50 protein-coding genes and 1 pseudogene (1 of these 51 running past the window's edge) are annotated in these 56,138 nt (G+C 70.1%); 18 read left to right on the forward strand and 33 right to left on the reverse strand.

The genetic code is table 11. From position 1 onward, the window contains the following. Positions 1-180, forward strand: a pseudogene (locus tag BM013_RS38970) (porin); the annotation flags it as partial. A gap of 144 nt (positions 181-324) precedes the next feature. Beyond that, positions 325-2,511 carry a type IV pilus secretin PilQ gene (pilQ, locus tag BM013_RS38975; RefSeq protein WP_093135841.1) on the forward strand — a complete coding sequence of 729 codons (2,187 nt, stop codon included), beginning with the start codon at positions 325-327 and terminating at the stop codon, positions 2,509-2,511. 90 nt (positions 2,512-2,601) lie between these two features. Here pilQ and BM013_RS38980 read toward each other — a convergent pair whose 3' ends face one another. The 4 genes from BM013_RS38980 to BM013_RS38995 form a co-directional block, all read right to left on the reverse strand. Then, the gene (locus BM013_RS38980) at positions 2,602-2,784 is read right to left on the reverse strand and encodes a hypothetical protein (RefSeq protein ID WP_093135845.1); all 183 of its coding nucleotides are present in this window, start codon (positions 2,782-2,784) and stop codon (positions 2,602-2,604) included. A gap of 141 nt (positions 2,785-2,925) precedes the next feature. Beyond that, entirely contained in the window at positions 2,926-3,936 is a 1,011-nt protein-coding gene (locus BM013_RS42065; protein WP_093135848.1) for a PilC/PilY family type IV pilus protein, read from the reverse strand. Beyond that, on the reverse strand, positions 3,831-4,331 hold the full coding sequence (locus tag BM013_RS38990) for a type IV pilin protein (RefSeq protein WP_093135851.1): 501 nt from the start codon (positions 4,329-4,331) through the stop codon (positions 3,831-3,833). Before BM013_RS38990 ends, BM013_RS42065 begins: the two co-directional genes overlap by 106 nt. A gap of 93 nt (positions 4,332-4,424) precedes the next feature. Further along, a complete protein-coding gene (locus tag BM013_RS38995; RefSeq protein ID WP_093135854.1) occupies positions 4,425-6,731 on the reverse strand; it encodes an ATP-binding protein in 2,307 nt (768 codons plus the stop codon). Between the two features lie 194 nt (positions 6,732-6,925). Here BM013_RS38995 and BM013_RS39000 point away from each other — a divergent pair, with 194 nt between their 5' ends. After that, complete coding sequence (locus BM013_RS39000; protein WP_093135856.1) at positions 6,926-7,720, forward strand: response regulator; 795 nt, start codon at positions 6,926-6,928, stop codon at positions 7,718-7,720. Between the two features lie 111 nt (positions 7,721-7,831). Next, positions 7,832-8,026: a hypothetical protein gene (locus tag BM013_RS39005; protein WP_093135859.1), complete on the forward strand. Its 195-nt coding sequence runs from the start codon at positions 7,832-7,834 to the stop codon at positions 8,024-8,026. A gap of 36 nt (positions 8,027-8,062) precedes the next feature. Here the strand turns inward: BM013_RS39005 and BM013_RS39010 are convergent, their stop codons facing one another. The 5 genes from BM013_RS39010 to tam form a co-directional block, all read right to left on the reverse strand. Further along, a complete protein-coding gene (locus BM013_RS39010; protein ID WP_143072544.1) occupies positions 8,063-8,371 on the reverse strand; it encodes a hypothetical protein in 309 nt (102 codons plus the stop codon). Positions 8,372-8,530: 159 nt separating this feature from the next. Continuing rightward, complete coding sequence (locus BM013_RS39015) at positions 8,531-8,953, reverse strand: hypothetical protein (protein WP_143098495.1); 423 nt, start codon at positions 8,951-8,953, stop codon at positions 8,531-8,533. A 9-nt stretch (positions 8,954-8,962) separates the two neighbouring features. Beyond that, entirely contained in the window at positions 8,963-11,056 is a 2,094-nt protein-coding gene (locus BM013_RS39020) for a TonB-dependent siderophore receptor (protein ID WP_093135960.1), read from the reverse strand. A 225-nt stretch (positions 11,057-11,281) separates the two neighbouring features. Continuing rightward, positions 11,282-11,554, reverse strand: a complete 273-nt coding sequence (locus BM013_RS39025) for a hypothetical protein (protein WP_093135867.1) — start codon at positions 11,552-11,554, stop codon at positions 11,282-11,284. A gap of 164 nt (positions 11,555-11,718) precedes the next feature. After that, entirely contained in the window at positions 11,719-12,489 is a 771-nt protein-coding gene (tam, locus tag BM013_RS39030; RefSeq protein ID WP_093135870.1) for a trans-aconitate 2-methyltransferase, read from the reverse strand. Positions 12,490-12,592: 103 nt separating this feature from the next. Here tam and BM013_RS39035 point away from each other — a divergent pair, with 103 nt between their 5' ends. Further along, positions 12,593-13,519: a LysR family transcriptional regulator gene (locus tag BM013_RS39035; RefSeq protein ID WP_093135872.1), complete on the forward strand. Its 927-nt coding sequence runs from the start codon at positions 12,593-12,595 to the stop codon at positions 13,517-13,519. A 15-nt stretch (positions 13,520-13,534) separates the two neighbouring features. On the opposite strand, the gene BM013_RS39040 is transcribed toward BM013_RS39035, so the two are convergent. From BM013_RS39040 to BM013_RS39085, 10 genes are all read right to left on the reverse strand, one after another. Further along, positions 13,535-14,965, reverse strand: coding sequence for an amidase (locus BM013_RS39040; protein WP_093135875.1), 1,431 nt, complete (start codon positions 14,963-14,965; stop codon positions 13,535-13,537). Between the two features lie 23 nt (positions 14,966-14,988). Then, complete coding sequence (locus tag BM013_RS39045; protein ID WP_093135877.1) at positions 14,989-15,984, reverse strand: Bug family tripartite tricarboxylate transporter substrate binding protein; 996 nt, start codon at positions 15,982-15,984, stop codon at positions 14,989-14,991. A 67-nt stretch (positions 15,985-16,051) separates the two neighbouring features. Then, on the reverse strand, positions 16,052-17,428 hold the full coding sequence (locus tag BM013_RS39050; RefSeq protein ID WP_093135880.1) for an amidase: 1,377 nt from the start codon (positions 17,426-17,428) through the stop codon (positions 16,052-16,054). A 39-nt stretch (positions 17,429-17,467) separates the two neighbouring features. Then, the gene (locus BM013_RS39055) at positions 17,468-18,220 is read right to left on the reverse strand and encodes an SDR family NAD(P)-dependent oxidoreductase (RefSeq protein ID WP_093135882.1); all 753 of its coding nucleotides are present in this window, start codon (positions 18,218-18,220) and stop codon (positions 17,468-17,470) included. Positions 18,221-18,231: 11 nt separating this feature from the next. Next, positions 18,232-18,993 carry an SDR family NAD(P)-dependent oxidoreductase gene (locus BM013_RS39060; protein ID WP_093135885.1) on the reverse strand — a complete coding sequence of 254 codons (762 nt, stop codon included), beginning with the start codon at positions 18,991-18,993 and terminating at the stop codon, positions 18,232-18,234. Next, on the reverse strand, positions 18,990-19,820 hold the full coding sequence (locus BM013_RS39065) for a polysaccharide deacetylase family protein (RefSeq protein ID WP_093135888.1): 831 nt from the start codon (positions 19,818-19,820) through the stop codon (positions 18,990-18,992). The genes BM013_RS39060 and BM013_RS39065 overlap by 4 nt, the downstream gene beginning before the upstream one ends. A 75-nt stretch (positions 19,821-19,895) precedes the next feature. After that, complete coding sequence (locus BM013_RS39070; RefSeq protein ID WP_093135890.1) at positions 19,896-20,687, reverse strand: ABC transporter permease; 792 nt, start codon at positions 20,685-20,687, stop codon at positions 19,896-19,898. After that, positions 20,684-21,535: an ABC transporter permease gene (locus BM013_RS39075; RefSeq protein ID WP_093135893.1), complete on the reverse strand. Its 852-nt coding sequence runs from the start codon at positions 21,533-21,535 to the stop codon at positions 20,684-20,686. The genes BM013_RS39070 and BM013_RS39075 overlap by 4 nt, the downstream gene beginning before the upstream one ends. Beyond that, positions 21,532-22,638: an ABC transporter ATP-binding protein gene (locus BM013_RS39080; RefSeq protein WP_093135895.1), complete on the reverse strand. Its 1,107-nt coding sequence runs from the start codon at positions 22,636-22,638 to the stop codon at positions 21,532-21,534. The genes BM013_RS39075 and BM013_RS39080 overlap by 4 nt, the downstream gene beginning before the upstream one ends. Before the next feature lie 58 nt (positions 22,639-22,696). Then, a complete protein-coding gene (locus BM013_RS39085) occupies positions 22,697-23,722 on the reverse strand; it encodes an ABC transporter substrate-binding protein (protein ID WP_093135897.1) in 1,026 nt (341 codons plus the stop codon). Positions 23,723-23,893: 171 nt separating this feature from the next. Here BM013_RS39085 and BM013_RS39090 point away from each other — a divergent pair, with 171 nt between their 5' ends. Continuing rightward, a complete protein-coding gene (locus BM013_RS39090) occupies positions 23,894-24,556 on the forward strand; it encodes a MarR family winged helix-turn-helix transcriptional regulator (protein ID WP_093135899.1) in 663 nt (220 codons plus the stop codon). A 103-nt stretch (positions 24,557-24,659) separates the two neighbouring features. Here BM013_RS39090 and BM013_RS39095 read toward each other — a convergent pair whose 3' ends face one another. Further along, a complete protein-coding gene (locus BM013_RS39095) occupies positions 24,660-25,514 on the reverse strand; it encodes an alpha/beta fold hydrolase (protein WP_093135902.1) in 855 nt (284 codons plus the stop codon). Positions 25,515-25,680: 166 nt separating this feature from the next. On the opposite strand from BM013_RS39095, the gene BM013_RS39100 reads away from it, so the two are divergent. The 8 genes from BM013_RS39100 (at position 25,681) to BM013_RS39135 (ending at position 33,884) form a co-directional block, all read left to right on the forward strand. Next, entirely contained in the window at positions 25,681-26,583 is a 903-nt protein-coding gene (locus BM013_RS39100) for a DMT family transporter (RefSeq protein WP_093135904.1), read from the forward strand. Positions 26,584-26,629: 46 nt separating this feature from the next. Further along, complete coding sequence (locus tag BM013_RS39105; protein ID WP_093135907.1) at positions 26,630-27,136, forward strand: sigma-70 family RNA polymerase sigma factor; 507 nt, start codon at positions 26,630-26,632, stop codon at positions 27,134-27,136. 18 nt (positions 27,137-27,154) lie between these two features. Beyond that, on the forward strand, positions 27,155-28,204 hold the full coding sequence (locus BM013_RS39110) for a FecR domain-containing protein (protein ID WP_093135909.1): 1,050 nt from the start codon (positions 27,155-27,157) through the stop codon (positions 28,202-28,204). Positions 28,205-28,274: 70 nt separating this feature from the next. After that, entirely contained in the window at positions 28,275-30,761 is a 2,487-nt protein-coding gene (gene fhuE / locus BM013_RS39115; protein WP_093135911.1) for a ferric-rhodotorulic acid/ferric-coprogen receptor FhuE, read from the forward strand. Positions 30,762-30,891: 130 nt separating this feature from the next. Then, entirely contained in the window at positions 30,892-31,188 is a 297-nt protein-coding gene (locus BM013_RS39120) for a DUF3649 domain-containing protein (RefSeq protein ID WP_093135913.1), read from the forward strand. A 2-nt stretch (positions 31,189-31,190) separates the two neighbouring features. After that, positions 31,191-32,828 carry a PepSY-associated TM helix domain-containing protein gene (locus BM013_RS39125; protein ID WP_093135916.1) on the forward strand — a complete coding sequence of 546 codons (1,638 nt, stop codon included), beginning with the start codon at positions 31,191-31,193 and terminating at the stop codon, positions 32,826-32,828. Beyond that, on the forward strand, positions 32,825-33,187 hold the full coding sequence (locus BM013_RS39130; RefSeq protein ID WP_093135918.1) for a DUF3325 domain-containing protein: 363 nt from the start codon (positions 32,825-32,827) through the stop codon (positions 33,185-33,187). Before BM013_RS39125 ends, BM013_RS39130 begins: the two co-directional genes overlap by 4 nt. Before the next feature lie 55 nt (positions 33,188-33,242). Continuing rightward, a complete protein-coding gene (locus tag BM013_RS39135) occupies positions 33,243-33,884 on the forward strand; it encodes a hypothetical protein (protein WP_093135921.1) in 642 nt (213 codons plus the stop codon). A 30-nt stretch (positions 33,885-33,914) separates the two neighbouring features. Here the strand turns inward: BM013_RS39135 and BM013_RS39140 are convergent, their stop codons facing one another. The 6 genes from BM013_RS39140 to yccS form a co-directional block, all read right to left on the reverse strand. After that, on the reverse strand, positions 33,915-37,052 hold the full coding sequence (locus BM013_RS39140) for an efflux RND transporter permease subunit (RefSeq protein WP_093135924.1): 3,138 nt from the start codon (positions 37,050-37,052) through the stop codon (positions 33,915-33,917). 10 nt (positions 37,053-37,062) lie between these two features. After that, the gene (locus BM013_RS39145; RefSeq protein WP_093135926.1) at positions 37,063-38,205 is read right to left on the reverse strand and encodes an efflux RND transporter periplasmic adaptor subunit; all 1,143 of its coding nucleotides are present in this window, start codon (positions 38,203-38,205) and stop codon (positions 37,063-37,065) included. Positions 38,206-38,474: 269 nt separating this feature from the next. After that, positions 38,475-39,014, reverse strand: a complete 540-nt coding sequence (locus BM013_RS39150) for an Rrf2 family transcriptional regulator (protein ID WP_093135929.1) — start codon at positions 39,012-39,014, stop codon at positions 38,475-38,477. A 21-nt stretch (positions 39,015-39,035) separates the two neighbouring features. Beyond that, positions 39,036-39,734 carry a Bax inhibitor-1/YccA family protein gene (locus BM013_RS39155; RefSeq protein ID WP_093135931.1) on the reverse strand — a complete coding sequence of 233 codons (699 nt, stop codon included), beginning with the start codon at positions 39,732-39,734 and terminating at the stop codon, positions 39,036-39,038. Positions 39,735-39,923: 189 nt separating this feature from the next. Then, positions 39,924-40,325, reverse strand: coding sequence for a hypothetical protein (locus BM013_RS39160; RefSeq protein ID WP_256221890.1), 402 nt, complete (start codon positions 40,323-40,325; stop codon positions 39,924-39,926). Positions 40,326-40,416: 91 nt separating this feature from the next. Continuing rightward, on the reverse strand, positions 40,417-42,654 hold the full coding sequence (yccS, locus tag BM013_RS39165; protein ID WP_093135962.1) for a YccS family putative transporter: 2,238 nt from the start codon (positions 42,652-42,654) through the stop codon (positions 40,417-40,419). A 124-nt stretch (positions 42,655-42,778) separates the two neighbouring features. On the opposite strand from yccS, the gene BM013_RS39170 reads away from it, so the two are divergent. After that, entirely contained in the window at positions 42,779-43,996 is a 1,218-nt protein-coding gene (locus BM013_RS39170) for an acyl-CoA dehydrogenase family protein (RefSeq protein WP_093135934.1), read from the forward strand. Between the two features lie 40 nt (positions 43,997-44,036). Here BM013_RS39170 and BM013_RS39175 read toward each other — a convergent pair whose 3' ends face one another. The 5 genes from BM013_RS39175 to BM013_RS39195 all read right to left on the reverse strand — a co-directional run bounded on the left by BM013_RS39175 (position 44,037) and on the right by BM013_RS39195 (position 51,148). Beyond that, on the reverse strand, positions 44,037-45,293 hold the full coding sequence (locus BM013_RS39175; RefSeq protein WP_093135936.1) for a Zn-dependent hydrolase: 1,257 nt from the start codon (positions 45,291-45,293) through the stop codon (positions 44,037-44,039). Between the two features lie 20 nt (positions 45,294-45,313). Continuing rightward, positions 45,314-46,753, reverse strand: coding sequence for a dihydropyrimidinase (gene hydA / locus BM013_RS39180; RefSeq protein WP_093135938.1), 1,440 nt, complete (start codon positions 46,751-46,753; stop codon positions 45,314-45,316). Between the two features lie 26 nt (positions 46,754-46,779). Beyond that, the gene (locus tag BM013_RS39185) at positions 46,780-48,288 is read right to left on the reverse strand and encodes an NCS1 family nucleobase:cation symporter-1 (protein WP_093135940.1); all 1,509 of its coding nucleotides are present in this window, start codon (positions 48,286-48,288) and stop codon (positions 46,780-46,782) included. 105 nt (positions 48,289-48,393) lie between these two features. Then, positions 48,394-49,704, reverse strand: a complete 1,311-nt coding sequence (preA, locus tag BM013_RS39190) for an NAD-dependent dihydropyrimidine dehydrogenase subunit PreA (RefSeq protein ID WP_093135942.1) — start codon at positions 49,702-49,704, stop codon at positions 48,394-48,396. Positions 49,705-49,774: 70 nt separating this feature from the next. Next, positions 49,775-51,148, reverse strand: coding sequence for an NAD(P)-dependent oxidoreductase (locus tag BM013_RS39195; RefSeq protein WP_256221891.1), 1,374 nt, complete (start codon positions 51,146-51,148; stop codon positions 49,775-49,777). A 260-nt stretch (positions 51,149-51,408) separates the two neighbouring features. Here BM013_RS39195 and BM013_RS39200 point away from each other — a divergent pair, with 260 nt between their 5' ends. Further along, positions 51,409-52,851: an aminotransferase-like domain-containing protein gene (locus BM013_RS39200; RefSeq protein ID WP_093135944.1), complete on the forward strand. Its 1,443-nt coding sequence runs from the start codon at positions 51,409-51,411 to the stop codon at positions 52,849-52,851. 61 nt (positions 52,852-52,912) lie between these two features. After that, positions 52,913-53,569, forward strand: a complete 657-nt coding sequence (locus BM013_RS39205) for a TetR family transcriptional regulator C-terminal domain-containing protein (RefSeq protein ID WP_093135946.1) — start codon at positions 52,913-52,915, stop codon at positions 53,567-53,569. 7 nt (positions 53,570-53,576) lie between these two features. Here BM013_RS39205 and BM013_RS39210 read toward each other — a convergent pair whose 3' ends face one another. Together BM013_RS39210 and BM013_RS39215 are read right to left on the reverse strand one after the other, a co-directional pair. Continuing rightward, positions 53,577-54,290, reverse strand: coding sequence for a response regulator (locus BM013_RS39210; protein ID WP_093135948.1), 714 nt, complete (start codon positions 54,288-54,290; stop codon positions 53,577-53,579). Beyond that, positions 54,287-55,873, reverse strand: a complete 1,587-nt coding sequence (locus BM013_RS39215; RefSeq protein ID WP_093135950.1) for an ATP-binding protein — start codon at positions 55,871-55,873, stop codon at positions 54,287-54,289. Before BM013_RS39215 ends, BM013_RS39210 begins: the two co-directional genes overlap by 4 nt. Before the next feature lie 191 nt (positions 55,874-56,064). Here BM013_RS39215 and BM013_RS41550 point away from each other — a divergent pair, with 191 nt between their 5' ends. Then, positions 56,065-56,138, forward strand: partial view of a hypothetical protein gene (locus BM013_RS41550; RefSeq protein ID WP_177225699.1) — the 5' end (the start) only. 82 nt of this gene lie beyond the right edge of the window; 74 of the gene's 156 nt are visible here — the first part of the coding sequence; its start codon is at positions 56,065-56,067; its stop codon lies beyond the right edge, outside the window.

Raw genomic sequence — 56,138 nt, forward strand, 5'->3', positions numbered from 1 at the left:
CTGTCCAAGCGCACGGCGCTGTACGCCACGGTGGCGCGCGTGAACAACCGCAACGACGCCAACTACACGGGCAGCCTGGTGTCGGCCAGCACCACCGGCTACGGCAGCGCGGGCGTGGGCTACACAGGCCTGCCGCGCTCGTCCACGGGCTACGACTTCGGCATTCGCCACGCGTTCTGACGAAGTGATGCGGCAGCGCGGCTGAGGGGCCGCGCTGCTTGCTGGCCCCGGCACCGTGCCTTGCGCGGTGTCGGGGTTCGCGCTGCGCTCATGAGGGGGCTCGAAGCAGCGAGGAGGTGAAGCCGCAGTTTCAAGGCAGGTGAAATGAACCAACAGACATTCGCGGTCCCGCGCTGGTTGCGCGCGGCCGCTTTCCGGGCAGCGTTCCTGCTCGCATCCGTCGGGCCGCTCGCGGCCGCACAGGCACCCGCGCACGCACAGACACCGGCACAGGCACCCGCACAGGCACCCGCACAGAACCGCATCGAGTCGGTCACGGGCACGGTGCAATCGGGCACCGAGGTGCTGCGCATCGATTTCTCCGAACCGCTGGCCGCCGCGCCCGGCGGCTTCGTCGTCCAGTCGCCCGCGCGCATCGCGCTCGACTTTCCCGCCACGACCAGCAACCTGGGCCGCGCCGCCATCGAGATGAACCAGGGCAACCTGCGCTCGGTGAACGTCGTGCAGGCGGGCGAGCGCACGCGGCTCGTGCTGAACCTGAAGCAGGCCGCCGCCTACCGCACCGAGATGCGCGGCAAGTCGCTGCTGGTGTCGCTGCAGCCCGCGCCGGGCGCGCCGCTCGCGGCGGCCCAGCCGTCGGAGTTCGCGGAGAACCGCAACCGCGACGTGCTGCCGCTGCGCGACGTCGACTTCCGCCTGGGCACCGACGGCGCCGGCCGCGTGATCGTCGCGCTGCCCAACGACCAGGTGGGTGTGGACATCCGCCAGCAGGGCAAGGGGCTCGTGGTGGAGTTCACCAAGTCGTCGCTGCCCGAGGGCCTGAACCGCCGGCTCGACGTGTCCGACTTCGGCACGCCCGTGCAGACGGTGTCCATGCAGCAGGCCGGCGACCGCGTGCGCATGCTGATCGAGTCGCGCGGCGACTGGGAGCACAGCGCCTACCAGAGCAACAGCCAGTTCGTGGTGGAACTGCGCCCGCGCAAGGACAACCCCGGCAAGCTCACGCCGGGCGTGGGCTACAACGGCGAGAAGCTGTCGCTCAACTTCCAGAACATCGAGATCCGCTCGCTGCTGCAGGTGATCGCGGACTTCACCAACTTCAACATCGTCACCTCCGACTCGGTCAGCGGCACGCTCACGCTGCGGCTGAAGGACGTGCCGTGGGACCAGGCGCTGGACATCATCCTGGAGGCGAAGAACCTCGGCATGCGCAAGAGCGGCAGCGTGCTGCGCATCGCGCCGGAGGACGAGCTCAACGCCAAGGAAAAGATCAGGTACGAGGCGCAGGCCGCGCTGCAGGGGCTGGAGCAGCTGCGCACGCAGTCGTTCCAGCTCAACTACGCGAAGGCGGCCACGGTGGCCGCGGGCCTCACCGGCAGCGGTGCCGGCTCGGGCGGTGGCGGTGGTGGATCGGGCGGCAGCGCCACGCGCCTGCTGAGCGCGCGCGGCAGCGTGCTGGCCGAGGTGCGCACCAACCAGCTGTTCGTGACCGACATTCCCTCGCGCCTCACGCAGGTGGCCGAGCTGCTCCAGAAGCTCGACGTGCCGGTGCGGCAGGTGCTGATCGAGGCGCGCTTCGTCGAGGCCACCGACACCTTCAGCAAGTCGCTGGGCGCCAAGCTGGGCGGCGGCTTCGTCAACAGCAACTCGGCGGTGGGCGTGACGCCCAGCGTGAGCTCGTCGACCAGCGGCGGCGTCACCACCGTCACCGGCAGCAACACCTACTCGAACACCAGCTTCGTGAACCTGCCGGCCACCAGCACCACCGGCGACGCGGTGGGCACCTTCGCGCTGTCGCTGTTCAACTCCGGCCTGACGAAGATGCTCAACCTCGAGATCTCCGCGCTGGAGGCCGACGGCAAGGGCAAGGTGGTGTCGAGCCCGCGCGTGGTGACGGCCGACCAGACCAAGGCGCTGATCGAGCAGGGCACCGAGCTGCCCTACCAGGTGGCGACCTCGAGCGGCGCCACCTCTATCGCGTTTCGCAAGGCCAACCTCAAGCTCGAGGTGACGCCGCAGATCACACCCGAGGGCAACATCATCCTGTCGCTGGACGTCAACAAGGACACGGTGGGCCAGTCGACCACCGCGGGCTACGCCATCAACACCAAGCACATCCAGACCGAGGTGCTGGTGGAGAACGGCGGCACGGTGGTCATCGGCGGCGTGTTCGAGCTGACGGACACGAGCTCCGAGTCGCGCGTGCCGGTGCTGGGCGAACTGCCGGTGGTGGGCGCGGTGTTCCGCACGCGCAGCCGGGTCAACAACAAGACCGAGATGCTGATCTTCATCAGCCCGAAGATGATCGGCGACCGCAACGCGGCGCGCTGAGCGCGGGCCGCGCGGGCGGTCATCCGGGGTCTTCACCAAAGCCGGCGGGTCTCGCCGGCTTTTTGTCGTGTGCGTTTCTTGCTGCCGGTCTCAGCGCGCCGCGCGACCTTCATGGCTCTCCTCGATCCAGTGCGTGCCCGGGCCATGCGCGCGGTTGCCCGCGTCCACCGCGGCCTGAAAGGCATTGCGCACGGCAGGCGAGTCGGGCTCCCAGAGCCAGTGGCCTTCGGCGACGCCGCTCAGCAGGCCGCTGCGGGGCAGGCGCCAGCGCACCCGGATCCGGAGGCGTGGAGCGGATGAAGGCGGCGAAGGAGATGCGGGCGATGAAGACGCGAACATGCCGCGCAGTCTGCGCGGCGATCGGGGAGAAACCTGGGCGGCGCGGCGTGCGGCGCAGGCCGCGTTGCCGCGCGCTTACTGCACCACCGGCACTTCGCGCCAGTTCAACAGCCGCAGGCTGAGGCTGGAAGACAGCGACACCTTCAGGTTATCCACCGTGCCGGTGCTGGAGCCCACCGACAGCGTGGTGCCGCCGCTGGTGCTGCTGGTGAAGCGCAGGTCGGTCACCGCGTAGGCCTTGGCGATGTAGGCGGCACTGTCCTGCAGCGCCGACTGCCCGGTGCCGAAGTTGATCGCATAGACCCGGCTGGTGCCCGAGGGGCTGCACGCATCGGTCGTGGTGAGCGTCGAGGCGAAGGCGACCACGCCGCTGGTGGTGGTCGGGTTGGTGATCATTCGCCACGCGATCGCGCTGCCGCTGTCGGTGCCCAGGTCCACGTACCAGCCCATCGAGCTGCCGGCGAAGCTCGCGCCGGTGGTGAGGTCGGTCAGCGCCGTGAGGTTGCCGCGCGCGAGCGGAAAGCCCACGCCCGAGGGCAGCGAGGCCGCTGTGTTGAAGGCCGGCGCGCTGCCGTCGATCAGCGCGTAGAAGCCCTGGCCCAGCGACGTGCTCACGTCGCTCGACGCCAGCAGCCGCCCCGTGCCCAGCATCACGTAGCGCTTCTTCGTGCCCGGCTGGATCTCGATCAGCGGCTGCGTGGTGACCGGTTGCGCGTTGCCGCTGGCGTCCGTGAGGTTGGCCAGCAGCAGCGGCGCGCTGTAGGCCGCGGTGCCGGTGAGGTCGAAGCGCCAGACCTGGCCGTTGAGGTCGCCGGCGTAGATGGCGTCGGCGGTGCCGTCGGTGAAGTCGCGCACGTAGGCCGCGGCATGCGCCAGGCCCGGTGCGCTGCTGCCGGTCTTGAGCTTCTCGAGCAGCGCGCCGGTCTTGGGGTTCACGAGGTAGATGTAGCCGTAGCCGTCGCTGTTGTCGTAGCCCGAGGTCAGCACCGCCACCCAGCCGTACCTGGCGGTCTTGACCACCGTCGGCTCGCCGTCGCTGTAGCCCGTGGTGGCGTCGGTGAACTCCCACAGCACCTTGGCCGCCACGACCGATTCGGAGCCCATGCCCGCGCGAAGCCCGCGGTGCCGCCGCTGCCCGTGGCCACCAGCGTGTAGGTGGTGGCGGTGAGCGCCCCGTAGGTGCCGTCGCACGACAGCGTGAAGGTGCCCGACATGCGCAGCGTGGAGGCCACCATGCACGGCGAGGTGTAGCTGCCCGTGGACAGGTAGGTGCGGTTGTCCTGGAAGTAGCGCTCCATGTTCGCGCGCATGACCGACAGCCCGTTGCTGGCGTCCACGATGCGCCCGCGCAGCACGTAGTCGCGGTACGACGGGTAGGCGATGGCGGCCAGGATGGCGACGATGGCGACGGTCACCATGAGTTCGATCAATGTGAAGCCGCGCGCCCGCGATGGGCGCGGCTTCGTCTGCAGCCGTGGCATGGGGGTTCTTCTCCTCGTGTGCGGGCGGCGATCAGCCGCTGCCCGAGCGCGGAGTCGAACACGCAAGGTGGGAGGAATCTGGCAGAGGCGTTGTCAGGTGTGCGCGGCGGGCGACATCGACGCGGGCATCGACGTCGACATCGATGCCGGCGGCGCAGGCCGCCTGTCCTGCGCGTCGAGCGCCAGCGGCACGCGCACCTGCGCCAGCAGGCCGTGCGGGCCCGACTTGAGCACCACGTCGCCGCCGTGCGCACGCGCGATCGAGCGGCACACGGCCAGGCCCAGGCCGCTGCCCGCCGCGCGCGAGGTGCGGGCCTGCGCCGTGCGGTAGAACGGCTTGAACACGCGCTCGAGCTCGTCCGCGGGCAGGCCCGGGCCGCGGTCGCTGATCTCGACCACGGCGTCGTGCCCGTTGGTGAACAGGCGCACGCGGGCCTGGTTGCCGTACTTGACGGCGTTCTCCACCAGGTTGTCGAGCACGCGGCGCATGCCGATCGCGTCGAGCTCCACCTGCGCATGCTCGGTGCGCTGCAGCTGCACGTCCTTGCCGACGAAGACGGCCTGCTCGACCACGTCTTCCACCAGGCTCGCCAGGTCCATGCGCTCGCGCGCGCTCACCACCGAGGCGTCGCGGATGAAGTCGAGCACCGAGCCGATCATGTGCTCCATCTCCTCGACGTCGCCGAGCATGCCGGCGCGCACGTCGTCGGGCACGTCCTCGATGCGAAAGCGCAGCCGCGTGAGCGGCGTGCGCAGGTCGTGGCTGATGGCGCCGATCATCACCGTGCGGTCGTCCACGAAGCTGCGCAGCCGCGCCTGCATGCGGTTGAAGGCCTGCGCGGCGCGGCCGATCTCGGCGGGGCCTTCGAGCGCGAGCACCGGCGCCGCGGGGTCGCGCCCCAGCTGGTCGGCCGCGCGCGCGAAGCCGGCAATGGGCCGCACCAGCCGGCGCGAGAACAGCCAGCCCGCGGGGATGACGATGGCCGCCGCAATCAGGAACCACAGCAGCACGCGCCGCTGCCATGCGTTGGGGAACGATTCGGGAATGGGCTGCACCACCGCCCAGCTGCCTTCGCGCGTGTAGACGGCGGCGATGAAGTCGCCTTCGACGAACGGCGCCGGCGCCAGGCCGAAGAGGCCGCGCGCGGCGGGGCGCTCGGCCACGGTGTCGGTGTCGTCGGGTGCCGGTGCGCGCGGCTGGCGTGGCGCTTCGGCGGTGCGCGGCGGTGCGGGCGCGGGTGTTTCAGGGGCTGCGCGTGGAACGGATTCGGCGCGCTTCGAAGGCGGCTCTGGCGTGTGCGTGGCCGGTGCCTCTGTTGCGGCGGGCGCCTTGCGGGACGCGGGCTTTTCGGTGACCAGCGGCGGGACCGGTGCCGGCTCGGGCAACCGCACGGGCGGCGAGGACGCGAACGGGGAGGGGATCGCGGGCTGGCCTTGCATTGCGGGCGGCTGGCCCATGGGGGAAGGGCCTGCCGGTTGTGCCGCCGTGCCGGGTGCTGTCGCGGTGGGTGCCCCAAGTGTTCCGGGTGTGCCGGGTGCGCCGGGTGCAGTGAATGCGCCGGGCGCGCTGGGCGCGATCGACGTGGCCGGCGCACCCGTCGACGCGGCGGGCGTCTGCGCGGCCAGTCCGGGTGACTGCGTTGCACCTGCGGCCACCGAAGGTTGCGTCGCGGGCGCCGACGGGCTCGCCGTTGCGTTGCCCGCGGCGGGTGCGCCCGTGCCGCCCGGCTGCTGTGGCTGTGCCTGCTGTGGCTGTGACTGTTGCGGCGACTGTTGCTGTGGCGATCCGGCGATGCTGCCGCCGCTGCCACGTCCTGCGCCGAAGCCGCCGTTCAGGTTGCCGATGCCACCGCGGAACCCGCCGCCCGGCGCGGCCAGTCCTCCGGGCGCTCCAGGCCCTCCGAGCCCGCCAGGAGACGAAGGCATCGCGGGCATGCCGCCGGCCTGCACCCGGATGAAGCCGCCTTCATGGAACGCACCGGACGCATGGCGCACCGTGGCGCGCGTGTCGCCGTCCGTCGACGCGACCGCACCCGCGGTGCCCGCGAACGGCAACGGGGTGAAGAAGTACAGGCGCACCTCGCTCTCGTCGCGCGCGAGCAGCTGTGCCAGGTCGCGCCGCGAGCGTTCGGAGGTGAGCCAGCCCTGGCCCTTGGGCTCGGGCGCGCGGGCTTGCAGCGAGCGTTGCAGCAGGCCGGCATTGCGGCCCTCGGCGGCCTGGCCGGAGAGCACGCGCGCGATGTCGCCCAGCTGCCACTGGCGCTGCGGCTCGGGCGGCAGCAGCATGGTGAGCGCGAGCGTCACGCCCTGCGCCACCACCAGGCCGGCGAGCAGCAGGGCCATGATCTGCAGCGCCAGCGGCGGGCCCGGCCAGCGGCGCGCGTTGCCTTGGGGAGTCATGGCGCGATGCTGGCACGGACGGCAGGCGATGTCACGCCGGGGCGGCTGCGGGTCTGCGTGTCCATCTGGGTGCTTCGTTCGGGCTGTGCGCGCGAGTGTGCGAAGCGGATGTTGCGGCCGGATTTCAGCGCATTGCAATTCATTGCATCGCCCGAGCGCCCTCGGGGTCTTCGGACCGGCGCGGGGCCCGGCCTATGATCCGCTACCCGATCCGCCGCAACGTGAACCTGTCCACCCGCATCCTCATCGTCGACGACGACACCGGCATCCGCAGCCTGGTGGCGTCCTTCCTGGAGAAGCACGGCTTCCAGGTCGACGCGGCCGGCCATCCCGCCGAGATGCGCGAGCGGCTCGCGCAGGCCGACTACGCGCTCATCGTGCTCGACGTGATGATGCCCGGCGAAGACGGGCTGAGCGCGCTGCGCGAGCTGCAGCGCGTGGGCGGGCCGCCGGTGATCATGCTGTCGGCCGTGGGCACCGACATCGACCGCATCGTGGGCCTGGAGATCGGCGCGGAAGACTACCTGGCCAAGCCCTGCAACCCGCGTGAGCTGCTGGCGCGCATCCGCACGGTGCTGCGCCGCACGGCCCATGCGCCCGCCGCTGCCGGCGCCGTCGCAACGCCCGCTCCAGCGGCGACGGCCGGGGCCGGGGCCGATGCCGCGGTGCTGTACTTCGCGGGCTGGCGCATCGACCTGGAGACCCGGCTGCTGCACGACCCGCAGGACCAGCCAGTGGACCTGTCCGACGGCGAGTTCCGCCTGCTGCGCGCGCTGGTGCAGCACCCGCGCCGCGTGCTCACGCGCGACCAGCTCGTGCAGTACGCCATGGGCGCGGAAAGCGATTCGTACGACCGCGCGATCGACGTGCAGGTCAGCCGCCTGCGCCGCAAGCTGGCCTCGGGCGAGGCGCGTGCCGACCTGATCCGCACGGTGCGCAACGAGGGCTACATGTTCGTGCCCGCCGTCACGCGCACGCGCGACGCCTGAGCCCGGCACCGCATCCGGCCGGCGCGGCAAAGAAGCCGCAACACGCTGAAATTCGCGGGCAATGCGCCGGCGGCAAGCTCGAGATCCTGAATTCATCACCTCGACCGACCCATGACACCCTTCGACTGGCTGTGGGACTGGCGCACCCTGATCGCGCTGGCCTTGGGCGACGCCGTGCTGCTCGCGATGTTCTTCGCGTGGGACGCGAAGCACCTGGCGTTTCTCACCGTGCTGACGCGGCAGCAGCGCACCGGCCCTGAAGAGCGCGGCGCATTCCCGCGCGGGATGCCCGGCTCCGGGACCTGAGCTTTCCTTTTTTTTCCTGTTCGTTCAACGGCGCTGTCAGAGCGCCGTTTTCGCATGCGCGAAACGGTTGGCCTTGCGCTTGTGCCTGCAGCCGCCGGCACGCCGTGCGGCGGGCGCCGCACCGGCGCTCGCGTCGGTGAGGGCCGCGAGCGTCGACAGGCTGTAGTTGCCCGCGTTGGCGCTTTCATGCGCGTCGCAGGTGTCGCTGCCGGCCACGAACACACCGAGCGCCAGTGCGCAGAAGGCCAGCACGCCCGCGATGCGCGGCAGCCACGAAGTCACGGGCTTGCGCGTGCCCGCGCGGGCGAAGGGGGAGGCCGGCGAATGGTTCCATCGAGCTTGCATGGTGAGCCCCGGCCGTTGGCCTTGTGCGGTGGCCGTGGCGAGCAGGCCGTTGAAGCGGAGCGCTTGCGAGGCGCCGTGTGTGTGGCGATGCCAGGGGCTTTTCATGGCCACGATGGTGAACTTCAAAACGGGAGGAAATTTGGACGAAGACCGTGGTCTTCAACGGTTGATGCGATGCGTGCCGTGCGGCCAGCCGTCGCCGAGCAGCAGCCCCAGTCCGGTGGCGCGCAACGCGGCCGAGAGGGGGTCGACGAAGAAGCCGCCGACGTAGGTCTGCGAGGTGGGGAAGGGGTCGGCGCGCGACACCACGGGGGCCGGCGGTGGACGCGGTGCGGGCCGTGCCGCGTTCGCATCCATGGTGTCGGGCACCGTGATCCAGGCGCCGGGCGGGTCCGCCGCGAGGCTCATGTATTCGGCCCCTTCGAACTCGTAGACCAGCGCGTACTTGCCGCCGGGCAGCCAGGTGCTCGACACCACGCGCGCCTGCGCGGCGGCGTTCGCCATGCCGCAGGAGAGGCACAGGCACAACGCGCCTGCAGCCAGGCGCATCCGGCGAGTCTGGCGCAGCAGCGGGGTGGTCACGGCGCGCGCCTAGAAGTCCAGCTTCGCGCTCAGGCTGAAGGTGCGCGGGTCGCCGGGCTTGATGTAGTTGTCGTACTGGTACTCCCAGTAGCGCCGGTTGGCCACGTTGTTGACGGCCGCGCGGAAGGTGGTGGCATGGCCGCCGAGGCGCGTGGTGTAGCTCGCGCCGATGTTGGCGACCGTGTAGCCGGGCAGGCTCAGCTGGTTCGACGCGTCGAGCATCGTGCCGCCCGTGTACTTCATGTCGGCCGACAACCGGAGGCCGGGCACCTGCAGCACGTCGTACGACACCTGCGCGGTGGCCACCATCTTCGGCGCGCCGGCCACGCGGTTGCCCACGTAGCTGCTGCCGCGCCGGTAGGAGGAGTCGAGCAGCATCAGGTTGCCGCCCACCTGCCATTGCGAGCCCAGCCGCGTGGACGCGCCCAGCTCCAGCCCCTGGTAGATCGACTGGCCGTCCTGCACCAGCACGTTGGCGCTGTTGGCGTACTCGGCGCCGCGCTCGATGCGGAACAGCGCGGCCGTGGCGCTCCAGCGGTCGCGCTCGGTCTTCAGGCCCAGCTCGTACTGGCGGCTCTTCAGCGGGTCGAGCAGGGCGCCGTCGTTCGCATAGAGGTTGCTCACGGTGCTGCCGGGTTCCAGCGACTCGACGTAGCTGGTGTACAGCGTGGTGTCGGGCGCGGGCTTGAACATCAGCGCGAGCGTGGGCGTGACCACGCCGTTCTTGCGGTAGGTGGCGGTCTGCACGCCGGTGGTGCCGTAGCTGTTCTGCTCGTAGTCGGTGCTGCGCAGGCCGGCCAGCACCGACCACTTCTCGGACAGCTTCAGCGTGTCGCTCGCGAACACCGCGCGCTGCGTGATGTCGCTCGGACGGTAGCGCGTGAAGGCCGTGGCGCTCTCGTAGCCGTTGGTGTTCTGGCCGAAGATGCTGCCGGAGCCGATGCGCTCGTAGATGCTGTTGGCGCTGTAGTCGTTCACCTGCTTCTGCCACGACGCGCCCAGCGTCACCTGGTGCTCGAAGGCGCCGGTGCGCAGCTTGCCGGTGGCCATGGCCTGCCACTGGTTGAAGCGGTGGCCCTCGGCGCCGTCGTAGCGGTAGTCGTCGTAGCCGCCGCTCGCATCCTGCAGGGAGGCGATGCTTTCGTTGCGGCTGCGCGTGGCGCTGCTGTGGCTGTAGCCGGTGCTCAGTGTCCAGTCGGGCGACAGCTGGTACTGCAGGCCGGTGGAGAACAGCCTGAAGTCGGTGGCCAGGTGCTGCCCTGCGCCCACCAGGTTCGCGTTGTCCGCGCTGATGGTCGAGGGCAGGCGGGTGCCCGTGTAGCCGCCGGTGTAGATCGACGGCGTCTGGCCCGTGGCCATGCGCTTCTGGTCGAGCGAGTCGAAGGTCCAGGTGAGCTTGTCGGTGAGCCTGGCATCGAGCCCGAGCGAGACCGAATTGCGGCGGATGTTGCCGTCGTTGTAGGTCTTGCCTTCCTCGTGCGTGGCGTTGAGCCGGTAGCCGAAGCGGTCGTCCGCGCCGAAGCGCCCGCCCAGGTCGACGTGCTCGCTCCACACGCCGGCCGTCTTGTAGCCGACCTCGATGCTGCGCACCGGCGTGTCGGTCGGCTTCTTCGTCACGTAGTTGACGATGCCGCCCGGCGTGCCGAAGCCGTACATGAAGCCCGACGAACCCTTGAGCAGCTCGATCTGCTCGAACTGTTCGTAGGGCAGCGTGATGGCGTAGCTGAGGAAGGGCTGGCCGTTGATGCGGTAGCCGTTCTGCCAGTCCAGCGGCAAGCCGCGCACCGAGATGTAGCTGGCCCAGCTGCTGTAGGCGCCGCTGTTGTCGGAGACCGAGGCGTCGAGCGCGAACACGTCGCCGAGCTTCGTGACCTGGCGCTCGGCCATGTCCTCGCTGCGCACCACCGTGGTGGAGAAGGGCGTGTCGAGCTGCGAGCGTGCGCCCAGCGCGCCGCTGCTCACCTTGGCGTCGAGGTGCTGCGGCGTCTCGGCGGGCGTGTCGGCCGTGACGGTGACGGTCGGCAGCGAACTGCCGCTGGCCGCGGTGTCCTGGGTTTGCGCCTGCGCGCGGCCGCCCTGGGTGGCGACCCAGAGCACCAGCAGCGTGGCGCGCGCGGGCGGGCCGAAGGCGCTGCGGCGGAAGGAAACCGGTGAAGCGGCAACGGTGACGGGGGTGGCGGTGTCCGGGCGGTCCGCACGGTTCAGGCGGTTGGAGGGGTTCGGATTCAACACAGACTCACTCTGAAGATAAGAATGGCTCTCATCTTCAAGATGGATCTCGTAGAAATTTTGGACGCCGGCCCGTGACCCTGTGCGGTTTTTAGGTGCTCAGTGGCCGTTCCCCGGCGACGGCGCCAGGCCGCGCTGCTTCAGGAAGTCGTAGAGGCTGACCGCGAGCACCTGCGCAATGGGAATCGGCAACGTGAGCCGCAGCGCCGGCACACGGTTGACGGGGCAGCGCTCGGAGCTGTGGTCGACGCGGCTGGCATCCAGGGTGATGTGGACGCAGCCCGCGTTGACCCAATAGCCCGAAACTTCGTCCGCGAACACCTGCGGGGCGTGCAGGTCGTCGACGTAGGTGGCTTTGGGAGGCTGGGACATGGTGGGGCTCTGGAAATGCAGGGGCCCCGATGATCGGCACCAATCTGGTAGAAAAAATCAGCAAACCGGGCAAGGCATTCGATGCGCAGGCCCACGCATCCCCGCACCCGTCCCCGGTTCGTCGCACTTCGAGGTCGACCGCGACCGCGAGGCGACGGCGCCGTTCAGCGCGTCGCGACGATGAACAGCCGAGGAAACGGCAGCAGCACGCTGCCGTCCGCCAGCGCCGGGTAGGCCCCGGCCATCGCTTCCTGGTAGCGCGCCAGGAAGCCGGCCTGCTGCGCCGCATCGAGCAGCGCCAGGTACGGCCGCAGCGCCGAGCCCTTGAACCACTCGACCACCGCCGCCGCACCGCCCGCCAGCGGGTGGTGGTACGTGGTGCGCCACACGTCGACGCGGCTGCTGTGCGGGCGCAGCATGGTGTAGTAGTCGATGGCGCCGTGCCGCGCCGGGTGCCGCACCTCGCCGATGCGGTCGGCCCAGGGGCCTTGCGCCGCCACCTCGCGTGCCAGCCGGTGCGCGGGCTCCTGCAGGTTGTCGGGCGTCTGGACGGCCAGGTGGCCGCCGGGTGCGAGCTGGTTCACGAGGCGCGGGTACAGCGTGGCGTGGTCCGGCAGCCATTGCAGCGACGCATTCGCGAGGATCACGTCCATCGGCTGCGCGGCCTGCCAGGTCGCGATGTCGGCCACGCCGAAAGGAGTCTCGGGCATGCGCTTCTTCGCGGCTTCGATCATGTCGTCGGAGCTGTCGATGCCGCTCACCTGCGCATCCGGAAAGCGCTGCGCCAGCACCTCGGTGGAGTTGCCCGGGCCGCAGCCCAGGTCGATGGCGAAGCGCACCGGGCGCTGCGTGGCCGGCACGGCCGCGACCAGGTCGCGAACCGGTCGTGTGCGTTCTTCTTCGAAGGCCGAGTATTGCTTGGCGGACCAGGTCATCGTGGGTTCCTTGGGGGGTGTTTCTTGCTGTGGTGGCCGCAGTTTGCCGAGCACGAGCGCCTTCGTAAAATGAATTTATTCTGGCCATTGATTCATAAATCTGATGAAAATCGACATCCTCGGAATCCAGGCCTTCGTGGCCATTGCCGACGAGGGCAGCTTCCAGGCCGCGGCCGGTGCGCTCAACGTGACGCAGACCGCCATCACGCAGCGGCTGCGCAAGCTCGAGGAATTCCTGGGCGTGGCGCTGGTGGAGCGCACCACGCGCTCGGTGGCGCTCACCACCATCGGCCGCGACTTCGTGCCGCGCGCGCGGCGCCTGCTGGTGGAGCTGGCCGATTCGCTGCTGGAGATCCGCGAGACCGGCAAGGCCGAGCGCGGCGACGTGTCGATGGCCTGCGTGCCGACCGCGGGCGTGCAGTTTCTGCCGCGCATCATGCAGGCCTACTCGGCGAAGCATCCGCACAACCGCATCAAGATCCTCGACCACTCGTCCTCCGCGGTGGCGCACGCGGTGCTGCACCGCGAGGTGGAGTTCGGCATCGGCATGGCCGGCGCGCACTCGCCCGAGCTCACGAGCGTGCCGCTGATCGAGGACGAGTACGTGCTGGTCTGCCACGCCTCGCATCCGCTGGCCGGCCGCCGGCGCGTGGCCTGGCGGCAGCTGCAGGCGCATCCGCTGATCTTCGCGGGCCAGGCCAGCGAGAACCGTCCGCTGCTCGACGTGGCCCTGGGCGCCGCCGCCGCGAGCCTGCAGCCTTTCTACGAAGTGCAGCGCAGCTCGACGGCGGTCGGGTTGGTGGCCGAGCGCGTGGCGGCCGCGGTGGTGCCGCGGCTGGCGTTGCAGAAGGGCGCATACCCGGCGCTGAAGACCATCGAGCTCGTCGAGCCGCGCGTGTCGCGCACGCTGGTGCTCATGACGCGGCGCACCGCGCGGCTGTCGCCGGCGGCGCAGGCGCTGTACGACCTGATCGCGGCGCAGGCCTCGCACCAGTCTGGCCAATCAGGCCAATCGCGCCAATCACGCTGAGCACCCCGGCGCTGATCAGAGCCGGGGCCGCCGCGCGCTGAAGTTCGCCGCCGCCTCGAACTGGCTCGCCACCTGCAGCAACTCGGCATCGCCCTGGAAGCGGCCGACCAGCTGCAGGCCGAGCGGCATCGCGTCGCGGCCGAAACCGGCGGGCACGCTCACGGCCGGGTGCCCTGTCATGTTGAACAGCATGGTCCACGGGTACCAGTGCGCGCGCACGTTGTCGAACTGCTGGCCGTCGATGTCGATGGGGCCGAACAGGTCCTGCGAGAGCGGCAGGGCCGAGCGCGTGAGCGTGGGCATCGCCAGCACGTCGGCCTTCTCGAACAGGCCCTGCACGCGCTTGAACAAGGCGGAGCGCGCGAACATCGCTTCCTGGTACTCGACGCCGCTCACGCTGGCCGCGGACGCGATCTGCCGCTTGAAGGTGTCGCTGAAGCTGTCGGGGTCCTTCTCGATCAGCGGTGCGAAGCGGGCGCGCCACACCGTGTGGTTGATGGCGCGCCAGATGGGCTCGACGTCGAAGCCGCTGCTGGCGTCGAAAGGCTCCAGCGTGGCGCCCAGCGCCGCGAGCGTCTGCAGCGCGGCGGAGAAGCTCTCCGTGACGTCCCTCGACACCGGCCGGCCCGGCGGCGAGAGGCAGTACAGCACGCGCTTGCCGCGCAGGTCGCCCTGGGGCCTGGCCTGCTCGACGTAGTCGTGCGCGCGCAGGCCGAGCGACCACGGATCGGCGGCAGAAGGCCCGGCCATCACCTGCAGCATCAGCGCGGTGTCGGCCACGGTGCGTGTCATCGGGGTCACGTAGGTCTGGTTGCCGAACAGGTCCTGCGCCTGGCTGTGCGGGATCACGCCGTTCGATTGCTTCAGGCCCACCACGCCGTTGCAGGCGGCCGGAATGCGCGTGGAGCCGCCGCCGTCGGTGGCGATGGCCAGCGGCGCGATGCCCGCCGCGGTGGCGGCTGCCGCGCCGCCGCTGGAGCCGCCGCTGGTGCGCGACAGGTCCCACGGGTTGCGCGTGCTGCCGAAGAGCGGCGAGTGGGTCATCGGGCCCGAGCCGAACTCGGGCGTGGTCGTCTTGCCGATCAGGATGGCGCCTTCGGCGCGCAGCCGCGCCACGCTCACGGCGTCCTCGGCGGGCACGTTGTCGCGGTGCACGACCGCGCCGAAGGTGGTGGCCACGCCTTCGGTGTTGACCAGGTCCTTCACCGTGAAGGGAATGCCGTGCAGCTTGCCCAGCGGGCGGCCCGCGGCCATGTCGGCCTCGGCGCGGCGCGCCTCGGCCAGCGCGCGTTCGGGCGTCAGCGTGATGAAGCAGTTCAGCACCGGCTGCAGGCGCTCGGCGCGTGCGAGCACGGCCGTCACCAGTTCGACGGGCGAGAGCTGGCGCGAGCGCATCAGGCCGATGAGCTCGGTCGCGGGTGTGAAGAAGAGCGAATCGTCGGACATGGGGGCCTTGTCTTTTCGCGCGTTCATTCGTCCACCACGATGCCGGCCGCCTTGACGATCGGCTCCCAATTCCTGCGCTCGCGTTGCGCGCGCTGCGCCAGCTCGGCGCGGCCTTGCGCATGCGCCACGAGACCGGCGGCCTCCAGGCTGCGCGCGAGCTCGGGCTTGGCGGCGGCGGCGAGGAAGCTGCGCTCCAGCGCCGCCAATGCGGCGGGCGGCGTGCCGGCGGGCGCGTACACGGCGTACCAGCTCGTGGCCGCCACGAATTCGGGGAAGCCCTGTTCCTTCGCGGTCGGCACGTCGGGCAAGGCCGGCAGCCGCTTGTCGCCGCTCATGCCGAGGAACTTGATCTTGCCGCCCTTGTAGAGCGGCATCATGCTGGCCGCGGCGTCCCAGCCCATCGACAGTTCGCCGCCGACCACGTCGATGAGCATCGGCGATGCGCCGCGGTAGGCCACGGGCGTGACCTCGAAGCCCTGCGCCTTGGCCAGCGCGAAGGCGCCCAGGTGGCCCGAACTGCCGATGGTCGCGAGGCCGAGCGTGGCCTTGGTCGGGTTCTTCTTCGCCCACTCGACGTACTGCTTCATGCTGCTGTACGGCTGCGAGGCGCCGGTGACGACGGCGGTCGGAATCTCCACCAGCAGCGCGACCGGTGTCAGGTCTTTCTCGGCGTCGTAGCCGGGGGTCTTGTAGGTCAGCGGCAGGATGGTGAGCAGCGGCGAGGGCGCGAGATACAGCGTGAGCCCGTCGGCCTTCGACTTCTTCACCACGTCCCACGCGAGCCGCGCCGAGGCGCCGGGCTTGTTGTCGACCAGGATGCTGCCGAAGCCCGCGTCCTTGAGTTGCTCGGCGTACAGGCGCGCCACGGTGTCGGCCGCGCCGCCGGCCGCGTAGCCCACGACGATCTTCAGGTTGCCGCCCGCGAGGCCCGGCGGCAGATCGGCCGCGGCGGCGTGGACGGCCTGGAGTGCGGTCAGCGTGAAAGCTGCGGCGAGGGTGTGACGGGCGAACGGACGCATGGATAAAACCTCGTGAATCTCGTGGGGAAAGAGAAGAAAGATCAGCCGAGAAGATCAGCCGAGAAGATCAGCGGAGCGTGTGCTCGACCAGCCGCGCAATGGCCAGCAGGTAGTCGTCGTCGTACCAGCGGCCCGCCAGCTGCAGCCCGATGGGCAGGCCTTTCGCGCTCTTGCCGCAGGGCATCGAGAGCGCGGGATGGCCGGTGAGGTTCATCGGGTAGGTGTACGGGTACCAGGCGCCGCGGATGGTGCCCGCGGGCTTGCCGCCGATCTCGACCTCGCCGCTCACGTCCATGTCGATGGGCAGCGGCGGCGCCGAGACGGTGGGCGACACCAGCACGTCGAAGCGACCGAACAGCGCCTGCAGCTCGGCGAAGCAGCGGGTCTTGGCGAAGGTGGCCTCGTGCAGGTCGACCGCGCTGTGGCCGCGGCCCTTGCGCACGGCGTCGATCAGCGTGGCGTCGAGCCGGTCGCCGAAGCGCTCCAGGTTGGCGCCGACGCGCGCGGCCAGCATCGACTGCAGCACCACGAGGAAATGGCGCTCGAGCGAAACGAAATCGAGCTGCACCGTCTCGACGACGGCGCCTTCGCCTTCCATGGCACGCACGGCGGCGGTGGTGACGGCCTCGACCTCGGGGTCGACGGGGTTGCCGGCGGTGGGCAGCCACGCCACGCGCAAACCGCGAAGCGAAGCCGGCACGGCGCGTTGCGGCATCGGCCCGCCCAGCCCGTACGGATCGCGCGCGTCGAAGCCCTTGATGGCATCGAACAGCAGCTGCGTGTCGGCCACGTCGCGCGCCATCGGGCCGGTGAACGAGTTGGCCGAGTACAGATCGGGCGCCTGCAGGTGGGGCACCACGCCCAGCGTGGCCTTGAGCCCGACGATGCCGCAACACGACGCCGGAATGCGGATGGAGCCGCCGCCGTCGGTGCCCAGCGCGAGCGAACCCAGGCCCGCCGCCACCGCCACGGCCGCGCCGCTGCTCGACGCACCGGGCGTGTAGCGCGCGTCGATCGGGTTGAGCGTGCGGCCGAAGAGGGGCGCGGTCGCCACCTGCTTGTGGCCGAACTCGGGCGTGGTCGTCTTGCCGATGAGGATCGCGCCCGCGGCCTTGGCGCGCGCCACGGCCACCGCATCGCTCGTCGGCACGAAGTCTTCGTAGATGGCCGAGCCCATGGTGGTGCGCACGCCGGCCGTCAGCGTGAGGTCTTTCACCGAGTACGGCACGCCGTGCAGCGGGCCGAGCGCCTCGCCGGCCATCACGGCGGCCTCGGCGCGGCGCGCGGCGTCGAGCGCCTGTTCGCCCGTGACGGTGATGAAGGCATTGAGCTCGCGCCGCGCCTCGATGCGGGCGAGCGCCGCTTGCACGGCTTCCACCGGGGAGGCTTCCTTGCGGCGGATCAGTGCGGCGAGCTCGCGTGCGCTGTGGTCCATCAGGTCCATGGTCGGGTCCTTGAAAGGAGAAGGAGAGAGGCAGGCGCGTCAGAGCATCCAGCGGCCGCCATCGATCAGCAGCGTCTGGCCGGTGATGAAGCGCGCCTCGTCGCTGGCCAGGAAGCGCACCGTGGCGGCCACGTCTTCGGGCGCGCCGATGAAGCCGGCGGGCGTGTCCGCGACGATCTTTTGCAGCACCTCGGGGCGAAGCTTGTCGTGCGCGCGCGTGCGGATGGCGCCGGGGCACACCGCATTCACCGTGACGCCGTGCGGTGCGAGCTCGCGCGCCAGTGAGCGCGTGAAACCGATGACGCCCATCTTGGCGGCGGCGTAGTCCGCCAGGCCCACGTCGCCGGCAAAGGCCGCGTCGGTGCTCATGTTGACGATGCGCCCGAAGCCGCGCGCCTTCATGCCGGGCGCGATGCGGCGCGACGCGCGCATGGCGGTCAGCAGCGACACCTCGAGCACGAAGCGCCACACGGCCTCGGCGGATTCGGTGAACAGGCTGCCGCGTTCGCGCGCGCTCTGGCCCACGTTGTTGAACAGGATGTCGACCGGGCCCATCTGGTCTTCCACGCGGTCGAAGAAGGCGTGGACCACGGCGGCATCGGTGCAGTCGCCCGGCATGCACAGGCACCGCGCGGCGGCGTCTGGCCTTGCGGCGAGCTGCTGCGCGAGCGGTGCGCAGTCGAGGTCGAGTACGGCCACGCGCGCGCCCTGCCCGAGAAAGTCGAGCACCGTGGCGGCGCCGATGCCCTGGCCGCCCCCGGTGACGACGGCAACGCGTTGGTCGAAGCCCATGGCGGTGTCCTTCAGTGGAAGGTGCGCCCGCCGTCGACAGCGAGCGCGGTGCCGGTGATGTAGCTGGCGCCGGGGCCGCTCAGGTAGAGCACGGCCTCGGCCACCTCTTCGGGCGCGGCGACGCGGCCCAGTGCGTAGCGCTGGCGGATCTCGCCGAGCGTGCGCTCCGGGTCGTCGCTGTGTTCGTAGCTGGTGCGAAACAGCGGCGTGTCGATGGCGCCGGGGCACACCGCGTTCACGCGGATGCCGTCTGCCGCCGCCTCGATCGACAACGCCTTGCCGAACATGATCACGGCCGCCTTGGTGGCGCAGTACGCGGTGCGGTTGGGCAGCGGCCGCAGCCCCGCGCCCGACGAGATGTTGACGATGCTGCCGCCGCCGGCCGCGCGCAGGTGCGGCATGGCGGCGCGGCACATCAGCATCGGCCCCGTGAGGTTGACGGCCAGCGTGTGGGCCCATTCGGCGTCGTCGGTTTGCTCGAGCGGCTTGAGCGAATCGACGCCCGCCGAATTGACCAGCGCGTCGAGGCCGCCGAGCCACTCGGCGGCGTGGTTCACCGCGGCCTTCACGGCCGGTGCGTCGGTGACGTCGCACACCAGCGGCAGCGCCGCGTCGCCCAGCACACCCGCGCTGTACTGCAGCCGCTTCGCGTCGCGGTCGAGCAGCACGACGCGCGCGCCGCGCTCCACCGCCAGTCGCGCCACCGCGAAGCCGATGCCGCTGGCGCCGCCGCTCACCACGAAGCGCAGGGCCGCTGAAGGCGCGGTGGTCATGCCGCCACGGCCGAGGCCGCCTTCAGGCGCGGGCGCATGTCGTCGGAGATGCGGTCGCAGCGGTCGATCCACACGTTGGAGTGGGCCAGCGCGTGTTCGATGAGCCCTTCGAGCACCTTGAGCCGCGAGGGCTGGCCGATGATCTGCGGGTGCATGCCGACCATCATCATGCGGTCTTCGGCGTGGAGCACGTCGAACTCGCTGGTCCATGCCTCGAGCGCGGCCGACGGCGCCTGCAGCGTGCGCCCGGGCAGGGTGATCGAGTACTGGAAGAAGGGCGCGTCGTCGAGCACCCAGCGAAACGGCAGCTCGACGATGTCGGTGCGCTGGCCGCCGATCTCCAGCAGATAGGGCGAGTCGTCGTCGAAGAAGTTCGACGAGTAGTCGAAGCCGTATTCCTTGAGCAGGTCGAGCGTGATGCTGCTGAACTCCGCCGCCGGCGAACGCCAGCCACGCGGCCGCGTGCCGGCCACGCGCGTGAGCGCTTCCATGCCGCGGTCCATCTCGTCGCGCTCTTCGGCGGGGCTCAGGTTGACGATCCAGCGGTGGCTGTAGCTGTGGTGCGCCACCTCGTGGCCCTTGTCGACCACCTCGCGCACCAGGTCCGGGTGCTTGTCGGCCACTTCGCCGGGAATGAAGAAGGTGGCGCTGATGCCGTAGCGCGCCAGCAGCGCGAGGATGCGCGGCATGCCGACCTTCCAGCCGTAGGCGCCCTGCGACATGAGAATGGGGCGCTGCGCGTTGGCCGGGTCGCGGCCGGTCCACATGGTTTCCGCGTCGAGGTCGAAGGTCAGCATGAGCGGGAAGCCTTTGCTCGTGGTCGGCATCAGAGAACTCCTTGGCGAATGAGGTAGCGAATGAGGTGACGAAGGGGGTAGCGAAGAGGTGGGGCCCGCGGCGGATCAGACGTGCTTGTGGAAGCCCGTCCATCGCTCGGCCAGCAGCAGCACGACGCCGGTGGTCACGATGAGCAAGGTGGAGACGGCGGCCACGCTCGGGTCCACGCCCTGTTCGACCGAGGTGAAGATCTTCACGGGCAGCGTGGTCTGGCTGGCCGACAGCAGGAACACCGACACCGGCACGTTGTCCAGCGAGGTGATGAAGGCGAAGAGGCCGCCCGCCACAAGGCCGGGCTTCACCAGCGGCAGCGTGACCAGGCGAAAGCTCGTGAAGCCGCCCGCGCCCAGCACGCGCGCCGCGTCTTCGAGCGACTCGTCGACCGCCGACAGGCTGCCCAGGCTGGCGCGCACCACGTAGGGCACGGTGATGACCACGTGCGCCAGCCACAGGCCCAGCGAGTTGCCGCGCAGGCCGGTCATCGTGTAGTACTGCAGCAGCGCCACGCCGAGCACCACCGAAGGCAGGATCAGCGGCGCCATGAAGAGCGAGGTGAGCGCGCCCGCGCCGGGCACCATGCGGCGATGGATGGCATAGGCCGCGATCAGGCCCAGCACCAGCGCGGCGGCGGTCGATGCGGCGGCGAGCCACAGGCTGGTCCAGGCGGCGCTCAGGTACTCGGGGTCGCGCAGCACCACCTCGAACCAGTGCAAGGTCAGGCCCTTCGGCGGAATCGTGAGGTAGGCCGTCTTGCTGAAGGCCGCCAGCACCACCACCAGCACCGGAATCTGCAGGAACACCACCACCGCGATGGCCGTGGCCGCGAGGAACGGCGTCTTCTTGCCGTCGGTGCTCATGCGTTGCCTCCCCAGCGCTTGAGCACGCGGCTCGACAGGCCGATGACCAGCAGCGTGAGCGCGGTGAGCGCGAAGGACATGGCCGCACCGGCGGGCCAGTCGAGCGTCTGCAGGAAGTCGTCGTAGATCAGCGTGGCCATCACCTTGTAGGTGGGGCCGCCCAGCATGCGCGGCGTGACCAGCGCGCTGATGGTCAGCACGAACACCAGGATGGAGCCCGACAGGATGCCCGGCGCGCTCATCGGCAGCGTGATCGACCAGAACACGCGCAGCCGGCTCGCGGCCAGCGTGTACGCGGCGGCCTGAACGTCCTTGGAGATCGCCTGGATGGCCGGCACCAGCATCAGCACCATGAACGGCAGGAAGATGTGCGACATGCCGACCAGCAGGCCGAACAGGTTGAACATCATCTTGATGGGCCGCTCGATCAGGCCGATGTCCATCAGCAGGTTGTTCACCAGGCCGCGGTTGGCCAGCAGCGCGATCCAGCCGAAGGAGCGCACGACCAGGTTCAGCAGCATCGGGAAGATGACCAGCATGGTGAGCGTGAGCCGCATCTTCGGACCCGCGTTGGCGATGTAGCAAGCCAGCGGGTAGCCCATGAGCAGGCAGATGGCCGTGACGCCGAAGCCCAGCACCAGCGTGCGAACCACCACCTCGCGGTAGTACTCGTCGGTGACGATGCTGGTGTAGTTGGCGAGCGTCCAGCCGGCGGAGATGCCGGTGCCGGGCTCGTAGGGGTGCAGGCTCAGCGGCACCATCAGCAGCACCGGTGCCACGAAGGCCAGCAGCAGGAGCAGCAGCAGCGGCGACGCCAGCAGCGCGCCGGTCATCTTGCGCGGGGTCATGCGCTTGCCTGCCGCGCGGAAGGGGTCACGTAGATGTGCTGCGGCTCGACCGTCACGCGCACCGGCGCATCGACCTCGAGGCCTGCGTGCGGGCCGTTGGTGAGGGCCTCGGCAATGAGCTCGGTGCCGCCGAAGGCCAGCAGGTACTGCACGCGCGAGCCGACGAAGGAGCGCATGGCGACGCGGCCCGCGAGCGTGGCGGCGTGGGGCGTCATTGCATCGGCGAAGCGGATGTCTTCCTGGCGGACCACGACGTCGACGGCCGCGCCGTGCGCCATGCCTTCGGCGCCGGTGGCGGTCAGCACGGGGCCGTTGTTCAGGTGGACCGCCGCCGCGCCTTCGGGCGAACGCACCACGCGGCCCGCGAGGCGGTTGGGCCGGCCGATGAAGCTTGCGACGAAGCCGGTGGCGGGGCGGTGGTAGATGGCTTCGGGCGTGTCGAACTGCTGCACCACGCCGTGCGCGAGCACGCACACGCGGTCGGACATCGACATGGCCTCGCCCTGGTCGTGCGTGACGAACAGCGTGGTGATGCCGACCTCGCGCTGCAGGCGCTTGAGCTCGATCTGCATCTCGTCGCGCAGCGAGGCGTCGAGGTTGGACAGCGGCTCGTCGAACAGCAGGATGCTGGGACGCGGCGCGATGGAGCGTGCCACCGCCACGCGCTGCTGCTGGCCGCCCGAGAGCTGGCGCGGCATGCGCTCGCCGAGCGTGGACAGTCGCACGCTGGCCAGCGCCTGGTCGACGCGCTGCTTCAGGTCGTTGCCCTGCACGCCCTGGCGGCGCAGGCCGAAGGCGACGTTCTCGAACACGCTCATGTGCGGGAACAGCGCGTACGACTGGAACACGAGGCCGATGTTGCGCTTGTTGGTGGGCAGCGCCGTCACGTCGCGGCCGTCCACGAAGATGTGGCCGCTGGTCGGCTCGATCAGGCCGGCCACCATGCGCAGCACGGTGGTCTTGCCGCAACCCGAGGGGCCGAGCAGCGAGATGAATTCACCGTCGTGCACCGACAGCGAGACCGAGTGCGCGGCGACATGACCGGGCTGGCCGGACGGGCCGGGGTAGCGTTTCTCGAGGCGGTCGAGCGTGAGTGCCGGCATGTCGGTCGGTCCTGGAGGTTGCGGTGCGGGTGGAGCGCGGCGTGTGCCTGGCGCCGGGTCAGCGGGCCACTTCGCGCTGCCAGCGCTTGGTCCAGTCGGGCAGCGACCTGGCGACGGCTTCGGGCTCGGGCAGCCAGAGGTTGTCGAAGGTCTCCTTGTAGGGAACGATCTTCGCGGCCTTGTCGCTGAGCTTGACCTGCGTGTTGACGGGGCCGGCGTACTTGCGCTCGGCGAAGCAGGTCTGGCCTTCCTTGGACAGCACCTCGTCGATGTACTTGAGCGCGAGCGCCGGCGACTTCGCGCCCTTCGGGATCACCAGCGCCGGCAGGATGCCCACCGCGCCTTCCTTCGGATAGACGATGGCCAGCGGCAGGCCCTTGTCGATGGCGGAGCCGGCGCGGTCGGGGTACCACACGGCCGCGGCGATCTCCTGGCGTTCGAACAGCGAGACGATCTGGTCGGCCTGCGTGTACAGCGTGACGGACGACTTGGCGATCGGCTTGATGGCCGCGAACCCCGCGTCCATGTTGGCGAGCGTGCCACCCTTCATGCGGTTGAGCGCCATCAGGAACTGCGAACCCGAGGTGCCGCTGATGTCGCCGATGGCGAGCTTGCCGTCGTACTCGGGCTTGGCGAGGTCGGCCCACGAGGTGGGCGGCGTCTTGACCTGCCGGGTGTCGTAGACGATGACGGTGGCGCCGGTCATGAACACGACGTACTGGCCGTCCTTGTCGAGCGCGCGCGGCGACACCTCCGATGCGTGCGTGAGCTTGCTCTTGTCGATGGTCTCGAGCAGCTTCTCGTTCTTGAGCTGCGCGGCCAGCGAGTTGTCGATGTAGACCACGTCGAAGTCCGACTTGCCGCCGGTCGCTCGGATCGAGGCCGCGAACTGCGAGGAGCTGCCGAGCTTGAGCGCCACCTTGGCCCCGGTCTTCTTCTCGAACGATGCGATGTGGCAGGTCTTGGAGTCTTCGGCGAAGGAGCCGCCGAAGATGCCGACCACCAGCTCCTCGGCCTGCGCGGCGCCCGACAGCAGCGCGGCAACGAGGCCCGAAACGAGACAGCGCGAGAACATGGTTTTCATGAAGAGCTCCTGTGGGGAAAACCCGGAACAAAGGGCCGGGTGGCTGCGTTGGAATTCACTTTATCTTTCGTAAAAGATAAATGCAAGGCATTTAAGATAGGGACCAACCCGCGCCGCGGCGCTGCACCACAATGGCGGCGCAAAGGCCTCCTCTTTGATGGAAAGCACGTCATGCCGCACAAGAAAGAAGCATCGAACCGGCGTTCGCCCCAAGGCGATGCGAAGAAACGCGGCGACGTTGCCGAGTCCGTGTTGCCGCTCGAAGACGCGCCGGCAGAGGTGGGCGCCGACCTGGTCGAGCGCGGCATCCAGCAATGGAAACGCGAGCGGCCCGACATCGACAGCAGCGGCAAGGCCGTGGTCGGCCGCCTGCTGCGGCTCGAGGAAGTGGTGCTGCGCACGCTCAACCAGGTGCTGGAACCCTTCGGCATGAAGTACCAGGAGTACGCCGTGCTCGCCACCTTGCGCGTGGCGGGGGCGCCCTACCGGCTCTCGCCTTCGCGCCTGCAGAGCACGCTGCTGTTCACTTCGGGCGGTTTGTCGAACCTGCTGAAGCGGCTCGAGAAGGAAGGCTGGGTCAAGCGCTCGATCGATCCGAACGACGGGCGCGGCGTGCTGGTCAAGCTCACGGCCAAGGGCATCCGCCTGGCCGACGAGGCGATGCCGCGCCACGCGGCGGCCGAGCTGCACCTGCTGCGCATGTTCGACGCGTCGCAGCGCGACGTGCTTTCAGGCCTGCTCAGCCAGATGATGACGGGCAACGCGCCCGAAACCGGCCCCGAGCCCGGCGCGCGCCATGCGAGCCGGGTGGCCGAGCCGCCGGCCGAAGAGTGAGCGCGATATAGCGATATGGCGATATAGCGATACGGCGATACGGCGACAGAGCGCCACGGCGATCAGGGTCGCCTGTGGCCCCGAGGCTCCGGCGCCGTTCCTCTCATCGCTGGCAGTCCTGTACGAAGGCATCGAGCAGCAGCTCGAACGCCGCGCGCTGTTCCCACTGCAGCGCATGCCCCGCGTTGTCGACCACCTGCACCTCGCCGCGCCACAGCGTGGGCATCGACGGCGCCATCGCCTGCAGGTAGGGCAGGCCGACGATCTGTTCCTGGGCGCCATGAAGAATGGCCAGCGGGCGCGTCAGGGCCGCGACGATGCCGGGCTCGTCGCGGTAGCCCACGCCGCCGATGCTCGCGCCCAGCGATGCGCGCGCATGGCCGTCGGTGCGCACGGCGTCTTCCATCAGGAAGGCGGGGCCGTGCGTGCCGGGCACGAGGAAGTCGGCCACGTATTCACGCGCCTGTTCTTCGTTCCAGTCCTTCTCGAAGCCGAGTCCGAGCTTGAGGAACGCGCCGCCGAGCTCGGCCGGCAGCGGGAAGGGCAGCGGCGGTGTGCCGAAGATCATGAAGCCCGCGGCCTGCGGCAGGTGCGCGCTGGCCTCCAGCGCGGCGTGGCCGCCAAGGCTCCAGCCGACGACCACGGCCTTGTGCAGCGACAGCTGCTCCACCACCTGGCGGATCGCATCGGCGTAGCCGGGGATGCTGTAGGTTGCGGCGCGTTCGGCTTCGCCCGCATCGCTCGACTGGCCGTGGCCCGGCAGGTCGACGGCGACGATGCGGTACTTGCGCCCGAGCTCGCCTTCCAGCGTCTGCTGCCATACGCGAGACGACGACGAGTTGCCGTGCACCAGCAGGATGGCGGGGCCCTGGCCCGCGCTTTCGCGCACGGCGATGCGCTGGGCGCCGAGGCTCAGTGTGCGGGTCGATACGGTCGATGCGGTCGGGAGGTCTGCCATGGAAAGTCTTTCGTTTCCCGGATGCGGGAGGTGGATGGAATCCTATAGGACGGTGTCCTTTACGCCGCGCCGCGCCACGCCGACAGGCTTGCAGCGATTCGCGCCTTGCTGGCACCGCACTCCCGTGGCACCCTCGCGGGCTACCCGTCCTTCGAATACCGACCCCATGCAGAAGCAGTTTCGCGGCGCGCTGGAGATGAGCGCGGCCATGGCCATTTCCGGCACCATCGGCTGGTTTGCCGTGCGCTTCGGCCAGCCGCTGGTCGACCTGCTGTTCTGGCGCTGCGTGTTCGGTGCGGCCACGCTGCTCATCGTGTGCCTTGCGCTCGGGCTGCTGCGGCGCGGCCTGCCGCTTCGCAGCCTCGCGCTCGCGGCGCTCGGCGGCGTGGCGCTGGTCAGCAACTGGCTGCTGATCTTCGCGGCCTTTCCGCGCGCCTCGATCTCGATCGCCACGGCGGTCTACAACACGCAGCCCTTCATGCTGGTGGTGCTGGGCGCGCTGCTTCTGTCCGAACGCATGACGGCCACGAAGGTGGGCTGGCTGTGCATCGCCTTCGCCGGCGTGGTGCTGGTGGCGCAGGCCAAGGGCGGCGGCGCGGCCGAGGGCACGTCGTACGGCGTTGGCGTGCTGATGGCGCTGGGCGCGGCCTTCTGCTACGCGGTGGCCGCGGTCATCGCGAAGAAGCTCGACGGCATTGCGCCGCACCTCATCGCGCTGATCCAGGTGTGCGTGGGCATCGTCATGCTGGCGCCGTTCGCGCACCTGCGGCCGCTGCCCACCGACGCGGGCACGTGGGTCACGCACGCGATCATGGGCGTGGTCTACACGGGGCTGGTGTTCGTGCTGCTGTACGGCGCGCTGCAGAAACTCTCGACGCCGGTGGCGGGCGCGCTGTCGTTCATCTATCCGCTGGTGGCCATCGGCGTCGACTACATCGCCTTCGGCCAGCGGCTGGGCGCGCTGCAACTGCTGGGCGCGGCGGCGATCCTGATCGCGGCGGCCGGCATGACCTTCGGATGGGCCTTGCCCGGCGTGCCGCGGCGGTCGGACGCCATGCCTCTAAAATGAGAACAATTCTTATTTAAGACGGCATGGCCGTCGCGCAACGTCCGCCATGGCCGCCGATTCCGTTCTTCACCATCCGCACATCCACACCCTCTACAGCGACCACCACGGCTGGCTGCAGGGCTGGCTGCGCAAGAAGCTGGGCAACTCGTTCGACGCGGCGGACCTGGCGCAGGACACCTTCGCGCGGCTGCTCACCGCGCGCAACCCCGAGGTCATTGCGCAGCCGCGCGCCTACCTCACGAGCGTGGCCAAGAACATCCTCGTGAACTGGTACCAGCGCCAGGCATTGGAGCGCGCCTACCTCGAGGCGCTGGCCGTCATGCCCGAGCCCGAGGCGCCGTCGCCCGAGCAGCGCCTGGTCATCCTGCAGACGCTGCACGAGATCGACGCCATGCTCGACGCGCTCAAGCCGCCCGCGCGGCGCGCGTTCCTGCTGTCGCAGATCGAGGGCTGGAAGTACGAGGACATTGCGCGTGAACTCGGCGTGTCGCTGGTCACGGTCAAGCGCTACATGCAGCAGGGCTTTCGCGGCTGCCTGGCATTGATGGAGTGAATGTGGAATGAGTGCGCAATGAGTGCGCCGACATCCTTGGGCGGCGCCGCGCCGACGGCCGCGCTCGCGCCTCGCGTGCTCGACGAGGCCGCCGAGTGGCTCATGCGGCTGAGCGACAGCGCCGTGACCGACGACGACCGCCGCGCCTGCGAGCGCTGGCGCCGGAGCCACCCCGACCACGCCCGCGCGTGGGCGCGCGCCGAGCTGCTGATGAACAAGCTCGGCGGCCTGCCGTCGGCGCTGGCGATGCCATCGCTCGCGCGGCCCACGCGGCCATCACCGTCCGCACGCAGTGCAGGGCGCCGCGCCGCCGTCGGCCGCCTGGCCGCGTTGCTCGCGGCCGTGCCGGCCGGCTGGCTGGGCTGGCAAGGGTGGCAAGAGGCCAGCGAGCGCGGCTGGACCGCCGACCACCGCACCGCCACCGGCGAACGCCGCGAGCTGCGCCTGGCCGACGGCACCCGCCTCACGCTCGGCACCGCGAGCGCGATCGACGTGCGCTTCGACGCCGCGCAGCGCCTGGTGGTGCTGCGCGCCGGCGAGATCCTGGTCACCACCGCGCCCGACACCGCGGCCACGCACCGGCCGTTTCGCGTCGCGACCGGCAGCGGCGTCATGGAGGCGCTGGGCACCCGCTTCAGCGTGCGCGCAGGGGAGGGCCACACCGATGTCACGCACATCGCGGTGCTCGAAGGCGCGGTGCGCATCGCACCGCGCTCGGCCGCATCGCGGGTGCTGCCGGCGGGCCAGCAGGCGAGCTTCACGGCCGGCGGCATCGGCGCCTTCACGCGGGCCGACGAAGCCGACGTGGCCTGGGCGCAAGGCATGCTGCTGGCCGACGGCATGCGCCTGGCCGACTTCGCGGCCGAGCTGTCGCGCTACCGGCCCGGTGCGCTGCACTGCGCCGGCGCCATTGCCGACCTGCGCATCTCGGGCGCGTTCCCGGTCGACGACACCGACCGCGTGCTGCGCATGCTGGTGTCGACCTATCCGGTGGATGCGGTGAGCCGCCTGCGCGGCTACTGGATCACGCTGGTGCCGGGCGGCAGAAATATTTCCGGCAAGGGGTGAGACTTTTTTTCGTTTCGGCTGGCAAGGAAGGTGAAGAACTCACCGTTGCCCAACCGAAAGGCCTGTTTCCATGTCCGCACCCCGCCCCAGCGTCCAGCGCCCGCACGCCGAACGCCGCCTGAACACTGCCATTCGCCATGCCTTGCTGGTGCTCGCCTTCGGCGGGCTGGCCGGTGCGGGCGCGTCCGCCTCCGCTGCCGATGTTGCCGATGCGGCCGATGTGGCCGACGTGGCTGTTTCCGCGCCCCGCGCCTATGACATTCCCGCCGGACCGCTCGGCCGCACGCTGGCCACCTTCGCCACCGGCAACGGCATGGCGCTGTCGTTCGACCCCGCGCTGACGCAGGGCCGCAGCAGCCCCGCCGTGTCGGGCCGCTACACCGCGCGCGAAGCCATCGACCGGCTGCTCGCCGGCAGCGGGCTGCAACTGGTGGCCCGCACCGACGGCAACTACACGCTGGTCCGCCGCGATGCGGCGAACACCGGTGCAGCGGGCGTCGACACGCTCGCGGCCGTCACGGTCACGGCCGAGGCCGACCGCAGCGGCACCACCGAAGGCACCGGCGCGTACACCACGCGCGCCACGGCCGCGGCCACGGGGCTGGCGCTGTCGCCGCGCGACACGCCGCAGTCGGTCACGGTGGTCACGCGCCAGCAGATCGACGACCAGAACCTGCTGTCGCTGGGCCAGGCCATGCAGAGCGTTCCGGGCGTGTTCGCCGTGAGCTCCGACAGCGACCGCACCGACCTCTACGCGCGCGGCTTCTACATCGACAACTACCAGTACGACGGCGTGCCCACCACCGTCACCACCGATTTCTTCGGTGCCTCCACCAACGACCCGGTGCTGTACGACCGCATCGAGGTCGTGCGCGGTTCCACCGGGCTGCTCACCGGCGCGGGCAACCCGTCGGCCTCGGTGAACCTGGTGCGCAAGCATGCGGACAGCAAGGTGTTCGCCGGCAGCGCGTCGCTGGCGCTGGGTTCGTGGAACCTGCGCCGCGCCACGGTCGACCTGTCGACGCCGGTCACTGCGGACGGCCGCGTGCGCGCGCGCGTCATCGGCATGACGGAAGACCGCGACTCGTTCATCGACATGTACCACGGCCGCAAGCACGTGCTGTACGGCGTGGTCGACGCCGACCTCACGCCCGACACCACGCTGAGCGTGGGCATCGACTCGCAGGCCAACCGGCCCACCTCGTCGACCTGGGGCGGCCTGCCGCTGACCTTCAGCGACGGCAGCGCCACGAACTGGGACTCTTCCAAGACCATCGGCACGCCGTGGACCCACTGGGACACCACCAGCACCACGGGCTTCGCCAGCCTCACGCACCGCTTCGACAACGGCTGGAAGCTCAAGGCCAACGCCTCGCACCGCGAGAGCAAGCAGAACGCCAAGCTGCTGTACCTCTACGGCAGCCTCGACCGCCTGACCGGCACGGGGCTGGGTTCGCTGCCCGGCTACTTCGAGCACGAGTTCCGCCAGAACAGCCTCGACCTGCAGGCGACCGGGCCCTTCGAGCTGCTGGGCCGCAAGCACGAGCTGGTGGTGGGCATCACCAACAGCCAGTCGCGCTACGTGGAGGCCAACCATGCGCGCACCAGCGTGCTGCCCGCCACCGGCAACTTCTACGAATGGAACGGTTCCTACGCCGAGCCGACCTGGGGCGCGCTGAACGTCTCGGGCATCACCAAGACGCGCCAGACCGGCTACTACGGCGCCGCGCGGCTGTCGCTGGCCGACTCGCTCAAGCTCATCGTGGGCGGCCGCCAGAACAGCTGGCGCTCGACCCGCCTCACGGCCGACGACCGCACCACGCGCCGCCACGAGGTGTTCACGCCCTACGCGGGGCTGGTGTACGACCTGAGCGAAAACTACTCCCTGTACGCGAGCTACACCGACATCTTCCAGCCGCAGAACTACCGCGACGCGAGCGGCGCCTACCTCGACCCCGTGACCGGCAAGAGCTACGAGGTCGGCATCAAGGGCGAGCACCTGAACGGCAAGCTCAACACCTCCATTGCCGTCTTCCGCGCCGAGCAGGAGAACGTGGCGCAGCGCGACGGCTCCAGGCTCGTGCCCAACTCCGCCGAAGGGGCCTACTACGGCGCGCGCGGCGTGACCAGCAAGGGCGTCGAGCTGCAGGTGTCGGGCGAGCTGGCCGAGGGCTGGCAGATGAGCGCGGGCATTGCGCGCACGCTGGGCCGCGAAGGCAACGGCGACCGCATCAACCCCGCCATGCCGACCACGCAGGCCACGCTGTTCACCACCTACCGGCTGCAGGGCAGCTGGCAGCAGCTCACCATCGGCGGCGGCGTCAACTGGCAGAACCGCGTGTACCACCCATACAGCGTGGGCGACGTCGACCTGCGCTACACGCAGGGCTCGCGCGCGGTCGTGAGCCTGATGGCGCGCTACGCGTTCTCGCCGAAGCTGTCGCTGCAGCTGAACATCGAGAACCTCTTCAACAAGAAGTACTACAGCAACATCGACGGACAGGCTTTCTTCGGCACGCCGCGCAATGCGGTGGCGACGCTGAACTACAAGTTCTGACAAAAAAGGGGCGAAAGCGGCGTGGGAAAGGGCGAATTTCAGCGCCCGGCATGACCCTTTTTCCGTTCTCGTTGGTCATGTAGGGGAGGGGTGCGTTTTTGCGCCCCATTTTTCGCTTTTATCCCCCCCGATGAACTCCCGTCCTTCCTCCCTGCCCGCGGGCTTGCTGCTGCCGGGCCGTGTCCTGGCCGCCGTCTTGGGCGGCTACGCGCTGGCCGCCGCCGTGGCCGTCTTCCTTGCCGCCGTGCTGCCGGCCGGCCGCGCGGAGGCCGCCGTCGGCGGCATGCAGCTGAGCTTCGTGGTCTACCCCGCGGCGGTGATCTGGGCCTTCTCGCCCGTGTCGCTGCTGCGCGCGTGGGTCGGGCTGCTGCTGCCGGCCGTGGCGCTCGGCGGGTTGGGCTGGGCCTTGCGCGGGGCGGGCGGCTGACGATGGCAACGACAGAAAAGAAAACGAAGGCCACGGCCGAAGGACAGGGCGGCTTCCGCCAGGCGCAGGCCTGGCTTCACACCTGGTGCGGCCTGTGGTTCTCGTGGCTGCTGTTCGCGGTGTTCCTCACCGGCACGCTCGCGGTGTTCGACGACCCGATCACCCACTGGATGACGCCGGAGCACCATGCCGAGGAGGAGGCCGCCGCGGCGCTGGCTGCAAAGGGCGTGCCCGCGGCCGACCGCGCGCAGCGACTGGCCTGGGGCATGGCCTACATGGCCGAGCACCACCCCCGCGCGCAGATGTGGGAGCTGTGGCCGTCCGATGCCAACGGCGGCGGCGAGCTCAAGGTGTACTGGTTCGACGCCAACAACCAGTACGCTTCGGCCGCGCTCGACCCCTCCAGCGGCAAGCCCTTGGCGCCAGCCGCCGGCCACGCGGTGCGCGCCACGCTGGGCGGCCATCATTTCGTCGACTTCCACTACGAGCTGCATGCCGGCACGGTCGGCCTGTGGATCGTCGGCATCGCCGCCATGGCGATGCTGGTGGCGCTGGTGTCGGGCGTGATCACGCACAAACGCATCTTCAAGGACTTCTTCACCTTTCGTCCGAAGAAAGGGCAGCGCAGCTGGCTCGACGCGCACAACGCGGTGGCGGTGCTCACGCTGCCCTTTCAATTCATGATCGCCTACACCGGCATCGTCATCTCGGGCGCCACCTTCATGCCGGCCGGCAAGATCCTCCACTACGGCACGGGCAATGCCGCGCAGGCGCAGTTCGCGTCGGAGCTGAGCGACGGCGTGAAGCCGGCGCGCACCGGCCGCGCGATGGACGTGCCCGCGCTGGAGCCCTTCGCCGCGCGCGGCCAGGCGCTCATGGGGCAGGCGGTGCGGGCCGTGGTCATCGACCATCCGGGCGACGCGGGCGCGCGCATCGGCGTGTACGGCTGGAACAGCGAGGACGAGTCGGTGCGCCGCCTCAGCGGCACCACCGGCATGGCGATGTTCTCCGCCGCCACCGGCGAGGTGCAGCGCGTGCGCATGCCGGGCGCCGCGGACGGCGGCACCGCCATGCTCGCGCAGTCGGCCATGAGCGGGCTGCACATGGTCACTTACGGCGGCTGGGGCATGAAGTGGCTGTACTTCCTGTGCGGGCTCGCGGGCACCGCGATGATGGGTTCGGGCGCGGTGCTGTTCATCGTCAAGCGGCGGCACAAGCACCTGGGCGAATTCGGCGCCGCGACGGCGCGCGTCTACCGGCTGGTGGAAGCGCTGAACGTCGCCGCCATCGCGGGGCTGGCCGTGGCCTGCGTGGGCTACCTGTGGGCCAACCGGCTGCTGCCGGTGGCGCTCGAGCATCGCGCGGACCGGGAGCTGCATGTCTTCTTCGCGCTGTGGGCGCTGGCGTTGCTGCACGCCTTCATGCGTTCACCGGCACGGGCCTGGCGTGAGCAGCTGGGCGCACTGGCCGCGCTGTGCCTGCTGCTGCCGGTGCTCAACGTGCTGACGACGGGCGACCACCTGCCGGCGCAGCTGCTGCGCGGCGATTGGGAGAGCGCGGGTGTCGAGTTCGGCGCGCTGGCCTTCGGGCTCGCGGCCCTCGGTGCGCTGCGCCATCTGCCGAAGAGGGCCGCCAGATGACGGCGGCGTATGCAGCCTGGCTCGGCGTTGCGCTGGCCTATGCGGGCATGGCGGCGTTGAGCCTTGCCATGGACCGCCACTGTGAACAACTCACCGGCCTGCGCGAGGTGCCGGTGCGCCTGCGCATGTCGTTGCGCCTCGCCGGCACTGCGCTGCTGGCGGCGGCCCTCGTGCCTTGCGTGATGGCCTGGGGCGCCAGCGTGGGAACGGTCGCGTGGCTGGGCCTGTTGTCGGCCGGCGCGTTGCCGGTCGCGCTGCTGCTACCGTACCGCCCGCGCGGCGCCGCAGGGCTCGCGGTCTTGTCCGCCGTGGCGGGTTGCGCGGGGCTCGCCCTGGCATTCGCCGGCCTGCCGCGCTGAGCGGCAGCCATCTTTCATTTCATTCATCTCAACGATCTTCGATCTGTCGCCGCACATGCTTTGTTCTCTCCGCCTCCGCTCGCTGTCCTTCGCTGCCGCCTGCCTTGCCGCCGCCGGTGGCGCCCAGGCCGATTACCTCTGGCTGTCGCGTGACGGCGCCAATGCGGGCTCGGCCGTCGCACGCGTGGGCGAGCTCGACAAGACTTCGCTGCCGATGGCCAGCGTCGCCGCGCCACGCGCCTTCCTGGCCGACGGCAAGGACCTGCCGCTGGCCAGCGAGGCCGATCGCTCGGTGATTCCCGCGGTGGCCGGCACCGACCTGCGCGCCGTGGCCAGCCGCCCCGGCACGGAGGGCGACAAGGCCACGCTGACCCGGTTCCAGGCCCGCTTCGGCCGCAACGAGACCCAGGCGGTGAACGACCTCGAGCTGGTGCCCACCGAGCCCGACGGCAACACCTTCAAGCTGGTGTGGAAGGGCAATGCGGTGCCCGCCACGCAGGTCAACGTCGACACCTCGGAAGGCTGGCGCCGCGTGCTCAAGCCCGCGAAGGACGGCACCGTGTCGCTGGCCACGCCGTTCCCCGGCCTCTATGTGCTGGAGGTGACGGCCCGCGTCAACGGCGCGGTGACCGTCGACGGGAAGAAATACGACGAAGTGCGCCACACGGCGACGCTGAGCTTCGAAGTGCCGCGCTGAGACCGAGGCCCCGCGGCCCCGCGGTGCCATTCAGCCTCGCGCGGCGGGCAGCTGCGCCTGCGGCCGTCGCCCACCCCAGCGCGTGGCCAGCCGCTTCACCCCCAGGTAGAACAGCGGCACGAAGAAGATCCCCAGCGCCGTCGCGGCCAGCACGCCGCCGAACACGCCGGTGCCGATGGCCACCTGGCTGGCCGAGCCCGCGCCGCTGGCCAGCGCCAGCGGCACCACGCCGGCCAGGAAGGCCAGCGAGGTCATCAGGATGGGCCGCAGCCGCAGGCGCGCGCCTTCTGTCACTGCGTCCAGCAGCGGCACGCCGCGGCGCAGCGCGGCCTCGGCGAACTCGATGATCAGGATCGCGTTCTTCGCCGACAGTCCGATGGTCGCGAGCAGGCCGACCTGGAAGTAGATGTCGTTCGACAGCCCGCGCAGCGCCGCGGCAATCACCGCGCCCAGCACGCCCAGCGGAATCACCAGCATCACCGAGAACGGCACCGACCAGCTCTCGTACAGCGCGGCCAGGCACAGGAACACCACCAGGATCGACAGCGCGAACAGCAGCGGCGCCTGGCCGCCCGACAGGCGCTCCTGGTAAGACAGCCCGCTCCACGCATAGCCCGTGCCGCTCTGCTTCTTCGCAATGGTCTCGATCGCCGACATGGCCGTGCCAGAGCTCACGCCATGCGCGGCGGTGCCCTGGATCTGCACCGCGGGCACGCCGTTGTACCGCTCCAGCTGCGAGGCGCCCTGCGACCAGCGCGTGCTGGCGAAGGCCGAGAACGGTGTCATGGCGCCGGTGCTGCCGCGCACCGACCATTGCCGCATGTCGTCGGGCGCGGCGCGGTAGGGCGCGTCGGCCTGCACGTACACGCGCTTCACACGGCCGCGGTCGATGAAGTCGTTCACGTAGCTGCCGCCCCAGGCAATGCCCAGCGTGGTGTTCACGTCGTCCAGCGACAGCCGCAATGCGGAGGCCTTCACCTGGTCGATGTCGATCTGCAGCTGCGGCGTGTTGGCGATGCTGTTGGCGCGCACGGACTGCAGGCGCGCGTCCTTGTTGGCGTCGCGCACCAGCGCCTCGCGCGTGCGCACCAGCTTGTCGGCGCCCATGCCGGAGGTGTCCTGCAGCCAGAACTCGAAACCGTTGGACTGGCCCAGGCCTTCGATGGGCGGCGGCACCATGCCGTAGACCTCGGCGTCGCGCTGCTGCTTCGAGAGGGCCGCGCTCGCGCGCTCGACGATGGCCTGCGCGCGCTTCGATGGGTCCTTGCGCTCGGACCAGTCCTTCAGCGAGACAAAGGCCATGCCGGTGTTCTGCCCCGAGCCGCTGTAGCTCCAGCCCGACAGCGTGAAGATGGTGTCGGTGGTGTCGCGCTCGGTCTCCAGGAAATGCTTTTCCACGGCCAGGTTCACCGCGTCGGTGCGGGCTTGCGTGGCGCCCGCCGGCAGCGTGACCTGCACCATCACGCTGCCCTGGTCTTCCTCGGGCAGGAAGCCGCCGGGCAGGCCCAGGTACAGCAGGCCCATGCCCGCGACGATGGCCAGGTACACGGCCGTGAAGCGCAGCGGTTTGCGCAGCATGCGGCCCAGCAGGCCCGCGTAGCGGTCCTGCGCGGCGTCGAAGCGGCGGTTGAAGGCGCCGAGAAAACCGCGCGTGCGCGGCGGCACGCCCGGCTTCAGGAAGCGCGCGCACAGCGCCGGAATCAGCACGATGGCCACCACCACCGACAGCGCCATCGACGCAATGATGGTCACCGAGAACTGCCGGTAGATCACGCCCACCGAGCCGCCGAAGAAGGTCATCGGCAGGAACACCGCCGACACCACCACCGCAATGCCGACCAGCGCGCCGGTGATTTCCTTCATCGACTTGATGGTGGCGGCCTTCGCGTCGAGCCCCTCTTCGTGCATGACGCGCTCGACGTTCTCCACCACCACGATGGCGTCGTCCACCAGCAGGCCGATGGCCAGCACCATGGCGAACAGCGTGAGCACGTTGATCGAATAGCCGAAGGCCGCGAGCACGCCGAAGGTGCCCAGCAGCACCACCGGCACGGTGATGGCCGGGATCACCGTGGCGCGCCAGTTCTGCAGGAACAGGAACATCACGACCACCACCAGCGCAATGGCCTCCAGCAGCGTCTGCACGACCGACTTGATGGAGATCTTCACGAAACGCGTCGTGTCTTCCGCGTAGGCCACGCGCAGGCCGGCCGGCAGCGAAGGCTCCATCTCGGCAATGCGCGCCTTCACCGCGTTGGCGGTGGTCAGCGCATTGGCGCCCGGCGCCAGCATGATGGCCGCGCCGGCGGCGGGGTGGCCGTTCAGGCGCGTGGCCTCGGCATACGACTCGCTGCCCATCTCCACGCGCGCCACGTCGCCCAGGCGCACCACGGCGCCGTCGGCCTGCGTCTTGAGGACGATGTCGCGGAACTGCTCGGGCGTCTGCAGCCGCGACAGCGCGGTCACGGTGGCGGTGAGCTGCTGCCTGGCGGGCGAGGGCCGCGCGCCGATCTCGCCGACCGACACCTGCGTGTTCTGCGCGGCAATGGCGGCGGTCACGTCCGAGGGCATCAGCTGGTAGCTCGCCAGGCGGTGCGGGTCGAGCCAGACGCGCATGGCGTACGCCGCGCCAAAGGCCTGCACCGAGCCCACGCCGTCGACCCGGCTCACCGGGTCGCGCAGGTTGCTGGCCATCCAGTCGGCCACGTCGGTGTCGGTGCGGCGGTCGGTCTGGTCGTAGAGCGCCACGATCAGCAGGAAGTTGTTCTGCGACTTGGCCACCGTCACGCCCTGCTGCTGCACCGCCTGCGGCAGGCGGCTCGCGGCCTGGCTGACCTTGTTCTGCACCTGCACCTGGGCGGTGTCGGGGTCGATGCCCTGGCGGAAGGTGACGCTGATCTCGGCGTAGCCGGCCGAGCTGCTCGTCGACTTGAAGTACATCAGGCCGTCGATGCCCTTCAGTTGCTGCTCCAGCACCTGCGTGACGCTGGTCTCCACCGACTGCGCCGAGGCGCCCGGGTAGTTGGCGGACACGACCACGGTGGGCGGCGCGATGTCCGGGTACTGCGACACCGGCAGCGTGCGAATGGCCACGCCGCCGGCCAGCATGATGAGGATGGCAATGACCCAGGCGAAGACCGGCCGCTGGATGAAGAAGTTGGCGATCACCGGGCGCGCCTCAGTCTGCGGAGGCGTTGGGGGCGCTCACGGTCACCGCCACCGGCTTGACCTTCTCGCCCGGGTGCGCGCGCTGCAGGCCGTCGACCACCAGGCGATCGCCGTCGCGCAGGCCACGGGTCACGACCCATTGGTCGTCCACCGCGCTGCGCACTTCGAGCGCGCGCAGCTCGACCTTGTCGTTGGCGCCGACCACCAGCGCGGTGGGCTCGCCCTTCTCGTTGCGCGCCACCCCGCGCTGCGGTGCCAGGACGGCCTGGCGCTCCACGCCGGCCTCGACCTGCGCGCGCACATACATGCCGGGCAGCAGCAGGCCCTGCGGGTTGGGAAACTCCGCGCGCAGCGTGACCGAGCCGGTGGCGGCATCGACCCCCACCTCGGTGAACTTCAGCGTGCCCGCGTGCGGGTAGGGCAGGCCGTCTTCCAGGCGCAGGCCCACGCGCGTGCTCGCGGGCGCCATGTCGCCCGCGAGAAAGCGGCGCTTGAGCCGCGTGAGTTCCAGGCTCGACTGCACCACGTCCACGTAGATCGGGTCGATGCGCTGGATGGTCGCCAGCGCCGTGGCCTGGCCCGGCGCCACCAGCGCGCCTTCGGTCACGCTGGAGCGGCCGATGCGGCCCGCGATGGGCGCGGTGACGCGCGTGAATTCGAGGTTGATGCGCGCCGCCTTCACCGCCGCCTGCGCGGCCTTCACGCCGGCCTGGGCCTGCACCAGCGCGGCCTGGGCCTCTTCATGCTCCTGCTGGCTCACGGCGTTGGCCTTGACCAGTTCGCCGAAGCGCTCGGCCTTGCCGCGCAGGCTCGCGATGCCGGCCTGCGAGGTGGCGAGCGTGGCCTGTGCCTGCTCGTGCGCGGCTTCGAACGGGCCGGGCTCGATCTCGTACAGCACCTGGCCCGCGCGCACCGTGCTGCCTTCTTCGAACAGGCGCTTGCGCACGATGCCGTTGACCTGCGGCCGCACCTCCGACACGCGGAACGCGGCCGTGCGGCCCGATAGCTCGGTGTGCACCGGCACGTCGCTCGCGCGCAGCGCCAGCACGCCCACCTCGGGCGGTGCGGCGGCGGCGGTGTCGGGGGCCTGCTTGGCGCCGCAGGCGGCGAGCACGAACAGGGAAACGGGGAGGAGCGAAAGCTTGAGAGTCATGGCTGTCCGAAGGCAGGCGCGCCGTGATGGCATGTCACCTGATGCACCTTGGTGGTGCATTCTGCCGTGGGTGTTGCAACGCAACATGAAGAATTCCTGTGGCGCCGAAGGGGAAAGCACCGGCCGCGCGGCAACGAAAAAGCCCATGCAGGCACGGGTTCACGGCCACGTCGTCGCGTGGCTGCAGACCCGGCCGCATGGGCTGGCGGGTGGCGCGGGCGGTGCGCTGGCCGGCGTCGTGAAACGACGCGGCAGCGCCGCCGCCGTACCTAGCTGGCGCCTTGCTGGTGGCGCCGGCCGAGCGCGAACACCGAGTTCGGCGCGTCGACGATGAACGGCTTGCGCACCGGCGCGCCGGCCGCGGCGCGGCGCGGCTCGGGCCGCGTGGCGGCCTGCACGCCCTTGGCCTTCTGCTCGTCGACCAGGCTCTGCAGCGAGATCGACTTCAGGAACTCGACCGCGCGCAGGTTCACGGTGGCCCACAGGTCGTCGATCTGGCAGCGGCCGGTGTCGCCCGGCTCGCCGGCGTCGCGGCGGCGCGCGTCGGTGTCGTGCTCCTCGATCGACAGCACGATGTCGGCCACTGAAATGTCGCCCGCCTTGCGGCTGAGCGAGTAGCCGCCGCCCGGGCCGCGGGTCGATTCGACCAGGTCGGCGCGGCGCAGCTTGCCGAACAGCAGTTCGAGGTACGACAGCGACACGCGCTGGCGCAGGCTGATCGAGGCCAGCGTGACGGGGCCCGAACGGCCATGCAGGGCGATGTCGATCATCGCGGTGACCGCGAAGCGGCCTTTGGTGGTGAGTCGCATGGAAATATTCCTTCGTGGGGATTACTCGTCGCGGCCGCCGGCAAGGCCCAGCAGGGCCAGCAGCGACTGGAAGACGTTGTAGATGCTGAGGTACACGCCCAGCGTGGCGGAGATGTAGTTGGTCTCCAGGCCGTCCTTCACGCGCTTCAGGTCATGAAGGATGAAGGCAGAGAAGATGCCGATGGCCGCGACCGACAGCGTCATCATCAGCGCGCTCGACTGGATGAAGAAGTTGGCGATGCCCGCCACCAGCAGCAGGATGGCGCCGATGAACAGCCACTTGCCCATGGCCGACAGGTCGCGCTTGATGACCGACGACAGCGTGGCCATGCCGAAGAAGATCGCGCCGGTGCCGGCGAACGCCGTCATCACCAGGCTGGCGCCGTTGGCCAGGCCGAGCACGGTGCCGACCAGGCGCGACAGCATCAGGCCCATGAAAAAGGTGAAGGCCAGCAGCACCGGCACGCCGGCGGCCGATTCCTTGGTCTTCTCGATGGCGTACATGAAGCCGAAGGCGCCGCCGAGGAAGACCATGAGGCCGATGCCGGGCGACATGGCGCGCGAGAAGCCGGTCGCCACGCCGATCCAGGCGCCCAGCACGGTGGGCACCATCGACAGCGCGAGCAGCCAGTAGGTGTTGCGCAGGACGCGGTTGCGTTCCTCGACCGAGGCGAGCGGCGCCTCGAAACTGGGGTGGTAAGCGGTAGGGCTGTTGTTCATTGTGATGTTTCCTTGAGGGTTGGCCGGTGCCGCACGGGACGGATTGACGCGTTCAGATCGCGAAGGGCGCCCGAAACGGCCCGGAAAAAAGAGGTGTCGTCGTGCCGATGCGGGGTGCGGCCGGATGGCCGGTGCCCGGATCGGAAAGGCGGGAGCCGTGGCGGCTCCCGGTCGCGCAGGCGCTGAGGCCTACGCGACGCGCGCGGCGCGAGGAGGGCGCTTGGGCCGCTCGAGGAACGGCGAGACCGTGGTGGTCAGGCCGAGTTTGGGCGGCTGCTCGGTGAAGCGCAGCAGCGCGGGCGCGCCGTTGCGCGCGTCGACCAGCTCGGCATGTTCGGAGCCCGCTTCATCGACGGAAAGGGAGTCGTCGGAGGCGGAATCGGAGGCCGGAGCCTCGGATTCATGGGGTGCCGAGGCGTCGGAGAGTGCGACGCTGGCCACCAGGACATCGGCGGCCTGCACGGTCTGCATGGCCTGCACATCGCCATGGTGGGCCGCATGGCCGCCACCGATCATGCTGTGTGCAAGCACGGCAAAGCCGTAGCACGACAACATGAGGGCAAGGACAGTAGCGGTAAACCAGCGGGACATGTAGGGTTAATTTTAGCCGGTACGGGCCGGTCCGTCCGGCACGCGCCCCAACAACCTTTTCTGCCGACCGGATCGTGCGCGCAGATCCCGCTCAGGCCGGCGCGGTCGGGGTGTCGCCAGCGGCGGGCTGCAGCCACTCGCGTGCGTGGGTGCGCAACGCGTCGATCTGCAGCCATATCAGACCGAGTTCGGCATGAAAAGTTCGCGCCTGCGCGTCGCCGTCGCCGCCCATGCCGTTGCCGGCCACCGCCTGCAGCAGGGCGGCGCGGGCGGCCGATTCGGCGGCGAGGTCGCCCGCGTCGGCCACCACACCCTTCTCCAGCCCCGCCGCCAGGCCCTCCAGCGCGGCAATCGCGCCCTCGGCCGCCGTGCGCAGCACCGCCATCTGTGCCGAGTCGGGCAGCGCCGAGCGGTGCGCGCCCAGCGCCGAGAGGTAGCTCAGCAGCGTGTGCGAACGGATCAGGAAGCGCAGCGCCACGCCCGCGCGCGGGCGCACATAGCCCGGCTCGCGGAACATGTCCGACACCGCGGTGGACAGCGCCGCGTCGGCGTTGTGGTCGTTGCGCCGCGCCAGCCGGTAGTCGAGGTGGTCGCGCGCGCCGCTGCGGTATTGCTCCACGATCTGCCGCAGGTAGCCCGCGTGACCGCGCATGGCCGTCGCGGCCAGTTCGTTGATGCGCCGTGCCTGCCAGTGCGGCAGCACCAGCAGCACGGCCAGCCCGGCGATGGCGCTGCCGATGGCGGTGTCGACCAGCCGCGGCACCAGCAGCACGCCGCTGTCGCCGACCTGGTTGAAGCACATCAGCACCAGCAGCGTCATCGACGCGGTGGCCAGCAGGTAGCGCGTGGTGCGCGTGGCGAAGAACAGCACGCCGGCCGCCACCGCGATGACCGACTGCACCAGCGGCTGCGGAAACAGCTGCAGCAGCGCCCAGCCCGCCACCACGCCGAGCGCGGTGCCGGCGATGCGCTGGCCCATGCGCGCGATGGTGTCGCCGTAGCTCTGCTGGCACACGAACAGCGTGGTCAACAGGATCCAGTAGCCCTGCGCCGGATGAATCGCCTGCATCACGCCGTAGCCCGCCATCAGCGCGATCGACAGCCGCAGCGCATGCCGGAACAGCGGCGAGCGCACCGTGAGCTGGCGCCGCACGCGCTCCACCGCGTCGCGCCACGAGCGCGGCGAGCGGTCGAAGAGGCCCATCTCCGTGCGCCCGGCGCGTGCCGACGGCTGGCTCGCGCCCACCAGTTGCCCGTCGAGCAGCGCCAGGTTGCGCGCCAGCGCCTCGACCGAGGCAAGCAGCAGCAGCCGCTCGGGCGTGGTGGCCCGCGCGCGCTCGTGCGCGATGGCGCTGCGCAGGTCGGCCAGCGCCTGCACGGTCTCCGTGCCCGCGTCGAAGGGCTCGCGCCGCGCGATCGAATCGGCCAGCCGCTGGCAGGCCAGGCCCTGCAGGCCGAGCACGCGCTGGCAGCGGTACAGCAGGTCGCTGTGGAAGAAGGCGTCGGCCAGCGCGTTGTAGTCGTCGTGCGAGGAGCTGGCGCGCTCGTGCACGTCCTGCGCGATCAGGTAGAGGCCGCGGTAGCGCGAGATGCGGCCCGTGGGCGCCCGTGCGCCGATGCGCCGGAAGATGCTTTCCTTGGCCGCGTTCAGCTCCGTCACCACCTCGGCGTTGAGCTGCGCCAGCGCGAGCCGCTTGCGCTCGATGTCGATGCCGCGCAGCGGCTCGAACAGCGAGGCCTTGTAGCGCACGAAGTTGCCCAGCACCGTGAACAGCGTCACCAGCCGCGCCTGCACCGGCTGCGCCGGGAAGATGGCGCACCACAGCACCGAGAACACGCCGTACCACGCGGCGCCCGCCACCAGCAGCAGCGGCTCGCGGCCGCGCGCCGCTGCACTCCCCTGGACGCCGTGGGCGCTCATGTTCTCGATGCCCAGCGTGGCATACATCGCGAGGATCAGCGTCGCATAGGCGATGGCCTTGTAGCGCGCCTCGACCGCGCCCAGCATCGTGAGCGCGAAGGCCGCGAGCGCCAGCCCCGCGATGAACAGCAGCGGCACGCCGAAAGCCGCCTCCACCGTGAACGCGATGGCCGCGAAGCACGCGAGCGTGACCGCCTGCGCGCGCAGCCGGCCGCGCCAGCTGTCATCGGTCTCGGCGAGTGCGCTGGCAATGGCGCCGAGGAACAGCGGAATCACTGCGTCGGGGTGGCCGGTGGCGCCGCACAGCGCCATCAGGCTGCCGAGCGTGAGAAGAATGCGCACGGGTTGCGCGCGAGAAGCGAAGGACCGCAGCCGCTGGCGCAGCGCGTCGGGAGACAGGGGAAGCATGGCGCGATCTTGCACGATGCGTGCCACGGCCGGAAGAAAAGCGCCTGTCGCGCGAACGACCGTCGCCGAACGCATCGCGACGTATCTTCGACAGCACATTGGAAGCAGAAGGACGAGACACAACATGCATTTCGAATTCACACCCAAGGTGATCGCGCTGCGCGACGAGTTGCTCAAGTTCATGGACGAACACGTCTATCCGAACGAGAAGCGCCGCGAGGAAGAGCTGGCCGCCAACGCGCGCGCCGGCCGCCCTTACGCCGAGCTGCCGATGATGGCCGGCCTGAAGGCCAAGGCGCGCGAGCGCGGCCTGTGGAACCTGTTCCTGCCCGAGGCCGAGCACGGCCCCGGCCTCACCAACGTCGAGTACGCGCCGCTGTGCGAGATCATGGGCCGGCGCTACTGGTGCGCCGAGATCTTCAACTGCTCCGCCCCCGACACCGGCAACATGGAAGTGCTGGCGCGCTACGGCACCAAGGCGCAGCAGGAGCGCTGGCTCACGCCGCTGCTGGCGGGCGAGATCCGCTCGTCGTTCGCCATGACCGAGCCCGAGGTGGCGTCCAGCGACGCCACCAACATCCGCTGCAGCATCCGCCGCGAGGGCAACGAGTACGTCATCAACGGTCGCAAGTGGTACATCACCGGCGCGATGCACGAGCGCTGCGAAATCTTCATCCTCATGGGCAAGACCGACCCCGACAACGCCGACCGCCACAAGCAGCAGTCGATGGTGCTGGTGCCCAAGAACACGCCCGGCGTGACCATCGTGCGCGACATGCAGCTGCTGGGCATGTACGACCCGCCCTTCGGCCACCCCGAGATCGTGTTCGACAACGTGCGCGTGCCGGTCGAGAACATTCTGCTGGGCGAGGGCCGCGGCTTCGAGATTGCGCAAGGCCGCCTCGGCCCCGGGCGCATTCACCACTGCATGCGCGCCATCGGCATGGCCGAGTCGGCGCTGGAGATGATGTGCCAGCGGCTGGTGTCGCGCACCGCGTTCCACAAGCCGCTGTCGGAGCAGGGCGTGTGGCGCGAGCGCATTGCCGAGTCGCGCATGCTCATCGAGCAGTCGCGCTGGATGGTGCTCAACGCGGCCTACCGCATGGACACCGTGGGCAACAAGGTCGCCGCGAAGGAGATCGCGATGATCAAGGTGCTCACGCCCAACAACTGCGTGAAGGTGATCGACTGGGCCATGCAGGCCTTTGGCGCCATGGGCCTGAGCCAGGACACGCTGCTGACGCACTTCTACGCCTACGAGCGCCACCTGCGCGTGGCCGACGGTCCCGACGAGGTGCACCGCAACGCCATTGCCAAGCAGGAGCTGGCGGCGTACCAGTAAGGCGGGGAAGGCGCGGAAGGCGCGGAAAGTAGAAAGCGCGTCAGCCCACGCGCTTCGCTCTTTCGAGCATCGCGTGCAGCAGCACGTTGCAGCCCGCCGTCAGGTGGCCGGGCTGCGCGTCCTCGATCTCGTTGTGGCTGATGCCGTCCTTGCACGGCACGAAGATCATGCCGGCCGGCGCGAGCCGCGCGGCATAGATCGCGTCGTGCCCCGCGCCGGACACCACGTCCATGGTCGAGTAGCCGAGCTGCTCGGTCGCGCGGCGCACCGCGTCCACGCAGTCGGGGTGGAAGGGGCAGGGCGGGATGTAAGACACCCGCTCGATGGTGATGCCCAGCCCGGTCTCGCGCTGCGTGCGCTCGATGAACGCCAGGATCTCCGCATGCATGCGGTCGAGCAGCTCGTCGTTCACGTTGCGCAGGTCGATGGAAAACTTCACCTGTCCCGGAATCACGTTGCGGCTGTTCGGGTGCACCTGCACCATGCCGACCGTGCCGCGCCCGTAGGGCGGATGGCTGTGCGCGATGGCCACCACCTCCTGCATGATGCGCGTGGCCACTTGCAGCGCGTCGCGGCGCAGGTGCATGGGCGTCGGGCCGGCATGCGCTTCCATGCCGGTCACCACGCAGTCGTACCAGGACAGGCCGAGCACGGCCGGCACCACGCCGATCACCTTGCCCGCGTCTTCCAGCACCGGCCCCTGCTCGATGTGCGCCTCGAAGTACGCGCCGATGGGGTGGTCGCCCGGCGTCTGCGTGCCCACGTAGCCGATGCGCTGCAGTTCGTCGCGCACCGTCTTGCCCTCGGTGTCGGTCGCGGCGTAGGCGTGCTCCAGGCTGAAGGCGCCGCAGAACACGCCCGAGCCCATCATCACCGGCACGAAGCGCGAGCCTTCCTCGTTGGTCCAGAAGGCGACCTCGATGGGCGCCTCGGTGCGAATGCCCTGGTCGTTCAGCGTGCGCACCACCTCCAGCGCGGCCAGCACGCCGTAGTTGCCGTCGAACTTGCCGCCGGTGGGCTGCGTGTCGATGTGGCTGCCCGACACGATGGGCGGCAGCGCGGGGTTGGTGCCTTCGCGGCGCATGAAGACATTGCCGATCTTGTCCACGGTGATCGACAGCCCCGCCTCCTTGCCCCACGACACCACGAGGTCGCGGCCCTGCTTGTCGAGGTCGGTCAGCGCCAGGCGCTTCACGCCGCCCTTGGGCGTGGCGCCGATGCGCGCGAGTTCCATCAGCGCGTTCCACAGGCGCTCGCCGTTGATCGCCAGCGCCTGCTTGTCCACTACTGCATTCATCTGTATGACTCCTTGAGGGTTCAGCGCGCCACGGCCGTGGGCGCGTGCTGGTGCTTGAAGCGCTCCAGCGCGGTGAACATCGGCGCGAAGGCCGGGCGCTTCAGGTAGCGGCCGGTGCCGGGCTCGGCGCGCAGGTCGCCGTCGCGGTACACCCAGCGGCCCGCGGCCACGGTGTGCTTCGGCACGCCGGTGACCTGGCGGCCTTCGAAGATGTTGAAGTCGCTCTTCGAGTGCTGCGTTGTCACCGACAGGGTTTTGGTGGCCTTCGGGTCCCACACCACGATGTCGGCGTCGGCGCCCGCCTGCACCACGCCCTTGCGCGGGTACAGGTTGAACAGCTGCGCCGCGTTGGTGGAGGTGACGCGCACGAACTCCGAGGGCGTGAGCCGCCCGGTGTTCACGCCCGCGTCCCACAGCACGGCCATGCGTTCTTCCACGCCGCCGCAGCCGTTGGGAATCTTGGTGAAGTCGTCTCGGCCCGCCGCCTTCTGATCGGCGCAGAAGGTGCAGTGGTCGGTGGCCGTGGTGTGCAGGTTGCCGCCCTGCAGGCCGCGCCACAGCATGGCCTGGTTCTCGTGCGAGCGGAAGGGCGGGCTCATCACGTGGGCGGCGGCGCGCGCGAAGTCGGGGTCGCGGTAGGCGGTCTCGTCGACCACCAGGTGGCCGGCCAGCACCTCGCCGTACACGCGCTGGCCGCGCGCGCGGGCCCGGGTGATGGCCTCGAGCGCCTCGCCGCACGACACGTGCACCACGTAGATCGGCACGCCCAGCACCTCGGCAATGGCAATGGCGCGGTTGGCCGCCTCGGCCTCGACCATCGGCGGGCGCGACAGCGGGTGGCCCTCGGGCCCGCGAATGCCCTGCGCCAGCAACTGCTGCTGCAGCATCGCGACCAGCTCGCCGTTCTCCGCATGCACGGTGGGCATGGCGCCGAGTTCCAGCGAGCGCTGGAAGCTCTTCACCAGGATCTCGTCGTCGGCCATGATCGCGTTCTTGTAGGCCATGAAGTGCTTGAAGCTGTTCACGCCGTGCTCGTGCACCAGCTCGCCCATGTCTTTGTGCACGCTGTCGTTCCACCAGGTCACGGCCACGTGAAAGCTGTAGTCGCCGGCGGACTTCTCGGCCCAGCCGCGCCACATGCGAAAGGCGTCCATCAGCGGCTGCTGCGGGTCCGGAATCACGAAGTCGATGATGCTGGTGGTGCCGCCGGCCAGGCCCGCCGCCGTGCCGCTGAAGAAGTCGTCGGCCGCGACGGTGCCCATGAAAGGCAGCTGCATGTGGGTGTGCGGGTCGATGCCGCCGGGCATCACGTAGGCGCCGCCCGCGTCGATCACCTGCGCGCCGTCGGGGGCCTGCAGGTCGGTGCCGACCTGCACGACCTTGTCGCCCTCGCAGAGCACGTCGGCCCGGTGTTCGGCATCGGCGTTGACCACCGTGCCACCGCGAATGAGTACGGTCATGGCGTGAGTTCCTTTTCTGAATGAGGTCAGCTGGGGTTCTTGAGGGGTGCGGCCAGGCCCTGGTGCTGCGGCGCGCGCGCCTTCATCAGCCCCAGGTACACCACGGCCGACAGCACGACGCCGACGAACCACGCGTAGGTGTAGATCGTCTTGAAGAGCTCGGGCGTCGATGGCACGGCCTGCGGAAAGGCCGCGTTGAGAAAGCCCGGAATGTTGGGCAGCACGCCGACGACGAAGGCCACCACCGCCGCCGTGTTCCAGCCGTTGCGGTAGCTGTAGGGGCCGGTGCCGCGGTACAGCGCATCGACGTCGAGCTCCTTGCGGCGCACGAAGTAGTAGTCGGCAATCAGGATGCCCGCCACCGGCCCGAGCAGCGCCGAGTAGCCGATGAGCCAGGTGAAGATGTAGCCCTGCGTGGTCTCCAGCACCTTCCAGGGCATCATCACGATCGCGATGCCGGCCGTGATGTAGCCGCCCTTGCGGTACGAGATCTTCTCGGGGTTGAGGGCCGAGAAGTCATAGGCCGGCCCCACCAGGTTGGCCGCCAGGTTCACGCTCACCGTGTCGATCAGCAGGATGAGCAGCGCAATCAGCACCGCCGCGCCCGTCATGCGGCTGGCCAGGTCCACCGGGTCCCACAGCGCCTTGCCGTAGATCACCACGGTGGCCGAGGTCACCATCACCGCCATCATCGCGAGCAGCCCCATGGGCGCGGGCAGGCCGATGACCTGGCCCACCACCTGGTCGCGCTGCGAGCGCGAGAAGCGGGTGAAGTCCGGAATGTTCAGTGCCAGCGTGGCCCAGAAGCCGACCATGGCCGTGAGCGAGGGCCAGAACACCGCCCAGAACAGCCCGGCTTTCTTGCCGCCGGGCTCGAACTGCGAGGGCTGCTCGAAGATGGGGCCGAGGCCGCCCGCGCGCTGCACGGCCCAGTAGAGCAGGGCGATGCACACGAGGATCTTCAGCGGTGCGGTGTAGGTCTCCAGCCGGCGGATCGACTCGATGCCGTGCACCACGAAGTACAGCTGGATCGCCCAGAAGATCAGGAAGCACACCAGCTGCGCGCCGTTGATGCCCAGCACCGGCAGCTTGTCGCCGCCCAGCGGCTGACCCATGAGCACGCCCACCAGCGTGTAGATCATCTCGCCGCCGAACCAGGTCTGGATGCCGTACCAGCCGCAGGCCACGATGGCGCGCAGCAGCGCGGGCAGCCGCGCGCCGCGCGTGCCGAACGAGGCGCGTGCCATCACCGCGTACGGAATGCCGTACTTCGCGCCCGCATGCCCGATGAGCAGCATCGGCACCAGCACGATGGCGTTGCCCAGGAACACCGTGAGCACCGCCTGGCTCCACGACATGCCGCCCTCGATCAGGCTGGCCGCCAGCGTGTAGGCGGGAATGCACATCACCATGCCCACCCACAGGGCCGCGAAGTGGTACCAGCGCCACGTTCGCTGGGCCAGCGTGGTGGGCGCGAGGTCTTCGTTCCAGAGGTTGGCGGCGGGGCCGCCGCCGTGCTGCGATGGGGTTGTCATGGGGGTTGTCTCCTGCACGTGTGTTGTGTTCTTGGCTATGTCGTTGTTCCCCTCCTGCCGCGGGCCCGGTCTGCGCCGGGCTGGGTCACTCATTCATTCGCCGGCTCAGGCATGGCCGTCGGCGCGCATGGGGTTGTTCGGGTGCGTGGTCCAGTTGGCGTACTGGGCGACCACCGGGTGGCCGGTGCGCGCGTCCATCTCGCCGGGCTTCAGGGTGCGCATCGACAGCGCGCCGGGCACCGGGCAGATCGACACGCACAGGTTGCAGCCCACGCACTCTTCTTCCTTCACCTCGAAGTAGCGCATGCCGTCCTTGGTGGCGCTGATGGCCTGGTGCGAGGTGTCTTCGCACACCACGTGGCAGCGTCCGCACTGGATGCAGGCGTCCTGGTGGATCACGGCCTTGTCGACGTGGTTCAGGTTGAGCTGCTTCCAGTCGGTGATGCTGCCGATGGCCCGGCCCTGCAGTTGCGCGAGGCTGGCGTAGCCCTTCTGGTCCATGAAGTTGGAGAGGCCGTCGCACAGGTCCTGCACGATCTTGAAGCCGTACACCATGGCGGCCGTGCACACCTGCACCGAGCCGCTGCCCAGCGCGATGAACTCCGCCGCGTCGCGCCAGGTCGACACGCCGCCGATGCCAGAGATGGGCAGCCCGGCGGTCTCTGGGTCGCGCGCGATCTCGGCCACCATGTGCAGCGCGATCGGCTTGGCACCGGGGCCGCAGTAGCCGCCGTGCGAGCCCATGCCGCCGGTGTTGGGGAGCATGGCCATCGCGTCCAGGTCCACGCCCATGATCGAGTTGATGGTGTTGATGAGGCTCACCGCATCGGCGCCGCCTTTCTTGGCGGCGCGCGCCGCGGGGCGGATGTCGGCCACGTTGGGCGTGAGCTTCACGATCAGCGGCAGCTTCGAATAGTGCTTGCACCACTCGGCCACCATCTGGATGTACTCGGGCACCTGGCCCACGGCCGCGCCCATGCCGCGCTCGCTCATGCCGTGCGGGCAGCCGAAGTTCAGCTCCAGGCCGTCGCAACCGGTGTCTTCCACCATCGGCAGGATGTTCTTCCACGATTCCTCGGTGCACGGCACCATCACCGAAGCGACCAGTGCGCGGTCGGGCCAGTTGCGCTTCACGCGCGTCATCTCTTCCAGGTTGGTGCGCAGGGGGCGGTCGGAAATCAGCTCGATGTTGTTGAAGCCGGTCACGCGGCGGTCGGCCGCATAGGACACGGCGTAGCGCGGGCCGTGCACGTTGACCACGTTCGGGTCTTCGCCCACGGTCTTCCACACCACGCCGCCCCAGCCGGCCTCGAAGGCGCGGACCACGTTGATCTCCTTGTCGGTGGGCGGCGCGGAGGCGAGCCAGAAGGGGTTGGGGCTGCGGATGCCCACGAAGTCGGTGCTCAGGTCTGCCATGTGAATTGCTCCTGTCGCGGCCATGCGCGAACGGGTGGATGTGGGAAGGGAAGGGTTGCGGCCGCTTGCGCTATGCGGCGGCGCGCAGGTGCCGGTCGATGGACAGCGCGGCCTGCTTGCCGTCTTCCACCGCCTCGACCGTGAGGTCGCGTCCGCCGAAGCGCGCGTCCCCGCCGGCCCACACTTTGGGCCGCGAGCTGCGGCATTCCGCGTCGGTGCTGATGCGCCCGCCCTGCAGCTGCACGCCGCTGTCTTCCAGCGCGGTGGCCACGAAGCTCTGGCCGATGGCGCACAGCACCATGTCGGCCGGGAGCGCGAGGCTCTCGCCGGTCTCCACCAGCTTGCCGCCGACCAGCGCGGTGCGCGCGAAGTCGATGCCGCGCAGCACGCCGCCCTTGGCGCGCAGGGCCTTCGGCGCGGCCCAGTGGATGATGCGCACGCCGTTCTCCTTGGCCCAGCTCTGCTCGTCGACCGAGGCGCCCATGGCCTCGGCGCCGCGCCGGTAGACGATGCTCACGTCTTCCGCGCCCAGCTTGCGCGACTGCACGGCGGCATCCACGGCGGTCATGCCGCCGCCGATCACCACCACGTGCCGGCCGATGGCCACGTCCGCCGGCGACGCGGCCTGGCGCAGCTCGGCGATGAAGTCGACCGCGTCGCGCACGCCGGCCTGCTCGCCCAGGCCCAGCGTGTTCACGCCGGCCAGGCCGAGGCCGAGGAACACCGCGTCGTAGTCGTGGGCCAGTGCGTCCAGGTGCAGCTCGCGGCCCAGCGCATGGTGGTTGCGCACCTCGATGCCGCCGACCGACAGCAGCCACTCGATCTCGCGCTGTGCAAAGCCGTCCACCGTCTTGTAGCTGGCCAGGCCGTACTCGTTCAGGCCGCCGAGCTTGGGGCGCGCGTCGAACAGCACCACCTGGTGGCCCAGCACCGCGAGCCGGTGCGCGCAGGCCAGGCCCGCGGGGCCCGCGCCCACCACCGCCACGCGCCGGCCGGTGTCGGCCGCGCGCACGAACAGCGGCGTGCCGGGCGCGTCGAAGAAGGCGTCGGTCGCGTGGCGCTGCAGCAGGCCGATTTCCACCGGCTTGCTCTCGTTGGTGTTGCGCACGCAGGCCTGCTCGCACAGCACCTCGGTCGGGCAGACGCGCGCGCACATGCCGCCCAGCGGGTTCTCCTCCAGGATGGCGCGGGCCGCGCCGCGCAGGTTGCCGTCGGCAATGCGGCGGATGAAGGTGGGAATGTCGATGCCGGTGGGGCAGGCCGTCTGGCAGGGCGCGTCGTAGCAGTAGTAGCAACGCTCGGCCTCGATGTTGGCCTGCACCACGTTCAGCGGCGGGTGGGCGTCGCAGAAGTTCTTGGCGTACTGCGCGGGGGCCAGGCGGCCGGCGCGCACATCGGAGGCGATGTGGGCGGTGGGCGCGACGGAGTTCATCGTGCTGCTCATGGGCGTTCAGGCTCCAGGATCGTGGTGGGGATCTGTTGCGACACGAGGGAGCTGGCCCTCGTGAAGTTTGACCAAGTGGTCGAATGTCGCGATGATTCAGCAAACAAGGGGTGCCGCCCATACACAGTTGGCGCGGCAGGCGAGAAAGTGTTTGCTGCCGCTCGCCGTGCTGTTTGGTGCACCGGCCAGCACGGTTCCTTCGGGCAAACCCTCTCTTTCGCCAACCCCGGAGCCGTTCGAGCTTCGAAGGAGACACCGCGATGCAGAGTTCACGCAACGCCTCGGCGCTGCACGTGCCCGCAACCTCCGGCGCCGGCTGGATGCAGGGCCTGATGGGCGAGATGGACGAGGCCGCCCCCGGCCTCGGGCTCGCGCAGCGCCTGGTAGTGGGCGTGGAGTTGCGCGTGACCGACGGGCGCCTGGCACCCGGCACCAAGATGCCCTCGGTGCGCGCGCTCGCGGGCAAGCTGGGCATCAGCACCTTCACCGTCACCGAGTCGTACAGCGCGTTGCGCGCGCGCTCGGTGCTGGCCTCGCGCCCGGGCAGCGGCTACTACGTGCTGCACCGGCCCGCGCGCCTGGCCGACGAGGTGGTGCCGCGCATCGCCGATGCGTCTTCCGGGCATGACCGCCCGCCGCCTGCCGAGTACCGCGGCGACGAACTGGTGCGCGAAGCCATGCGCCGCGTGGCGCGCGCCGCGCCCGACTGGGACGGCGGCGCGCGGCCCAGCTTCGGCCTGCCGCGCCTGCGCGAGCTGATCGCCGCGCGCCATCGCGCCGAACTGCCCGGGCTGGCGCCGCAGCAGGTGATGACGGCCGCCGGCAGCCTGGGCGCCGCCATGTGCCTGCTGCAGGCCTGGACCGCGCCCGGCGACGCGGTGCTGCTTGAGTCGCCCGCCTCGCGCCAGCTGCGCAACCTGGTGCTGACGCTGGGGCGGCGCATTCTCGAAGTGCCGCGGCGCGGCGGCTGCCTCGACGTCGCCGCGCTCGATGGCCTCGCGCCGCTGCTGCCTGCCGAAGGCCGCCAGCGGCTGCTGTTCCTCTCGACCGCCGTGTCCAACCCCCTGGGCATCTGCATGAGCCTGCAAGGCGCGCACCAGGCGTTGCAGTCCGCCGAGCGGCACGACCTGTGCGTGATCGAGCTCGACACCTGGCGCGGTCTCTCGCCGCTGCAGGCGCCCAGCCTCGCGGCCATGGACGGGCTGCAGCGCGTGGTGCAGGTCGGCGGCGTGTCGACCACGCTGTCGGCCAAGCTGCGGCTCGCGCATGTGCTGCTGCCGCAGCGCTGGGCCGACGACCCCGTGCTGCGCTGCCTGCACACCACGCTCGGCCCGAGCGAGTTCGAGGAGCGCGTGGCCTGCGAGGTGCTGTGCGATGCGGGTTACCCGCGCTTCCTGCAGAAGCTCAACACCGCGCTGAAGATCGCGGGCGAACGCACGCTGTCGCTGTTGACCGGTGCCGGCCTGCAGGCGCTGCACGCACCCGACGGCGGCCCGTTCCTGTGTGCCGGCTGGCCGCCCGGCAGCGAGCCGCGCCCGACCGTCGACGCCGTGCTGCAGGAGGCGCGCAAGCAAGGCCTGCCGCTGGCGGCGGCGACCGACTTCGGCGCCGCGCCGCAGCCGCTGGCCTGGTACCGCTTCAACGTCACGCAGTGCGGCGACGAGCGGCTGGTGCGCTTCCTGGCGCGGATGAAGAACCCATGAGCACCGCGCCGGGCCGCCCCGAGCAAGCTCGCACCGCAACGCGCAGCGTGGAGGTTGTCTGATGAGCGTGGTGCGCCCCCCCGCCGTCAAGCGCCAGGCACGCCGCCAGAACCTGGAGAGCGCCATCCTCGCCGTGGCGCAGGAGCGCTTCGCGGTGCATGGCTATGGCGGCGTGTCGGTGGACGACATCGCGGCCGACGCGGGCATCTCCAAGCAGAGCCTGCTGTATTACTTTCCCTCGAAGAAGGCGCTGTACCGGCGTGTCTTCAACGACGTGCTCGACTCGTGGCTGTCCAACCTCGACAGCCTGGCCGCCGCCGACCTCGACCCGTACGCCGCGCTGGAGCGCTACGTCACGCAGAAGCTGCAGTTCTCGTACGACCACCCCTCGGGCTCGCGCCTGTTCGCGCAGGAGATCATCTCGCAGGCACCGCAGTGCGCCGACGACATCGAGGCCAAGCTGGTGCCCGCGTTCCGTGCCGAGGCCGCCGTGCTGCAGCGCTGGATGGCGCGGGGCGACGTGCAGCCGCTGCCCGTGGCGCACCTGCTGTTCACGCTGTGGGCGATGACGCAGACCTACGCCGACTTCGCGTGGCAGATGCGCATGCTGCTGGGCAAGAAGGCGCTGGAGCCCGAAGACTTCGAGCAGGCGCGAGAGACCGTCATGCGCATGCTCGAGGGCGCGCTGGGATTGAAACGGAAACCGGCGGCGTCCTGAAGTACGCCTACGCCGGCACCGGCGCTTCCCACGCAAAGCCCACGCCGTACACCGACCGTATCCAGTCGTGCGCGGGCGTCACCGCGCCGAGCTTGCGGCGCAGGTTCTTCACGTGGCTGTCGATGGCGCGTTCGGTCACGTCCACCGTGTCGTCGTAGGCCAGTTCCAGCAGGCGGGCGCGCGAGAAGATGCGCCCCGGGTGCCGCGACAGCACCTGCAGCAGCCCGAACTCGCGCCGCGTGAGGTTCAGCGGCGTGCCTTCGAGCGAGGCGCGCCAGTGCACGTCGTCCAGCACCAGGCCGGGTGCGTCGTCCTGCGAGGCCGGGCCCGATCCCGACCCCTGCCCGCCGAAGGCCGGCCCGGCGGTGCGCCGCAGCACGGCGCGCACCCGCGCCACCAGCTCGCGCGGCGAGAAGGGCTTGCACACGTAGTCGTCGGCGCCCAGCTCCAGCCCCAGCAGGCGGTCGACCTCCTCGATGCGCGCGGTCAGCATGATGATCGGGTGCGCCGTGTGCTCGCGCGCGCGGCGCAGCACCTCCACGCCGTCCAGCCGCGGCAGCATGATGTCGAGCAGCGTGAGCTCGGGCGGCGCCGCCACGATGCTGTCGAGCGCGCTCTGCCCGTCGGTGAAGTGGGTGGTTTCGTAGCCCGCGTGGCGCAGGTAGTCCTGCACCACCGAGGCGATGTCGATTTCGTCTTCGACGATGACGATGCGTGTCATGACGATGCAGCCAGTGGAAGGGTGAGGGTCACGCGCAGCCCGCCCAGCGGCGAGGCCGACGCGTCGATGGTGCCGCCGTGCGCCTCGATGGTGGCGCGGCAGATCGACAGGCCCAGCCCGGAGCCGCCGTGCTCGCGGCTGCGCGAGCTCTCGCCGCGGAACAGGCGGTCGAACAGGCGCGGCAGCTCGCTGTCGGGCACGCCGGGCGAGCTGTCGTCGAACAGCAGCGTGAGGCAGTTGCCGGTCCACGGGCCTTCGACCGTGACGTCGATGCGCAGCGCGCCGCCTTCGTCGGTGTAGGCCAGCGTGTTCTCCAGCAGGTTCATGAACACCTGGTGCAGCCGGTGCGCGTCGCCCTCCACGGTGGGCTGAGACAGGGTGTCGATGCGGTCGACGGCCTGGCGGTCAACCTCGATGCCGCGCTTGGCGAAGCGGTCGCGCGTGTGGTCGAGCGCTTCCTTGAGCAGCGACAGCGGGTACACGGTGGCCGTGAGCAGGTCGCTCTGCGGCTCGCGCATGCTGCTGCGCAGGTCGTCCACCAGCTGGCCCAGGCGGATCACCTGGCGGTGCAGGCGCAGCGCGGTGCGTTCGTCGAAGGTGCGCACGCCGTCCTGCAGCGCCTCGATCTCCGCGCGCATGGCGGCCAGCGGTGTGCGCAGCTCGTGCGCGGCGTCGGCCAGCCAGGCGCGGCGCGAGGCCTCGACCGTGTCCAGCCGCTGCGCCATGTCGTTGAAGGTCTTGCCCAGCAGCGCGAGCTCGTCGGAGCCCTGCACCGCCACGCGCGTGGAAAGCCGGCCGCGCGCCACGTCCTGCGCGGCCTGCGTGAGTTCGTCGATGGGGCGGAACCAGCGCCGCGCCAGCAGCCACGACAGCACCAGCGCAAAGCCCAGGCCGCACAGGCCCGTGAGCACGATCACGCCCGACTGCCGCGCGATGAAGGCACGGTCGGCCTCGCTCTCCAGCCCCTGCACCGGCGCGAGCGCCAGGTAGCCGATGACCGACTTGTTGTGCCGGATCGGCATGCGCGCGGCGTTGGCCAGGTCGATGTCGGCGCCCACCACGCGCGCGCCGCGCGCGTCGAGCACGGCGATGCGCTGGAAGATGGAGTCGTGCATGCCGCGCGGATCGGGGAACAGCCACGGCGGCGGCATGCCCGGGATGCCGGGTGCGCGACGCGGCAGCAGGTCGAGTTGCGCGGACGACGGCATGGGCGGCGGGCCGCCGTCGGGCGGGCTGTCCGGCGGGGGCGCTGCGCGCATGGCCCGGTACTCGTACCAGGGCGGCAACCGGCGCTCGTCGCCGTTGGCGGCGGCGCTGTCGAGCACGTTGGCGAAGCGGCCCATCTGCAGGCGCTGCCAGGCTTCCTCGTTGTCGCGCAGGTTCTTCCAGTCGCCGTTGGCCACGTAGTGCTTGAGCACCAGCTGCGAGAGCCAGTCCATGCGGCGGATCTCGATCTCGGCCACGTAGGAGCCCAGGCCGCGCTGCAGCGCAATGATCGACAGGCCCGCGAAGCTGATGAGCAGCACGATCAGCAGGGCGGCCAGCGCCAGGAAGATCTTGCGGGAAAGGGTCAGTTGCGGCATGGGCACGGGGGAGGCATGGCCGCATTCTGCGGCATGCATGGGCGGTCGGGCAGGCGGGGAAAGGGCGGGAGAAAGGGCGTGTTCGGGGGGAGAAAGCCGATGATGTGGCCGGAATGTGGAGGAAATTGGGAGAATTTCCGCGCCAAGGGTTTCTCCATTTTTTCTCCCGGATCCGGCCGCAGCATGGCCGCATGAATCCGACGCTGAGCTTTGCGCTGCTGGGGGCGATCACCGTGTTCTTCTGGCTGGTCGCCCAGGCATGGAC

It is taken from the genome of Variovorax sp. OK605 (assembly GCF_900115445.1).
In the GTDB taxonomy this organism is placed as follows: domain Bacteria; phylum Pseudomonadota; class Gammaproteobacteria; order Burkholderiales; family Burkholderiaceae_C; genus Variovorax.

Coding starts and splice junctions, on each gene's coding strand:
- pilQ (WP_093135841.1), top strand. CDS start 325: ATGAACCAACAGACATTCGCGGTCCCGCGCTGGTTGCGCGCGGCCGCT.
- BM013_RS38990 (WP_093135851.1), bottom strand. CDS start 4,331: ATGCCACGGCTGCAGACGAAGCCGCGCCCATCGCGGGCGCGCGGCTTC.
- BM013_RS38995 (WP_093135854.1), bottom strand. CDS start 6,731: ATGACTCCCCAAGGCAACGCGCGCCGCTGGCCGGGCCCGCCGCTGGCG.
- BM013_RS39000 (WP_093135856.1), top strand. CDS start 6,926: ATGATCCGCTACCCGATCCGCCGCAACGTGAACCTGTCCACCCGCATC.
- BM013_RS39005 (WP_093135859.1), top strand. CDS start 7,832: ATGACACCCTTCGACTGGCTGTGGGACTGGCGCACCCTGATCGCGCTG.
- BM013_RS39010 (WP_143072544.1), bottom strand. CDS start 8,371: ATGCAAGCTCGATGGAACCATTCGCCGGCCTCCCCCTTCGCCCGCGCG.
- BM013_RS39025 (WP_093135867.1), bottom strand. CDS start 11,554: ATGTCCCAGCCTCCCAAAGCCACCTACGTCGACGACCTGCACGCCCCG.
- tam (WP_093135870.1), bottom strand. CDS start 12,489: ATGACCTGGTCCGCCAAGCAATACTCGGCCTTCGAAGAAGAACGCACA.
- BM013_RS39035 (WP_093135872.1), top strand. CDS start 12,593: ATGAAAATCGACATCCTCGGAATCCAGGCCTTCGTGGCCATTGCCGAC.
- BM013_RS39040 (WP_093135875.1), bottom strand. CDS start 14,965: ATGTCCGACGATTCGCTCTTCTTCACACCCGCGACCGAGCTCATCGGC.
- BM013_RS39045 (WP_093135877.1), bottom strand. CDS start 15,984: ATGCGTCCGTTCGCCCGTCACACCCTCGCCGCAGCTTTCACGCTGACC.
- BM013_RS39050 (WP_093135880.1), bottom strand. CDS start 17,428: ATGGACCTGATGGACCACAGCGCACGCGAGCTCGCCGCACTGATCCGC.
- BM013_RS39055 (WP_093135882.1), bottom strand. CDS start 18,220: ATGGGCTTCGACCAACGCGTTGCCGTCGTCACCGGGGGCGGCCAGGGC.
- BM013_RS39060 (WP_093135885.1), bottom strand. CDS start 18,993: ATGACCACCGCGCCTTCAGCGGCCCTGCGCTTCGTGGTGAGCGGCGGC.
- BM013_RS39065 (WP_093135888.1), bottom strand. CDS start 19,820: ATGCCGACCACGAGCAAAGGCTTCCCGCTCATGCTGACCTTCGACCTC.
- BM013_RS39070 (WP_093135890.1), bottom strand. CDS start 20,687: ATGAGCACCGACGGCAAGAAGACGCCGTTCCTCGCGGCCACGGCCATC.
- BM013_RS39075 (WP_093135893.1), bottom strand. CDS start 21,535: ATGACCCCGCGCAAGATGACCGGCGCGCTGCTGGCGTCGCCGCTGCTG.
- BM013_RS39080 (WP_093135895.1), bottom strand. CDS start 22,638: ATGCCGGCACTCACGCTCGACCGCCTCGAGAAACGCTACCCCGGCCCG.
- BM013_RS39085 (WP_093135897.1), bottom strand. CDS start 23,722: ATGAAAACCATGTTCTCGCGCTGTCTCGTTTCGGGCCTCGTTGCCGCG.
- BM013_RS39090 (WP_093135899.1), top strand. CDS start 23,894: ATGCCGCACAAGAAAGAAGCATCGAACCGGCGTTCGCCCCAAGGCGAT.
- BM013_RS39095 (WP_093135902.1), bottom strand. CDS start 25,514: ATGGCAGACCTCCCGACCGCATCGACCGTATCGACCCGCACACTGAGC.
- BM013_RS39100 (WP_093135904.1), top strand. CDS start 25,681: ATGCAGAAGCAGTTTCGCGGCGCGCTGGAGATGAGCGCGGCCATGGCC.
- BM013_RS39105 (WP_093135907.1), top strand. CDS start 26,630: ATGGCCGCCGATTCCGTTCTTCACCATCCGCACATCCACACCCTCTAC.
- BM013_RS39110 (WP_093135909.1), top strand. CDS start 27,155: ATGAGTGCGCCGACATCCTTGGGCGGCGCCGCGCCGACGGCCGCGCTC.
- fhuE (WP_093135911.1), top strand. CDS start 28,275: ATGTCCGCACCCCGCCCCAGCGTCCAGCGCCCGCACGCCGAACGCCGC.
- BM013_RS39120 (WP_093135913.1), top strand. CDS start 30,892: ATGAACTCCCGTCCTTCCTCCCTGCCCGCGGGCTTGCTGCTGCCGGGC.
- BM013_RS39125 (WP_093135916.1), top strand. CDS start 31,191: ATGGCAACGACAGAAAAGAAAACGAAGGCCACGGCCGAAGGACAGGGC.
- BM013_RS39130 (WP_093135918.1), top strand. CDS start 32,825: ATGACGGCGGCGTATGCAGCCTGGCTCGGCGTTGCGCTGGCCTATGCG.
- BM013_RS39135 (WP_093135921.1), top strand. CDS start 33,243: ATGCTTTGTTCTCTCCGCCTCCGCTCGCTGTCCTTCGCTGCCGCCTGC.
- BM013_RS39145 (WP_093135926.1), bottom strand. CDS start 38,205: ATGACTCTCAAGCTTTCGCTCCTCCCCGTTTCCCTGTTCGTGCTCGCC.
- BM013_RS39150 (WP_093135929.1), bottom strand. CDS start 39,014: ATGCGACTCACCACCAAAGGCCGCTTCGCGGTCACCGCGATGATCGAC.
- BM013_RS39155 (WP_093135931.1), bottom strand. CDS start 39,734: ATGAACAACAGCCCTACCGCTTACCACCCCAGTTTCGAGGCGCCGCTC.
- BM013_RS39160 (WP_256221890.1), bottom strand. CDS start 40,325: ATGTCCCGCTGGTTTACCGCTACTGTCCTTGCCCTCATGTTGTCGTGC.
- yccS (WP_093135962.1), bottom strand. CDS start 42,654: ATGCTTCCCCTGTCTCCCGACGCGCTGCGCCAGCGGCTGCGGTCCTTC.
- BM013_RS39170 (WP_093135934.1), top strand. CDS start 42,779: ATGCATTTCGAATTCACACCCAAGGTGATCGCGCTGCGCGACGAGTTG.
- BM013_RS39175 (WP_093135936.1), bottom strand. CDS start 45,293: ATGAATGCAGTAGTGGACAAGCAGGCGCTGGCGATCAACGGCGAGCGC.
- hydA (WP_093135938.1), bottom strand. CDS start 46,753: ATGACCGTACTCATTCGCGGTGGCACGGTGGTCAACGCCGATGCCGAA.
- BM013_RS39185 (WP_093135940.1), bottom strand. CDS start 48,288: ATGACAACCCCATCGCAGCACGGCGGCGGCCCCGCCGCCAACCTCTGG.
- preA (WP_093135942.1), bottom strand. CDS start 49,704: ATGGCAGACCTGAGCACCGACTTCGTGGGCATCCGCAGCCCCAACCCC.
- BM013_RS39195 (WP_256221891.1), bottom strand. CDS start 51,148: ATGAGCAGCACGATGAACTCCGTCGCGCCCACCGCCCACATCGCCTCC.
- BM013_RS39200 (WP_093135944.1), top strand. CDS start 51,409: ATGCAGAGTTCACGCAACGCCTCGGCGCTGCACGTGCCCGCAACCTCC.
- BM013_RS39205 (WP_093135946.1), top strand. CDS start 52,913: ATGAGCGTGGTGCGCCCCCCCGCCGTCAAGCGCCAGGCACGCCGCCAG.
- BM013_RS39210 (WP_093135948.1), bottom strand. CDS start 54,290: ATGACACGCATCGTCATCGTCGAAGACGAAATCGACATCGCCTCGGTG.
- BM013_RS39215 (WP_093135950.1), bottom strand. CDS start 55,873: ATGCCGCAACTGACCCTTTCCCGCAAGATCTTCCTGGCGCTGGCCGCC.